The organism is Nitrospinota bacterium, assembly GCA_016235255.1.
GTDB lineage: Bacteria > Nitrospinota_A > UBA7883 > UBA7883 > JACRLM01 > JACRLM01.
Genome location: JACRLM010000024.1, coordinates 1 through 57,671, shown reverse-complemented (window position 1 = coordinate 57,671; position 57,671 = coordinate 1). Strand labels below are relative to the sequence as shown.

At 58.8% G+C, this 57,671-nt stretch carries 51 protein-coding genes and 2 CRISPR repeat arrays (1 of these 53 running past the window's edge); of the genes, 38 read left to right on the top strand and 13 right to left on the bottom strand.

What is annotated here, in order from left to right; genetic code table 11:
• The 4 genes from HZB29_02745 to HZB29_02730 all read right to left on the bottom strand — a co-directional run.
• On the bottom strand, positions 1-621 hold the 5' portion of the coding sequence (locus HZB29_02745) for an ABC transporter permease (GenBank protein ID MBI5814511.1). 594 nt of this gene lie to the left of the window's left edge; 621 of the gene's 1,215 nt are visible here — the first part of the coding sequence; its start codon is at positions 619-621; its stop codon lies beyond the left edge, outside the window.
• Positions 618-1,289, bottom strand: a complete 672-nt coding sequence (locus tag HZB29_02740) for an ABC transporter ATP-binding protein (protein MBI5814510.1) — start codon at positions 1,287-1,289, stop codon at positions 618-620. Before HZB29_02740 ends, HZB29_02745 begins: the two co-directional genes overlap by 4 nt.
• On the bottom strand, positions 1,289-1,834 hold the full coding sequence (locus tag HZB29_02735; protein ID MBI5814509.1) for a hypothetical protein: 546 nt from the start codon (positions 1,832-1,834) through the stop codon (positions 1,289-1,291). Before HZB29_02735 ends, HZB29_02740 begins: the two co-directional genes overlap by 1 nt.
• 142 nt (positions 1,835-1,976) lie before the next feature.
• On the bottom strand, positions 1,977-2,612 hold the full coding sequence (locus tag HZB29_02730) for a DUF4124 domain-containing protein (protein MBI5814508.1): 636 nt from the start codon (positions 2,610-2,612) through the stop codon (positions 1,977-1,979).
• A gap of 391 nt (positions 2,613-3,003) precedes the next feature.
• Here HZB29_02730 and HZB29_02725 point away from each other — a divergent pair, with 391 nt between their 5' ends.
• The 7 genes from HZB29_02725 (at position 3,004) to HZB29_02695 (ending at position 13,206) form a co-directional block, all read left to right on the top strand.
• Entirely contained in the window at positions 3,004-3,432 is a 429-nt protein-coding gene (locus HZB29_02725; protein ID MBI5814507.1) for a prepilin-type N-terminal cleavage/methylation domain-containing protein, read from the top strand.
• Positions 3,432-4,070 (top strand): hypothetical protein, encoded by a 639-nt coding sequence (locus tag HZB29_02720; protein ID MBI5814506.1) that lies wholly within the window; start codon positions 3,432-3,434, stop codon positions 4,068-4,070. The genes HZB29_02725 and HZB29_02720 overlap by 1 nt, the downstream gene beginning before the upstream one ends.
• Positions 4,071-4,080: 10 nt before the next feature.
• On the top strand, positions 4,081-4,704 hold the full coding sequence (locus HZB29_02715; GenBank protein MBI5814505.1) for a hypothetical protein: 624 nt from the start codon (positions 4,081-4,083) through the stop codon (positions 4,702-4,704).
• Entirely contained in the window at positions 4,701-8,180 is a 3,480-nt protein-coding gene (locus HZB29_02710) for a PQQ-binding-like beta-propeller repeat protein (GenBank protein MBI5814504.1), read from the top strand. The genes HZB29_02715 and HZB29_02710 overlap by 4 nt, the downstream gene beginning before the upstream one ends.
• Before the next feature lie 268 nt (positions 8,181-8,448).
• Positions 8,449-10,293 (top strand): CHASE domain-containing protein, encoded by a 1,845-nt coding sequence (locus HZB29_02705; protein ID MBI5814503.1) that lies wholly within the window; start codon positions 8,449-8,451, stop codon positions 10,291-10,293.
• Complete coding sequence (locus HZB29_02700) at positions 10,280-11,659, top strand: sigma-54-dependent Fis family transcriptional regulator (protein ID MBI5814502.1); 1,380 nt, start codon at positions 10,280-10,282, stop codon at positions 11,657-11,659. The genes HZB29_02705 and HZB29_02700 overlap by 14 nt, the downstream gene beginning before the upstream one ends.
• A 131-nt stretch (positions 11,660-11,790) precedes the next feature.
• Positions 11,791-13,206 carry a sigma-54-dependent Fis family transcriptional regulator gene (locus HZB29_02695; protein MBI5814501.1) on the top strand — a complete coding sequence of 472 codons (1,416 nt, stop codon included), beginning with the start codon at positions 11,791-11,793 and terminating at the stop codon, positions 13,204-13,206.
• A 14-nt stretch (positions 13,207-13,220) separates the two neighbouring features.
• Here the strand turns inward: HZB29_02695 and HZB29_02690 are convergent, their stop codons facing one another.
• Entirely contained in the window at positions 13,221-15,164 is a 1,944-nt protein-coding gene (locus HZB29_02690; GenBank protein ID MBI5814500.1) for a polysaccharide biosynthesis protein, read from the bottom strand.
• A 12-nt stretch (positions 15,165-15,176) separates the two neighbouring features.
• Positions 15,177-16,190 carry an NAD-dependent epimerase gene (locus HZB29_02685; GenBank protein MBI5814499.1) on the bottom strand — a complete coding sequence of 338 codons (1,014 nt, stop codon included), beginning with the start codon at positions 16,188-16,190 and terminating at the stop codon, positions 15,177-15,179.
• A 194-nt stretch (positions 16,191-16,384) separates the two neighbouring features.
• Between HZB29_02685 and HZB29_02680 the strand changes: the two genes are divergently transcribed.
• The 6 genes from HZB29_02680 to HZB29_02655 all read left to right on the top strand — a co-directional run bounded on the left by HZB29_02680 (position 16,385) and on the right by HZB29_02655 (position 22,209).
• Positions 16,385-16,528, top strand: coding sequence for a hypothetical protein (locus HZB29_02680; protein ID MBI5814498.1), 144 nt, complete (start codon positions 16,385-16,387; stop codon positions 16,526-16,528).
• 22 nt (positions 16,529-16,550) lie between these two features.
• Positions 16,551-18,371, top strand: coding sequence for a carbamoyltransferase (locus tag HZB29_02675; GenBank protein ID MBI5814497.1), 1,821 nt, complete (start codon positions 16,551-16,553; stop codon positions 18,369-18,371).
• A gap of 4 nt (positions 18,372-18,375) precedes the next feature.
• The gene (locus tag HZB29_02670) at positions 18,376-18,771 is read left to right on the top strand and encodes a hypothetical protein (protein ID MBI5814496.1); all 396 of its coding nucleotides are present in this window, start codon (positions 18,376-18,378) and stop codon (positions 18,769-18,771) included.
• 342 nt (positions 18,772-19,113) lie between these two features.
• The gene (locus HZB29_02665) at positions 19,114-20,511 is read left to right on the top strand and encodes a sigma-54-dependent Fis family transcriptional regulator (protein ID MBI5814495.1); all 1,398 of its coding nucleotides are present in this window, start codon (positions 19,114-19,116) and stop codon (positions 20,509-20,511) included.
• Positions 20,512-20,575: 64 nt separating this feature from the next.
• Positions 20,576-21,055 carry a metal-dependent hydrolase gene (locus tag HZB29_02660; GenBank protein ID MBI5814494.1) on the top strand — a complete coding sequence of 160 codons (480 nt, stop codon included), beginning with the start codon at positions 20,576-20,578 and terminating at the stop codon, positions 21,053-21,055.
• Positions 21,052-22,209, top strand: coding sequence for a glycosyltransferase family 4 protein (locus HZB29_02655; GenBank protein MBI5814493.1), 1,158 nt, complete (start codon positions 21,052-21,054; stop codon positions 22,207-22,209). The genes HZB29_02660 and HZB29_02655 overlap by 4 nt, the downstream gene beginning before the upstream one ends.
• Positions 22,210-22,419: 210 nt before the next feature.
• Here the strand turns inward: HZB29_02655 and HZB29_02650 are convergent, their stop codons facing one another.
• Both HZB29_02650 and HZB29_02645 read right to left on the bottom strand, forming a co-directional pair.
• Positions 22,420-22,815, bottom strand: a complete 396-nt coding sequence (locus tag HZB29_02650; GenBank protein MBI5814492.1) for a hypothetical protein — start codon at positions 22,813-22,815, stop codon at positions 22,420-22,422.
• A complete protein-coding gene (locus HZB29_02645) occupies positions 22,812-23,786 on the bottom strand; it encodes a tyrosine-type recombinase/integrase (GenBank protein ID MBI5814491.1) in 975 nt (324 codons plus the stop codon). The genes HZB29_02650 and HZB29_02645 overlap by 4 nt, the downstream gene beginning before the upstream one ends.
• 595 nt (positions 23,787-24,381) lie before the next feature.
• On the opposite strand from HZB29_02645, the gene HZB29_02640 reads away from it, so the two are divergent.
• The 22 genes from HZB29_02640 (at position 24,382) to HZB29_02535 (ending at position 49,254) form a co-directional block, all read left to right on the top strand.
• Positions 24,382-24,810, top strand: a complete 429-nt coding sequence (locus tag HZB29_02640) for a division/cell wall cluster transcriptional repressor MraZ (GenBank protein MBI5814490.1) — start codon at positions 24,382-24,384, stop codon at positions 24,808-24,810.
• A gap of 48 nt (positions 24,811-24,858) precedes the next feature.
• A complete protein-coding gene (rsmH, locus tag HZB29_02635) occupies positions 24,859-25,809 on the top strand; it encodes a 16S rRNA (cytosine(1402)-N(4))-methyltransferase RsmH (GenBank protein MBI5814489.1) in 951 nt (316 codons plus the stop codon).
• Positions 25,810-25,818: 9 nt separating this feature from the next.
• On the top strand, positions 25,819-26,151 hold the full coding sequence (locus tag HZB29_02630; protein ID MBI5814488.1) for a hypothetical protein: 333 nt from the start codon (positions 25,819-25,821) through the stop codon (positions 26,149-26,151).
• Entirely contained in the window at positions 26,138-27,997 is a 1,860-nt protein-coding gene (locus HZB29_02625) for a penicillin-binding protein 2 (protein ID MBI5814487.1), read from the top strand. Before HZB29_02630 ends, HZB29_02625 begins: the two co-directional genes overlap by 14 nt.
• The gene (locus HZB29_02620) at positions 27,994-29,499 is read left to right on the top strand and encodes a UDP-N-acetylmuramoyl-L-alanyl-D-glutamate--2,6-diaminopimelate ligase (GenBank protein ID MBI5814486.1); all 1,506 of its coding nucleotides are present in this window, start codon (positions 27,994-27,996) and stop codon (positions 29,497-29,499) included. The genes HZB29_02625 and HZB29_02620 overlap by 4 nt, the downstream gene beginning before the upstream one ends.
• Complete coding sequence (locus HZB29_02615) at positions 29,480-30,862, top strand: UDP-N-acetylmuramoyl-tripeptide--D-alanyl-D-alanine ligase (GenBank protein ID MBI5814485.1); 1,383 nt, start codon at positions 29,480-29,482, stop codon at positions 30,860-30,862. Before HZB29_02620 ends, HZB29_02615 begins: the two co-directional genes overlap by 20 nt.
• A gap of 4 nt (positions 30,863-30,866) precedes the next feature.
• Positions 30,867-31,952 carry a phospho-N-acetylmuramoyl-pentapeptide-transferase gene (locus HZB29_02610; protein MBI5814484.1) on the top strand — a complete coding sequence of 362 codons (1,086 nt, stop codon included), beginning with the start codon at positions 30,867-30,869 and terminating at the stop codon, positions 31,950-31,952.
• A gap of 5 nt (positions 31,953-31,957) precedes the next feature.
• Complete coding sequence (murD, locus tag HZB29_02605; protein ID MBI5814483.1) at positions 31,958-33,322, top strand: UDP-N-acetylmuramoyl-L-alanine--D-glutamate ligase; 1,365 nt, start codon at positions 31,958-31,960, stop codon at positions 33,320-33,322.
• Positions 33,313-34,434, top strand: coding sequence for a putative lipid II flippase FtsW (ftsW, locus tag HZB29_02600; protein ID MBI5814482.1), 1,122 nt, complete (start codon positions 33,313-33,315; stop codon positions 34,432-34,434). The genes murD and ftsW overlap by 10 nt, the downstream gene beginning before the upstream one ends.
• Complete coding sequence (gene murG / locus HZB29_02595; protein MBI5814481.1) at positions 34,431-35,507, top strand: undecaprenyldiphospho-muramoylpentapeptide beta-N-acetylglucosaminyltransferase; 1,077 nt, start codon at positions 34,431-34,433, stop codon at positions 35,505-35,507. Before ftsW ends, murG begins: the two co-directional genes overlap by 4 nt.
• Before the next feature lie 19 nt (positions 35,508-35,526).
• Complete coding sequence (locus HZB29_02590; protein MBI5814480.1) at positions 35,527-36,927, top strand: UDP-N-acetylmuramate--L-alanine ligase; 1,401 nt, start codon at positions 35,527-35,529, stop codon at positions 36,925-36,927.
• A gap of 9 nt (positions 36,928-36,936) precedes the next feature.
• Positions 36,937-37,812: a UDP-N-acetylmuramate dehydrogenase gene (gene murB / locus HZB29_02585; GenBank protein MBI5814479.1), complete on the top strand. Its 876-nt coding sequence runs from the start codon at positions 36,937-36,939 to the stop codon at positions 37,810-37,812.
• A 5-nt stretch (positions 37,813-37,817) separates the two neighbouring features.
• On the top strand, positions 37,818-38,759 hold the full coding sequence (locus HZB29_02580) for a D-alanine--D-alanine ligase (GenBank protein ID MBI5814478.1): 942 nt from the start codon (positions 37,818-37,820) through the stop codon (positions 38,757-38,759).
• The gene (locus tag HZB29_02575; GenBank protein MBI5814477.1) at positions 38,749-39,606 is read left to right on the top strand and encodes an FtsQ-type POTRA domain-containing protein; all 858 of its coding nucleotides are present in this window, start codon (positions 38,749-38,751) and stop codon (positions 39,604-39,606) included. Before HZB29_02580 ends, HZB29_02575 begins: the two co-directional genes overlap by 11 nt.
• The gene (ftsA, locus tag HZB29_02570) at positions 39,599-40,828 is read left to right on the top strand and encodes a cell division protein FtsA (GenBank protein ID MBI5814476.1); all 1,230 of its coding nucleotides are present in this window, start codon (positions 39,599-39,601) and stop codon (positions 40,826-40,828) included. The genes HZB29_02575 and ftsA overlap by 8 nt, the downstream gene beginning before the upstream one ends.
• Before the next feature lie 69 nt (positions 40,829-40,897).
• Complete coding sequence (gene ftsZ / locus HZB29_02565; GenBank protein ID MBI5814475.1) at positions 40,898-42,193, top strand: cell division protein FtsZ; 1,296 nt, start codon at positions 40,898-40,900, stop codon at positions 42,191-42,193.
• 18 nt (positions 42,194-42,211) lie between these two features.
• Positions 42,212-42,868: a DUF484 family protein gene (locus HZB29_02560; GenBank protein ID MBI5814474.1), complete on the top strand. Its 657-nt coding sequence runs from the start codon at positions 42,212-42,214 to the stop codon at positions 42,866-42,868.
• A gap of 78 nt (positions 42,869-42,946) precedes the next feature.
• Positions 42,947-44,230 carry a diaminopimelate decarboxylase gene (gene lysA, locus HZB29_02555; GenBank protein MBI5814473.1) on the top strand — a complete coding sequence of 428 codons (1,284 nt, stop codon included), beginning with the start codon at positions 42,947-42,949 and terminating at the stop codon, positions 44,228-44,230.
• 115 nt (positions 44,231-44,345) lie between these two features.
• The gene (locus HZB29_02550; GenBank protein MBI5814472.1) at positions 44,346-46,259 is read left to right on the top strand and encodes a response regulator; all 1,914 of its coding nucleotides are present in this window, start codon (positions 44,346-44,348) and stop codon (positions 46,257-46,259) included.
• A gap of 95 nt (positions 46,260-46,354) precedes the next feature.
• A complete protein-coding gene (locus HZB29_02545; protein MBI5814471.1) occupies positions 46,355-47,524 on the top strand; it encodes a hypothetical protein in 1,170 nt (389 codons plus the stop codon).
• Between the two features lie 205 nt (positions 47,525-47,729).
• On the top strand, positions 47,730-48,590 hold the full coding sequence (locus HZB29_02540; protein MBI5814470.1) for a ParA family protein: 861 nt from the start codon (positions 47,730-47,732) through the stop codon (positions 48,588-48,590).
• The gene (locus HZB29_02535) at positions 48,577-49,254 is read left to right on the top strand and encodes a DUF697 domain-containing protein (protein MBI5814469.1); all 678 of its coding nucleotides are present in this window, start codon (positions 48,577-48,579) and stop codon (positions 49,252-49,254) included. The genes HZB29_02540 and HZB29_02535 overlap by 14 nt, the downstream gene beginning before the upstream one ends.
• Before the next feature lie 104 nt (positions 49,255-49,358).
• Here HZB29_02535 and HZB29_02530 read toward each other — a convergent pair whose 3' ends face one another.
• From HZB29_02530 to HZB29_02520, 3 genes are read right to left on the bottom strand one after another with little or no spacing between them, the layout of a single operon-like run.
• Positions 49,359-49,877 (bottom strand): tyrosine-type recombinase/integrase, encoded by a 519-nt coding sequence (locus HZB29_02530; GenBank protein MBI5814468.1) that lies wholly within the window; start codon positions 49,875-49,877, stop codon positions 49,359-49,361.
• Positions 49,878-49,920: 43 nt separating this feature from the next.
• Positions 49,921-50,409 carry a type II toxin-antitoxin system MqsA family antitoxin gene (locus tag HZB29_02525; protein MBI5814467.1) on the bottom strand — a complete coding sequence of 163 codons (489 nt, stop codon included), beginning with the start codon at positions 50,407-50,409 and terminating at the stop codon, positions 49,921-49,923.
• Between the two features lie 5 nt (positions 50,410-50,414).
• Positions 50,415-50,573: a type II toxin-antitoxin system MqsR family toxin gene (locus HZB29_02520; GenBank protein MBI5814466.1), complete on the bottom strand. Its 159-nt coding sequence runs from the start codon at positions 50,571-50,573 to the stop codon at positions 50,415-50,417.
• Positions 50,574-50,699: 126 nt separating this feature from the next.
• On the opposite strand from HZB29_02520, the gene HZB29_02515 reads away from it, so the two are divergent.
• From HZB29_02515 to HZB29_02505, 3 genes are all read left to right on the top strand, one after another.
• Positions 50,700-51,347 carry a curli assembly protein CsgG gene (locus HZB29_02515; protein ID MBI5814465.1) on the top strand — a complete coding sequence of 216 codons (648 nt, stop codon included), beginning with the start codon at positions 50,700-50,702 and terminating at the stop codon, positions 51,345-51,347.
• 200 nt (positions 51,348-51,547) lie between these two features.
• On the top strand, positions 51,548-51,940 hold the full coding sequence (locus tag HZB29_02510) for a hypothetical protein (GenBank protein MBI5814464.1): 393 nt from the start codon (positions 51,548-51,550) through the stop codon (positions 51,938-51,940).
• A 115-nt stretch (positions 51,941-52,055) separates the two neighbouring features.
• A complete protein-coding gene (locus HZB29_02505) occupies positions 52,056-52,382 on the top strand; it encodes a hypothetical protein (protein ID MBI5814463.1) in 327 nt (108 codons plus the stop codon).
• Positions 52,383-52,860: 478 nt separating this feature from the next.
• Positions 52,861-55,633: direct repeats of the CRISPR family, unit length 29 nt; unit sequence CGGTTCATCCCCACGTGTGTGGGGAATAC.
• A gap of 11 nt (positions 55,634-55,644) precedes the next feature.
• A CRISPR array of direct repeats spans positions 55,645-56,221; the repeat unit is 29 nt; unit sequence CGGTTCATCCCCACGTGTGTGGGGAATAC.
• Between the two features lie 117 nt (positions 56,222-56,338).
• On the opposite strand, the gene cas2 is transcribed toward HZB29_02505, so the two are convergent.
• Both cas2 and cas1e read right to left on the bottom strand, forming a co-directional pair.
• On the bottom strand, positions 56,339-56,656 hold the full coding sequence (gene cas2 / locus HZB29_02500; protein ID MBI5814462.1) for a type I-E CRISPR-associated endoribonuclease Cas2: 318 nt from the start codon (positions 56,654-56,656) through the stop codon (positions 56,339-56,341).
• Entirely contained in the window at positions 56,637-57,548 is a 912-nt protein-coding gene (cas1e, locus tag HZB29_02495) for a type I-E CRISPR-associated endonuclease Cas1 (GenBank protein ID MBI5814461.1), read from the bottom strand. The genes cas2 and cas1e overlap by 20 nt, the downstream gene beginning before the upstream one ends.
• Positions 57,549-57,671 lie beyond the last annotated feature (123 nt).

Here is a 57,671-nt window from a genome sequence, read left to right as displayed (position 1 = left end):
CAGGTCCACCATCAGCGACCGCTTGTCCAGCTCCGGCGTCCCGGTGGAGTATGTCCCGGCCACCTGGAAGTCCATGCCGTTGAGCGCCCCGGCGGAAGTTGTGGAAAGGATGGTCAGGACGTTTCCAACCCTGGCGTTAAGGTCGCGGGCCATGTCCGCGCCGAGCATCACCTTGGGCATGCCGTCGGCGGAGCGCGTCAGTTCACCCCCTTCTTTTATGTCCAGGAACGGGCCGTGCACGATAAACTCCCGTTCCGCGTCCACCCCGCTTCCCATGTAGATCACCGATTTTTCCCCGTTGGACACAAGCCCGGTGAAGTTTATCCGGGGAAGGGCGTATTTGACCCTGTCATCGCCTAAAAGGCCGGCCCGCATCTTCTCCCAGGAGCCAAGCCCGAACGCCATGGGGGCAGGCTCGTCTTTCGCGAAGTACTCCGGGTGGGATATGACCAGGTGCCCGCTGCTCCGGGAGGCCATCTCCGCCAGCGAATCGAAGGTGAACAGCATGAACCCGCCGAAGACGAGCAGCCCCGCCGCGCACACCGAAGTTATTCCGATGGTGATACCCGCCCGGCGCCTGTTGCGCCAGAGGTTCTTCCATGCGAACTTGACCCATTTCATATCAGCCTCCCGTCGGCCATGGTGATGGCCCTTCCGCAGTGACGGCTCATCCGCTCGTCGTGGGTGGCGATAAGGAACGTGACGGCGTGGGATCCAGCCATGGACTTCATAAGGTCAACCACCATGGCGGCGGTGTCCGAGTCCAGGCTTGCGGTGGGCTCGTCGGCGATCACAAGTTTTGGTTTTTTCACAAGCGCGCGGGCGATGGCCACCCTCTGGCGCTGGCCCCCGGAAAGCTTGTCTGGCGGATGGTGTTTGAACGCGGCCACGCCGGTCTCCTCCAATATCCGCTCCACCGCCTCCTTGCGCTCCTTTGCGGGAGTTCCCGCCAGCAGGAGGGGATATTCCACGTTCTCATACGCTGTCATCACCGGGATGAGGTTGAAGCTCTGGAAAATAAATCCGATACTTTTGCGGCGCAGGGTTGTCAAATGTTTCTCGCCGCCGCCGTTGCCTCCATTGAAAAGGTATTCGCCGGAATCGGGAGTGTCCAGCAGGCCGCAGATGTTCAGCAGCGTGCTTTTCCCGCTGCCGGAAGGGCCAAGCAGGGCGGTGAATTCACCGGCCTGAAGCGAAATGGACACACCTTTCAACGCTTCCACCTTCGTTTCCCCCATCATGTAGGTCTTCCTGATATCGCGCAGTTCTATAACCGGTCCGGCTGGCATCATCCGTTCTCCTTTACATGGGAGTTCAGGCTTTCCACCCGCGCCCGGAACACCGGGTTGGTGGACGCGTATTGCGCCGCGCCCCGTATCTCGCTCAACAACCGTTTCCCCATCGCGGCCCGGTGGAATATGCTGTCCGGCGTCTGGATGAACGTTTGCGCCGCCACAAGCTTGGTCTCAAGCAGGTCATGGAAATCCATTGGACGGCCCGGCTCCGGATTATTTAGCATGGCGAGGGCCTTATCGAGCATTTCCAGTCCCTGCTCAGTGAACTGCATTTTCTTCCACGGCATCCACGCCGCGTCCCCGCGCAGCGCCATGCACGCCCCAAGGTAGCTTAAGTAAAGCGGATTGGCCGGCTCCCTTCCGGCGAGCGCTTCAAAACTACGTTGCGCTTCGTCCAGCGATCCACCCTTGTGGTCCACGACGTTAAGGAATATATTTCTGGCCGTGGTCAGCCCGGCGGATGATTCAAAGGCCCAGGCCGGATAGGCGCATGCGGCGGCAAGCAGCGCCAATGCCAGCGTCCTGACGGCAAATCTCATTTTTCTTCCCTCCAAAACAGGTTTGATACCGCCATCGTACGGCGTGTATGGCGGAGGGCAACTTTAATGGGACGGATGGACGGATAGAGCGACGAATGGCCTTATGCAGGGATGAAATAAAGGGGGGGATGAGCGGCAGGAGTTATTGGGGTGCGGCGGCCTCTCCGGTGGCCCCTTCCGGGGCGGTGTCACTTTGAGGCTGGCCTTCCTGTCCAGGGCCCTTGTAAAAATTCCAGACCACCTGGTATTGGTAACCCCGGATACCGTCGGAAGTGTAGGAGGTCTCCTGGTCTATCACTCCTATCTCCCCGGACGCAAGCTTGCCCCCCGGTTTTGCGCCAGAATATGGAAATACAACCGGCTCGGTCTTTTTTGAATTGCGGAGTATGAATATCACCTCCAGCCGGACCCCTTCCACAGGATAGCTGAAATTGTTCTTAAGCGACGCCTTCACCCGCGCAAGGCCCGTGGGGGAATCGAGTATCTCAATGTTGTCGCCGACCACTTCCACCCCCATGGACTTGCCAGCGCCGGTTTTGGGCGCTTCGGTCTGTGCGGGGGCCGGAGGCTCCTCGACTTTGTATGATTCATCGGCCATCCCCTTGCTTGACACTTTTTCCCGTTTGGAGCCTTGGGGTGTCTTGGTGGGATCGTTGCCGTAATGGGTATGGCCATTTTCGTCCACCCATTTATATACCTGCGCCGGGCAATCTGTCCCGGAAAGGAGAATAAAAGCTGAAAGGGCGATGGCGGTTGTCCGCGCAGTCTTCATAATCATGCGGTGGATTGTACCATAAGCGAAGGATGTTTCAATGACGTGGTGGAGGGACGGAAAGGACCGGACAAATGTCCGTAAAACCGGTATAAAAATCACTTCCTGTCATTTGTTGGAAACGAAAGAAAAAACCGATCGGCGGAAATTCGCCGATTTGGGGGAATACTTCCGGAAAATAACAAGCTGCTCAAATTCAAAGTATTGCAATTTAGTCTGGAAACCTGATCGGCGGAAATCCGCCAATTTAATTATTAAAATATATTGCCTCTGAATATTATGCGCGCCGTATATTTAAATAAATCAGGATGTTGTGAATAATCCGCAAGAGTCGAACGCTTGGCGCGGTTCTTGTTTATCCAAAATGGCGAACAAGCGCCTTGCGGAGGTTATGAAAATGCGGCTTTCAATGACTGGCGGAAGAAGTTGTCCCGGATGGAGTGGCGGCAATGGTGGTTTTTCCATCATTGAAGTGCTTGTGGCATCCACAATCCTCACAGTCGCCTTGATGGGATTTCTTTCGGTGGCCGTTTCCGCCACCAACTTGGACGGCAGGAACAAGGACCAGGCCAAGGCCATCGCCCTTGTGAACGACAAGTATGAAGAGTTGAAAGCAGCCGATTTCAGCACTATCGCAGCAAGCTCCGAAGCGAACATTGACATAGACCATACAAGCGGCGCGATCGTGGCCGGCAAATTCACCCGGGCCGTGACTGTGGCCCAGGTGGACCCCGCGATCCCCGCCACGGTGGCGCAGAGCGTCACGGTGGCCATAACCTGGACAGGGCACACCGTTTCCCAAACCTCCATTTTCATGAAACCGTAATGAGAAACAAGGCAGCCGTCTTAAAGATCGTTTCCGGCCGCGGTGGCGTGTCGCTCATCGAAATGCTGGTGGGCATGATGGCCTCCATCGCCATGATAATGGCGCTTGTGGTGGTCATCTCCACGCAAAGCAGAAGCTACGCCACGGAGATGAACCGGATAGAGATGATAACCAATATGGAGCTTGCGTCCGAGAGGGTGAACAAGGCGGTGCGGATGATAGGTTACCGGAGCGGGGCCTTGAGCGGCATGAACGCCAGCGCGATCACAGCCGCCGCGGCGGACTCAATCACCTACTCCACCGACAAGGACAGCGACGGGACCCGGGAGCCTTACACCATCCGGCTGGACAACGCCGCGGACCCAAACTACGACGCGGCGCATCCGAGGCTTGTGCTGGCGGACAACACCGCCGCGACCATTCAGCCCATTGGGGCGGACATCACCTCCATCGCATTCCAATATTATGATTCCGCGGGGACCCTGATCGCCGACACTTCCACCCAGGCGAACAGGGACACCATCAGAAAAATAAAAGTGACCATCACCGGCAGGACGCCGAAGACGGAGCGGACCGGGGCCTATATGACCACCGCCACCACCTTCCAGGTCAAGCCGAGAAACTTCCTGGTGGATTGAGGACAACGCCATGAGAACATTGAATTCAAGAAAAGGCTCGGCGCTTCTTATAGCGCTGCTGGCCATCGTGATCCTTTCCGGGCTTGCCATAGTGCTGGTCAAAAGGGTGAACATGGCGATGAGCAACACCGTCCGTTACAAGTCCGCGCAGAGCGCCTTCACCGCCACGGAGGCGGGGCTGGAGCATGGGCGGATAACGCTCAACGACAACGCCAACAACGCCGACGGGACCAATCCGGACGGCAACTGGGACGCGATGCTGGCGGCCCATCCCGTTTCCGGGCTGGCGGTTGGCGCCCAGTGCAACCCGTGGGCGGTCACCTGCGATTCGGCCGCCACCAGCAACATCAAGAGTGTGACCGTCAACGGACGCCAGTTGTACAACGTGTGCGTTTGCGATAACAGCGACACCGATCCCAACCTTTCCGTGGACGCGGACAACCGCATATGGCTTGTCGGAAACGGCGAGTCCGGATCGGGTACGAAGATGGTGACAAGAAAAATCGTGGCCCTTATAGAGAACGACGCGCAGGACCAGCATATAGCCCAGGAGCATTACGGCGAAGCCAACCTGGGCTGGGCCAAGGCGGAAGCTAAGGACGTCGCCGGTTCACAAAGAGGTTCATTCCAATGAAAAAGCTTACAGTTTTATTTGCGTTGATTGCGTTCACCGCTTCGGCGCTGTGGCCTTCCACGGCCGGCGCAAACAGCAGGACGTTCCCCTCGGGAAGCTACATCATCCCGATGAACTCCACCTATCAGCCTTCCGCGGACAAGGGTATATTCATGGCCTATGGCCTCGTGTTCCAGATTCTAAAGGCCGGCGGCACGGTGTACTGGATTATAGACGAGTCGAAAACCACGATAAGCGCGCCGGACATCACGATAAGCTCCACCACTGTGTCGCCCGTGGTTTCATTGTACAACCATGCCGGAGGAACGTCGGCTGTGTCCGGGGTGGGTTCCACCGTGTCATACTCGGGCGCTCCGTTTGTCATCACCACGCAGGACGGGCTCACCCAGTCCCAGATAGAGACGATCATAAACGACGCGGGGTGGACGCCTGTGGACGTCCACAAGGCCAACATAGCGTTCACCGCCAACGTGTCGCGGGAGCTTAAAGGCACTCCGCCGAAACTGGCCCTTCTCAACAGCGTGGAGGACCTGACCACCGGCAACGCTCAGATACTGGAGTCGTACCTGCGGCTGGCGGGCATCTGCACGGACGTTTACACCATCGTCTCGCCCAACAATGTGCGCGACGGGGCGTTGGCGTCCGGAGGCTACACGATTCTGTGGGCGCCTCACTGGACCGGTTATTCGTCATATAGCACCGACGGCAACGGTAACGGTATCACGGACGTTGAAGACATAGTAACGAACGTGGCCTCGTTCCTGGACGCGGGCAACTCCCTTTTCGCCGAATGCGCCAGCATCGAGGTGTTCGAGCACAGCCAAAACGGCCATTTCCTCACAAATTACGGCATAGACCATGACGGCGGCACGAATGACTCCGCGAAGATCATTTATCACGACACGACGGCGCCCTTCTCGCAGGTGGGTGACTACACATACGCTCCCGAGGGCGGCCACCTCCACAATTGGCGCCCCTTCACCCAGAACGCTCCGCCATCACCAGCGGAGACATACGACAGCAACTTCACTCCTGTGCCAAGCCAGCCGGCGCAGTATAACTCCACCGTCTCCAGGTTCACCTATGACGACGCCGACGGAAACCTTACCACCACCACCGACCAGTGGGATTATTACACAGGCGGCAGGAAGAATGGCGACGATACCAAGGGCTACGTCGTATACCTTGGCGGGCACAAATACGCCACGTGCAGTTCCGGCGGGAGCACCGCCCTTACAACCGGTGTTCACAACTGGGATTTTGAACAGAAGTCCAACATTGGAAGCGAAGTGTACACATTCGTGGTGACTTACACCGGAGGGAGCGCAAGTTGCACCGCTGGCTCCCCATGCACAGTCACCGCCAGCAACGTAAGCAAGGCAGCCCACGACGTCACGGTGGGAACCATCCTTCAGCTCAACTTCGCCTCCGCCACGATATCCGGAGACAAGAAGATAAGCGGCGTCGTGGTGACCAACCTGGGCACATCGGCGATAAGCATATCCTCCATCAGGGCGTCCTGGACCGGCGGAAGCTCCAGCCAGAAAACCAAAAAACTTTCCGACACGACGGATGGCAGCACGCTTTACAGTTCCGAGGAGAGCTCCGGGCACACGTACTCCATATCGAGCAGCTACAGTATAGAAAGCCCCAGCACGGGAAGCGGCGTCAGCTGCGTGAACAACTCCGATTGTTCCTTCACCAACGTGGCCGGCGTGCGCTACGTGCTCAATACGCTATTTAACCTTCAATACACCGTGGTGGACGTGGACTATATGCGTTCTTCGCCGGTGGTGATGGACAATACTCTTTACCAGGGGTCTTTCGCGTATCCCTCCTATAGGGGGCATATGAAAGCGTATGACGCCACCTCGGCAAGCAGCACGCCATTGGCGGACCTGGCGGACAGTGTGCCGGCTTCCTCAAGCAGGACGTTATATACGTCCGTTGACGGGGCGAACATGATACCTTTCACCACGGCCCAGCTTGGGACGAACACAAGCTTCCAGACCGCGCTGAGCATGTCTGTCCCCTATGCGGGCAACACAGCCGCATATGACAAGGTGGTAAACCGGATCCGGGGCAAGACCTCCACCGGAGCGGACATGGCCAACAGGCTTGGCGCCGTGGAACATTCGGCGGCGGCGATAGTCAAACCGTACAACAGGTCCAACGCCACGCGCCCGGTGACGGCGTATTTCGGCACGCTGGACGGAGTTCTGGAGGCGTTCAACGTCAATTCCCTTCACGGCGGGGCGGGGGCGGTCACGGAACTTTGGGGCTACGTTCCAAAGAGCCAGCTTGGCGCCTTGAAGGACGATCGCACAATTACTAACCCAGTCCAGCCGTTCCCCGGCGCGGACGCGTCGCCGACCGTGTCGGAGGCGTATTACGACCACGACAACAACCCGGGCACCGACAAGCAGTGGCGCACCATTCTGACGACCCTGCACGGCAAGTACGGCGCGTCCCGAAGCATCATCGCCATGGACATCACGGATCCGACCAGCCCGTCGCTCAAGTGGGAGACCGTGGGAACCAATCCCTCCACCGGCCTGGAGGTGATGGGCAACGGCTACAAGACGGCGATAGGACCCGTGCTTGACGCGGGCGGCTCCGTGCAGGCGATGGTTTTCGCCGCGACCACCAAGGTGGTCAACACCAGCGCCATTCCCGCGGAGATGGGGGGGGTGCAGGTGTTTGCCTTTGATCTTAAGACGGGGGCCACGCTGTGGAGGTTCTCCGTGGACTACAGCGGCACGCAGAACGAGCTTCCGGGCGCCATAGTGTTGCTTGACAAGACCCGTGACGGATATATAGACGAAGTGATTGTGGGCGACATGGACGGCCGGCTATGGGAGCTTGACGCCCTGACCGGCTCGAACGTGAACGGGGCCGGCATACCGTTGTTCAACGGCGGCTCGGGCGCCACAGTCAGCAACGCGGGCGTCAACTATCCGATCTCGGCGCCCCCCACGATCGCCGTTGACGAGAACTTCCACTTCATCGTGATCTTCGGGACCGGCGGCGCGGATTTCGCCCCGGCGGACGCAAGCTACATCCATTCCATCATCGCCATAGACATCACGGACAAGTTGGCCACGCCATCCACCTTGAACGGCGCGGGCACGTTCCTCTGGCAACAGAACCTCGCGGTGGGCGAAAAGGTGTGGGGATCGCCCACTGTGGCCAACGGCATAGTGTACGTGAACACCATGTTCGGCACCGGCGAGAGCGCCAACCCGAGGGACGACATCAACTCCACCACCAGCGTCGGCAAGCTTCACGCCATAGACATGAAGACCGGGGCCGCCACGTTCACGCTGGACACTGCCAACTCACGCGGGTCGGTCTATATCAAGAAGGGGCACGCGTATGTCTCATCGAGGGACGGGCAGGTGATCCAGGTGGGCAACGAGGACTTCTCGTCGGGCACGCCGGTGAACGTCCATGTCCTTTCGTGGGAGGAGAAATGAGCGCCCGGCCTAAAAACCCGCGCCCAAGGCAAGGATATGAGCAGAGGCCCTTTTGTCCAGTTGATGAGCCACTTCATCTTCATGGGGATGGGGCTTCTGCCCGGCGGCGGCATGGCGCTTATGTGTTTTTGTTTCGGCTGAGCCTCCCCACATCGGCTTAGCCGGTTTCCCCAGGCCGGGGAGGTTTTACCCCCCCCGGCCCCCCTTTTCCCGCGATATGTCTTTAAACCGCGCCGCGCCGGTATTAAAATAATCATCCATGGAAAAAATGACGAACGGCAAAAAGCCGTGGTGGAGCCCATTTCTGAGCAAACCGTATGCCGCCGCGGTGTTGATTGTGGGCATAAGCCTTTCAGGCGCCATATACGGCGAGTTGCGCGCGCTGGAGGAAGACCGGTTTGAAAGCGGGTTCCGCTCCAAAACGGGCAACCTGACCGCATCCATCCAAAACGGCGTAAATGAAAGGCTTGCCGCCCTTGAATCGGTGTGGATATGGATAAACGCCGAAATGCGCGGCGGTTTATACAACAAAATGGCTTCCTTCCGCGCCGAGTTTGACGTTATCAGCGGCCACATGGTTTCAAGATATGGAAGCGTGCGCATGATCGGCTTCCTTCCGTTGATCAAAGGCGTGAGCGTCCATGCTTTCGAAAAAGCGGCGCGAAAAAACGGAGGGGCGGGTTTTACAATCAGGCAAAAGGAAAAGGACGGCTCCGTCAAGCCGGCTAACGGGGCGAACGATTATTATCCGCTTTATCTTGTCACCCCCGCCGGGCCGGATAAAAATCTTGAAGGGCTGGATTTTTCATCCGATCCCGTTTTCAAGGGCGCAATGGACATGTGCCGGGCCAGGCGGGGGCCGTATTCCACGGGGCCCGTGAAACTGCCGGGCGGCGGTGATAACGCAAAATACATTTTCGTGTTCTGGCCGCTTGATAAAAATTGGGCGTCCGGCGCGGCCGTGGGGAAAGAAGACCCGCCGTTTGGATTTGCCATGGCGGTCTTTGACGCCGGCAAACTTGTCACCTCCTCGCTTTCGAGCATTGATATGGAAGGGATACATGTCCACCTTTACGACATGCACGACACAACCATTCCCATTGCGGATCGCTTCATAATGGACGCCGGCAAACCTGACAATTACCTGGAGGAGCATCCGGCGGACATTCATGGCGACGTGTTCGGAAAGTACAACATTGCGAGGGGCATGAACGTGGCCGGAAGGCCGTGGTCGGCGGTGTTCATGCCGGCCGCCGAATACCTCCAGCTTGAAAAAAGCTCCCACGCCGCGATGGCGTTCTGGAGCGGGGTTGCGGTCACTTTGGCGCTCACATGGCAGTTGGCCGGCCTTGTCAGGAGAAACGAAATGGTGGAGCGGCTGGTGGCCCAGCGCACGGCGGAGATTGTCCACTTAAACCGGCTTTCGTCGCTGGGCGAAATGTCCGCCGGGGTGGCCCACGAGATGAACCAGCCGTTCACCGGGATAATGAATTACGCGGAGATAGCCAGGGAATACCTGGACATGGATCCGCCGCAAATGGACAAGGTCCGCGAAAGCCTGGCCAAAATCGCCGGGCAGGTGCGCCGGGGAAAGGAGTTCATCAAGGACCTGAAGACGTTCGCGGGCTCCGGCGATTCATCAGTGACCAAAGTGGACGTAAACCACCTGATCGAAAGGACGCTGGACATGCTTTCGCCGACAATGAAAAAAAACGGGGTGACGGTGACCACGGAGCTTTCCAGCGGGCTTGCCTGCGTGCCTGGCAGCCAGCTTCGGCTCGAGCAGTCGCTTGTCAACGTCATAAACAACGCGATGGAAGCCTCGGAGGGAAAGGATGAAAGACGCATCCGCGTGACAACCCACAGGCTGGGCGACGGGCATATCCTTGTGTCGGTGGAAGACAACGGCGCAGGGTTCGCCCCGGAAGTGGCGGAGAAGATATTCGACCCGTTTTTCACCACCAAGAGCAAAAAGGAGGGATGCGGGCTGGGGCTTGCGATATCCCGCCGGATAATACACGATCACGGGGGGGAGATCACCGCCCGCTCCATTCCGGGAGGGGGCGCGGTTTTTTCGATAATGTTGAAGAGCGATGAACATGGACATGCCTGAAAAGGCCGCCACGGTGGCAATAGTGGACGACGCGGCGGCGGTGCGCGAATCCCTCGCCGAAATGCTCGAACTCAAGAAATACGCCGCAGTCACGTTTGTTTCCGGAGAAGACCTCCTTTCGTGGCAGGGGATAGGCGCGGCCCGCTGTTTCATTGTTGATATCAGGCTCGGGGGCATGGCCGGAACGAAACTGCTGGAAAAACTTGTGAAAATGGGGGTCATGGGCCCGGTGATAATAATGACAGGCCACGGGGACGTCTCCACCGCAGTGGACGCGATGAAAAAAGGCGCCTACGATTTCGTGGAAAAGCCTTTCGAGGCGGACGTGATGCTCGCTTCCGTGGCGCGGGCCGTGGAAAAGGCCAACCTCCTTTACCAGGCAAGGCAGCTAAAGGACGAGCTGGCCGCGGCGCTGGGGGACCGGGAAGGATATTGCGGGATTCTGGGAAAATCACCGGAGGTGGCAAAGCTCAAAGATGAGATCAACGTTTATGCCGGGGTCATGCTAACGGCCCTTGTGACGGGGGAGACAGGATCCGGAAAGGAGCTTGTGGCCAGGGCGCTTCATGCAAGGTCGGCCAGGGCGGCTGGCCCCTTTGTCGCGCTGAACATGGCGTCCATCCCTGAATCGCTTGCGTTCGTGGAGCTTTTCGGATGCGAGAAGGGGGCCTTCACCGGGGCGGACTCTCGCAAGACGGGAAAGTTTGAATTCGCCTCCGGGGGCACATTGTTGCTCGACGAGATAAACAGCGCCCCCATGGCCGTGCAGGCGGGGATATTGCGCGCGATAGAGGAGAAGCGCATCACCCGGATCGGATCAAACGAGTCCGTACCCGTTGACGTGCGCATAGTGGCCGCCAGCAACCAGGACATTCCGGCGCTGGCCGAAAAGGGGCTGTTCCGGGCGGACCTTTACCACAGGCTCGGCGCGGCGGTCATCCGTGTGCCGGCGTTGCGGGAAAGGAGGGAGGACATACCGGTCCTTGCGCATGCTTTCCTGTGGGAAAGTCTCAAATTCTACGAGAAGGGGGAGATGGGGATATCGCCAGTTGTCATGGACAAGCTTGTGTCCTATTCGTGGCCGGGCAACGTGCGGGAGCTTAAGAACACCATCGCCGCGCTGGCGCTAAAATGCCCGGGAGACCAGATAACGGACTGGGAAGTCCCGGGCGGCCAAACGCCAAGAGCCGCGGCTTCCGGATCGCTCCGGGAGAGCGTGAACGCCTTCGAAAAGGAGTTCATCAGCGAAGCGTTGAAACGGACGGGGGGCAACCTCAAAGAGGCGGCGGCGATCATGGAGATACCCCCCCGCTCCCTTTTCGACAAAATGCGCAAATACGGGCTCGACAGGGACGATTTTAAGTGACCTGGCTCCAGCCGGACGCTATATGAGCTTTACGGCGTTCACAATCCCCGCCCGTTGTGATAAATTGCTTTAGCCCGGGGTTTGTCAGGGGAATACAAACGCCTCCATTGAGGCCGGACATCTGGTGGAACATGGCTGAAGAAACAAAACATCTTATCCTTGCGGTGGACGACGAGGAGGACAACCTCGCCCTGCTCAAAGGCAGGCTCACCCGGCGGGGCTACGATGTGGTGTGCGTTCCGTCAGGGATTGTTGCGCTTGGCGAACTGGAGAAAATATCCCCAGACCTGGTGCTGCTGGACGTGATGATGCCCGGCATGGACGGGTATGAGACGTGCCGCAAGATAAAAGAACAGGCGGTCAACGAGTTCCTCCCCATAATCCTCCTCACCGCAAAGGACGACAAGGAGTCCAAACTCAAGGGATTTGAGATCGGCGCGGACGATTATGTTACCAAGCCTTTCGACATGGACGAGCTTATCGCCCGCATCCGGGCCATGCTTCGCATCCGCTCGCTCAAGCTAGACCTTGCGGAAGCGCGCAACGAGGTCAACCGGCTCAACCACGAGCTTAAGGGCAACTACGGGTTTGACAACATCATCGGCGGATCGGAGGCGATGCGGGAGGTGTTCGAGAAGATGCAGGGGGCGGCCCGGGTGACAAGCCCTGTGATCATCACCGGCGAATCGGGCACCGGCAAGGAGCTTGTGGCGCGGGGGATACATTTTGCCAGCCAGGTGGCCGGAAAACCGTTCGTGCCGGTGAATTGCGCCTCGCTTCCCAGCGACCTTATAGAGTCGGAGCTTTTCGGCCACAAAAAAGGGGCGTTCACCGGGGCGGTCTCCTCGTCGCAGGGGCTTTTCAAGGCGGCGGACGGGGGTACCATATTCCTGGACGAAATAGGGGAGCTTCCAAAGGAGGCGCAGGCCAAGCTTTTGCGCGTGTTGCAGGACGGAAAGCTCCGCCCGGTGGGGGGGACGGAGGAGATAAGCATTAACGTCCGGGTAATAGCCGCAACAAACGTGGACCTGGACGAGGCGGTGGAAGAGGGGCGGTTCCGCGAGGACCTGTATTACAGGATAACCGTGCTCCCCATCGAAATGCCCCCGTTGCGCAACAGGAGGCCGGACATACCGCTTCTGGCGAAATTCTTCATCAACCAGTTCAACTCCAAGTTCAACCGCTCCGTAAAAGGGGTGGACGACACGGCCATGGAAGCTCTGATGAACTACGACTGGCCCGGCAACGTGCGGGAATTCCAGAACGTGATAGAGCGCTGCTACGCCTACGCCGATATGGACTGGATATCAAGCGGCCACTTAAGCCTGCACAAGGCCATACGCCGCAGGGACGCGGAGGAAGAGCCGGCCGCCGGCAAGGGAGCCCAAGGAGACGGGAATGTCCCCACGCTCGAAGAGGCCGAGAAAGCCCTCATAGAGCGCGCCATGCTGCTGGCCGACAACAACAAGGCCAAGGCGGCAAAGATACTGGGCATCCACCGTTCCCGCCTGTATAAAAAACTGGAGCATTACGGCATCGGCCTTTAGGCAGGCCGTGTTATTCACCCCGTCTGGCTTCCCTTGACAAGGATCAGCTTGGATGGATTCGCGGCGCCGTCCTCTTCTGGCGCCTTCCCGGACGATAGCCAGATCATCATCATTTTATAAGCCCCGTCCGGATCAGAGGCCGATTTTAAGAGCAGGCGGTTTATGGCCGTCTCCACGGCGTCCGCTTCGACAAGGCCGGCCGCCACGCGGTTAATCTTCGGATGGGCCGTCGGCTCCATCACTTCACCGACGCCGGAAAGCTCCTCTTTGAGCTTTTCGCCGGGGCGCAGGCCGGTGTACGCTATTTCTATGTCCTTGCCCGGCACGAATCCGGCCAACTGGATCATTTTGCGCGCCAGGTCGGCTATTTTCACCGGGCTTCCCATGTCCAGGATGAAAAGCTCCCCCTGGCTTCCCATGAAGGCCGCCTGCAATATCAGCAGCACCGCCTCCGGGATGGTCATAAAATACCGTTCCACCTCCTCGTCGGTGACGGTGACAGGCCCGCGCTCCTCGATCTGCTTTAAGAATATGGGGACAACGCTCCCGTTGCTCCCCAGCACGTTGCCGAACCGCACCGTCAGGAACGCCGTCTTGCTTTTTTGCGCCTTGATTTGGGCGTAAAGCTCGCACACCCGCTTGGTGGCGCCCATCACGTTGGAAGGGTTCACCGCCTTGTCCGTGGAGATGAGGATGAACCGCTCCGCCCCGAAACGCTCCGAAAGGTCAGCCACCACCTTTATGCCGCCGATATTGTTACGGATGGCCTCGTCCCTGTTCATCTCCATCATGGGCACATGCTTGTGGGCGGCGGCGTGAAAGACGAACTGGGGCCTGAACTTCTCGAAAAGCCGTTCCATCTTGGCGGAGTTTGTTATGTCCGCGCAGTGGTAGGTGGCGTTCACCCCGTCAAACCGCTCCAGGGAGCGGCCAAGCTCGAAAAGGTAGTTCTCCCCTATGTCCACAAGGATCATGGCGGCAGGCGAGAACTCCGCCAGCTTGCGCGCAAGCTCGCTGCCTATAGACCCCCCGGCGCCTGTGATCATCACCCTTTTGCCGTTGAGGGCGTCTGCCACCATTGTGTAATCGATGGTGACCGGCGTGCGGCTCAAAAGGTCCTCTATCTGGATGCCTCGCAGGCGGGTGGCGTCTATCTTTTCATGGAACCCGTCCAGGTGCGCCGGCACTATCCGGCACAATATCCCCGCCGCCTTGCACCGGGCGTTTATCCGCTCCACCATTTCCGGGTCCATCTGGGATGCGATCAACAGTTCCCTTACGTTGAGCCGGGATACGGTGTCCTCCAGCTTGTCCAGCCCGCCGAGGATCGGGTAGCCGTGGATATTCACCCCGTCGTAAACGCTCGAGTCGTCCACGAACCCGGCTATTTCGTAATGGGAGGGGTTCAGCGGGCTCATAAGGGAGCGCAGCAATATCTCGCCGCGCTCGTTGGCTCCGTAGATGAGCGCCGGTATGCCGCCGTGCGTCTTCTCGCCGGAAAGCCTGGAAGGTTTTATAAGTTCCCATACGCCGCCGATCTTGATGTTCCTGGTGAAGTAGAACCTGATGAGCAGCCGGAACGAACCTATCAGGCACACCGTGATGAACGTGTCTATCACGAACACGGTCCTGGAAATGCCCCCGGTGAACGTGGAGTAATAAACGAAGCTCACGCCGATGACGATCACCGCGAAACTGATGACGGATGCCTTTATCAGGTTGATAAGGTCGATCACCCCCGTGAAGCGCCACATGCCCGACTGCATGCCGTAGTAGATGAAGGCGGTGTGCTTGACCACCAGCACCGGGGCCAGAAGGTTGATGAAAATGGTGTACTGGTCCGGCGTTATCGTTTCAAACCGCAGCCAGAATGAAAGCCAGAAGGAGAGGATGATAAGGGCGGTGTCCACCCCCATCACGATCCATGTGTGGGGGTTCTTTAAGGCGATCCTCATCATTTCAGGCGGCGGTCACACGCCGTAATATTTCCTGTACCATTCCACGAACCGGGGAATCCCCTCCCGGATGGAAGTGGCCGGCGAAAAGCCGAAATCCCGGCTGATGGCCGAAATGTCCGCGGCGGTCGCCTTTATGTCGCCAGGCTGCATCGGCAAAAAGTTCTTTTCCGCTTTCTTGCCCAGCAGGTCCTCAAGCAGTCCGATCATCAGCATAAGGTCTTCCGGCTTGTTATTCCCGATATTATACACCCGATAAGGCGCGTAGCTTACGTTTGGCTCCGGCTTTTCGCCGTTCCACGCAGGATCGCCGGCCGGTATCTTGCTCATCACCTTCACCACGCCGTCCACTATGTCGTCTATATACGTGAAGTCCCGGCTCATATCGCCGTGGTTGTACACGTCTATCGGCTTGTTCTCCAATATCCCCTTGGTGAACTTGAAAAGCGCCATGTCCGGCCTTCCCCAGGGGCCGTAAACGGTGAAAAACCGCAGGCCGGTGGTTGGCAGGCCGAAAATGCTGCTGTAGCTGTGGGCCAGAAGCTCGTTGGACTTCTTCGTGGCCGCGTACAGCGACATGGGATGGTCCACATTGTGCTTTTCGGAGAATGGGAACGTCTTGTTGGCGCCGTACACCGAGCTTGAAGAGGCGTAAACAAGATGCTCCACCCCGTGCAGCCGGCACCCTTCGAGTATGTTGCCAAAGCCCACCAGGTTTGCGCTGACGTACGCGAGCGGATTTTCCAGCGAATACCTCACGCCTGCCTGCGCCGCCAGGTTCACCACTGTCCTGAATTTGCGGGTGGAGAACATTTTCTCCATGCCGTCCGTCTCCTCCAGCTTCAAATGCATGAACTCAAAGGAGGGATTTTCCTTCAGAATGGCCAGCCGCGCCTTTTTGAGGTTTACGTCGTAGTAGTCGTTCAGGCTGTCCAGGCCGGTGACGGACGCCCCTTCTTTCAACAGCCTGGAGCACAGGTGAAAACCGATAAAACCGGCGGCGCCGGTGACAAGTATCCTCTCGCCCATTCTATTAACACACCACAGCAAAAAGGGTTGTAAGGGCCGCGCCTGGCCGGTATTGGCGGATGGCGCAACTAAAATCACTAAAACCAATAGCTTACATTTTTCTTGAATTTTCCACAACTAAATGTTAAACAATGCGGATATCGTTTACTCAAACATTAATAAAACTAGATCAAAACGCGATGGCTGGAAACTCGATGCTTTCCGAATTCTGGGATTTTCTCAAGGTCAGGAAGAAATTCTGGCTGGCGCCGATAATACTGCTCCTGCTGGCGCTCGGCGCGCTTATTGTGTTCACCGAGAGCTCGGCCCTGGCGCCGTTCATCTACGCGCTGTTCTAGAGTTTAGGCGGCGCACAGGTCCATGTATATACTCGGCGTCTCCGCCTTTTACCACGATTCCGCCGCCGCGCTTTTAAAGGACGGCGAGATCGTGGCCGCGGCCCAGGAGGAGCGGTTCACCCGCAAAAAGCACGACGCCTCATATCCGGCCAACGCGGTGGACTTTTGCCTGAAGTCCGCGGGGATAGCGGCGAAAGATATCGGGATACTCGCCTTTTATGACAAGCCGTGGATCAAATTTGAGCGGATACTGGAAACATACCTGGCGTACGCCCCCGCGGGGATAGGCTCTTTTTTCACGGCGATCCCCATGTGGCTGAAGGAAAAGCTGTGGATGCGCGACACGTTGCGCGAGAAGCTTGGCTACGAGGGGAGGGTGGTGTTCCCGGAGCATCACGAGTCCCACGCGGCGTCCGCTTTTTTCCCTTCCCCCTTTCACGAAGCGGCCATCCTCACCACCGACGGGGTGGGGGAATGGACCACCACCTCTTTCGGCCAGGGGAAGGGGAGCGAGATGGAGATATTGCAGGAGATCCGTTTCCCCCATTCGCTGGGATTGCTGTATTCAGCGTTCACCTATTACACCGGCTTTAAGGTCAATTCCGGGGAGTACAAGGTGATGGGGCTGGCCCCGTACGGCGAGCCGAAATATGTGAAGACCATCCTGGACAACATCATAGACCTTAAGGAAGACGGCTCTTACAAGCTGGACATGAGCTATTTCAACTATTGCGCCGGGCTGACGATGACCGGCGGCAAATTCCACGATCTTTTCGGCGGCCCGCCGCGCAAGCCGGAGGCCAACCTCACGCAAAAAGAGATGGACCTGGCGCGTTCCGTTCAGGACGTGACGGAAGAGGCTGTGTTGCGCATGGGCAGGCATGTGCGCCGGGTGACTGGGAAAAAGAACCTTTGCATGGCCGGGGGCGTGGCGCTCAACTGCGTTGCCAACGGCAAGCTATTGCGCGAAAAAGTGTACGAAAACATATGGATACAGCCGGCCGCAGGTGACGCCGGGGGGGCGCTGGGCGCGGCGCTTTTCGCGTGGCACTCGGTGGAGAAGAAGCCCCGCTCCGCCGGGGGCAAGATGGACAGGCAGAAAGGTTCGCTCCTCGGCACGGAATACGGGGACGATCATATCGCCGCCTACCTTGCCAGGAACAACATCCCATCCACAAGGTTTTCCAATGTGGACGAACTTACCGATGCGGTGGCGAAAGTCCTGGCGGAGGAAAAAGTGGTGGGGTGGTTCCACGGCAGGATGGAGTTCGGCCCGCGCGCCCTTGGGGCAAGAAGCATTATCGGGGATTCCCGTTCGCCGAAAATGCAGTCCATCATGAACCTGAAGATAAAATTCCGCGAATCGTTCCGCCCCTTCGCCCCGTCGGTGTTGCGGGAGAAGGTGAATGATTATTTCGACATGGACAGCGACAGCCCATACATGTTGCTCGTGGCCCCGGTCCAGGAGCGCCGCCGCATACCGATGACCGCCGAGCAGGAAAAACTTTTCGGGATAGAAAAGCTCAACGTGCCAAGGTCGGACATACCGGCGGTGACCCATGTGGACTATTCGGCCCGGGTGCAGACGGTGGACGCGGAGCGCAACCCGGCTTACTACCAGCTTATCGGCAAGTTCGAAAAGCTCACCGGTTGCGGGGTGATAATAAACACATCGTTCAACGTGCGCGGCGAGCCTATCGTGCAAAAGCCGGAGGACGCGTACAAGTGTTTCATGCGCACCAACATGGACTATCTTGTGTTGGACAACCATCTATTGGCGAAGGAAGCGCAGCCGGAGTTGAAGGAAGACACCGACTGGCGCTCCGAATTCGAGCTGGATTGACGGTATGGCTATAGGCGAAGGGAAAAGGGAGGTCCGGATCACCTGGATCGGGTTTACGGCGATATTCGCGGTGATCGGCTCCGCGCTATGGTGGAAAGGGCGCGCAAGCTATCCATACTGGTACGGCGCGTCGGCGTTGTTCGCCTTTTTCGCGGCAGTTGCCCCCATGTCCCTGCTTCCGCTGTACCGGCTATGGGCGAAATTCGCCGCCGGGCTCGCGTGGTTCAACACTCGGCTGCTTTTGGCGGCGGTGTTCTATCTTGTGATAACGCCCATCGGTTTGATCATGCGGCTTATGGGCAAGGACATCCTCGACGAGAAGATAGACCGCGCCGCCTCGTCGTACTGGAAGATGAAAGAACAGCATAACGACCCCACCCGTTACGAAAAACAGTATTGATTCCATTGTTCCCTTGTAGCTCCGCGTTCCGCCGGCAATTGCCTCCAGAATGGCGGCGATACGTCGGGACAGTCCGGGGTGACGCGCTAACGAGCTTAAACACCCGGACAGCAACCAAGAACACCGCTTCCCCGGGGGTGCCTGACCCCGGTTTCTCGCTTTATCCTTTAAGAATCCGTGGTCAGCGGCCATGGAGAAGCGTTAGTAGAGGCGACAAGGGGGAAGCATTATGCAGCCTTCGATGCTCCATCACCTTTTTGCGGGCAAGATGCCCGCGCTCCCAATGACACCCACCTCTAAAAATCTTTGCCTTAAGCCGCCTTTGGCCTCAAAATACCCGGTATGAGCGAACGCCGAATCCTTATCGTGGACGACAATCCGGACAACCTGGAGCTGCTCTCCGTCCTCATGGAGCGCAACAACTGGGAGAGCGACACCGCCGAGTCCGGCGTGGCCGCCCTGGCCATGATGGAAAAGAACGTTTACGACGTGGTAATCACAGACCTTATGATGCCGGCCATGAACGGGCTTGAGCTTCTGGTGAAGACCAAGGAGCGGTTCCCGGGGGTGGAGGTGATAATCGTCACGGCATATGGGTCCATCCCCACCGCCATCGAGGCGATCAAAAAGGGGGCGTACAGCTATCTTCTGCGCCCATTCGAGCCGGACGACGTGGCCCTGGCAATCCGCAAGATATATGAGCTTCTGGAAATCCGCTCCCAGAACATGATGCTTCGCGAGGAGCTGACAAAGGCGCTAAAGTACGACAAGATCGTGGGCGCCTCGCAGATCATGCGGCGAGTTTACGAACTGGTGGACAACGTGGCCAACACCAATTCCACGGTGCTCATACAGGGTGAAAGCGGCGTGGGCAAGGAGCTTATCGCCCGCGCCCTGCACAACAAAAGCCCCCGCGCCGCCGGGCCGTTCATCAAGGTCTCCTGCGCCGCTTTGCCGGAACCGTTGCTGGAGAGCGAACTTTTCGGGCACGAGAAAGGCGCGTTCACCGGGGCCGTGGCCGCGCGCAAGGGGCGGTTTGAGCTGGCGGACAAGGGGACGCTTTTCCTCGACGAGATCGGCGAGATCACCCAGGCCACCCAGGTGAAGCTTCTGCGGGTGATACAGGAAAGGGAGTTCGAACGTATCGGCGGGAACAAGACCATCAGCACCGACGTGCGCATAATCACCGCCACCAACAAGAACCTGCCCGACGAAGTGGCCAAAGGCAATTTCCGGGAGGACCTTTTCTACCGGCTCAACGTCATAGCCATAGATGTGCCGCCGCTGCGCGAACGGCGCCAGGACATACCCACGCTGGCATACCACTTCCTTGAAAGGTACGCCACGGAGACCGGCCGGAGCATCCGCGCCTTCACCGACGAGGCGCTGGCGATGATGAGCAATTACCCGTGGCCCGGCAACGTTCGCGAACTGCAGAACGTTGTGGAGCGCGCCGTGGCGTTGACAAGGGACGAAGTGATAGACGAAGAGGACCTGCCCGAGAACGTCCGTGGCCCCGCCGCTTTTTCGGACCTGCCGGATCCGGAGCCGGGTGACACAGGGGTGATCCCCCTGCGCATGGCCAAAGGGGCGTGGGAGAAAAGCTATATAGAGCGCACACTCCGTAAATTCGGCGGCAACATAACCCACGCCGCCGACGCGCTGGAACTTGCCCGCAAGAACCTTCAGGAGAAGATCAAGGCGTACGACATAGACGTTTCCCGGTTTGTCAAACAGTGAGAGGCTGCGGCATGATTGTTGTCATGGTTGGACAGGCTCGCCATGACATCCATTATGTGATTCCATGATCTTCGGCCATTTCACCACGACATTCATGCTCCACTCCCTTGGGGAGCGTGTGCGCAAAATGCCGCCGTTCACACTTGTGCTGGCCGGCGCGCTGGCCCCGGACGTGATGGACAAGGGGATAGCCCTTTCCGGCTTGATAGAATCGTATCCGGGCCGGGCGGCTTTCCATTCGATTGTGGTGGAAGCGGCGCTCTTCGCGGCGGCCTGGCTTCTTTGGCCAGAACGGCGCGCGGCTATCTGGGCGCTCTTCGCCGGGGTGATATTGCATCTGGTCCAGGACATGCCTGAATTGGAAGTTATTTTATGGCCATTTATGGGACCATGGGAATTTGTGCCGCATAAATCGCTCTGGGAAAAAATTGTGACCCTGTATATCGGCAAAAATCCATTCCATGCATGGATTGGGGAGATGGCGGGAGCGGCTTATTGCGCCGGATATTTTGCCGTGGCCATGTTCAGGAGAGCAAGGGCGTGAGCGGGCGGAGGCTTTTATATTTCGTCACGGAGGACTGGTATTTCTGGTCGCACAGGCTGGCGATCGCAAGGGCCGCCAGGGATTCGGGATATGAAGTGACCGTGGCGACGGCCGTCAACGAACATGGGGGAAGAATCGCGGCGGAAGGTTTTGAACTTGCGCCGCTGTCCCTTTCCAGGCGGTCCGTCAATCCAATCAAAGAGACTGCTGGTGTGGGGGAGATCGTATCGGTCTATCGCCGTGTGAGACCACACATCGTCCATCACGTGGCGCTAAAACCTGTGATATACGGCTCCATCGCCGCCGCCGTGGCTGATGTGCCGGTGACGGTGAACGCATTGGCGGGGCTTGGCCATGTGTTCGTCGCGAAGGGGCTTAAGGCTGCTCTGACGAGGGGCGCGATAAAGACGGCGCTTGGCATGGCGATGAGGCGCGGCAAGTCGTGCTCCATATTCCAGAACCCGGACGACATGCGCGCGTTCGTGGAGGCGGGGATAGTGGAACAATCGCACGCGGAGCTTATCATGGGCTCCGGGGTGGACACCGGCATTTTTGAGCCGCCGCAAGCTGAGCCTGCCGGGACGCCGGTGATCCTGCTTTCATCCCGGATGCTTTCGACGAAAGGCGTTTTCGATTTTGTGGAAGCGGCGCGGATTTTAAAATCACGAGGTGTTTCCGTCCGCATGGCGCTGGCCGGATCGCCCGATCCGCATAATCCTTCTTCCATTCCGCTTGCCCAGCTTGCCGCATGGAACGATGAAGGAGTGGTGGAATACTGGGGGATGCGGGAGAACATGCCGGAGACATTGCGGGAAACTGCCATTGTGGCGCTGCCATCTTTTTACGGCGAAGGGGTGCCAAAATCGTTGATCGAAGCCGCCTCCTCCGCCCGCCCGGTGATTGCGTATGACATACCCGGATGCCGGGAGATAGTGCGGGACGGCGTGAACGGATATCTTGCGCCGTTGCGTGATGTGGCGGCGCTGGCGGGCAGGATGGAGACGTTGCTGGCCGATTCCGGGCTTCGCGGGAAGATGGGCGCCGCTGGCCGTGAAATGGTGATAAACGGATTTTCGGAAAAGACCGTAATAGAGAAGACCCTTGCGCTGTATTCGAGAAGATTGAAGGAAGCGGGGTTGCAGGGGCGGGTTTGAAACCCGCCCTTTATGGCTCTCCATCACATGGATTTATCACCCCGAGCCTGCCGAGGGGCGGTGCTTGCAAATGGGGAGGAAAAGAATTGCCGGCAAGATGACGGCGCTACGAAAACAACGAAAAAAACAGCGCCGCGGTCTAACGGGTTAGGGAGTGGAGCAAAGACCGCGGCGCGAGGGGTTTTAAAAAAATAAAATCTATCTCATAGGCTATGCGCGGGCGTGGTTATGAAAAAATCCGGCCACGCCGGCCCGTTTTAAAATCTCCGCCGGGGAGAGCCGGGCGATCTTTTTCAGCCAGCCGGTGTTGTCCAGTTCCTTGCGGGTCTGGCTTCCCATGCGCCACACGCCGCCGTTGTCCATCTGCTCCGGGCTGACTTCCCGGATGTCCCGCATTTCCGCGGCAGTGGCCAGCGACTCGTCCTTGGCCGAATGTTCCTTCAGGTTTGATATGGCCACCATTTTCTGATATGGGGCGATCCGGGCCACAGGCCCGCTCTGGTCGTACACCACCACTTCCACCCCCTTTTTGTTCACAAAGCCGATCACATGGCTGGGATATTCCATGTAGCGTTCAAGGCTGATTTTCCTTTTCTGAGGCGTCATCGTTTCGCTCCTTCATTTGCGTTTTCCGCCGCGAACGCCCGTGGATGGGCGCCGTCATATACTTTCATCAACTGGGCAAGGCCCACGTGGGTGTATTTCTGTGTGGTCGAAAGGCTGGAATGGCCGAGCATTTCCTGTATCACGCGCAGGTCCGCCCCGCCGTCGAGCAGATGGGTGGCGAAGGTATGGCGCAGCTTGTGGGGAGCCACCGGCCTGTCCATCCCGCACAGTTTCGCCCGGCGCTTCACTATCGAATGGATCGAGCGCACCGAAAGCCTTTTGCCGCGCGGATTGGTGAACATCGGCAGGCCCATCGCGTCCTCTTGCGCCAGGGGAGTGGCGAAGATCAGCTCGTTGATGGCCTTTTCCGCCTTCAATCCAAAGGGGACCAGCCTTTCCTTTTTTCCCTTGCCGCGCACGGTGATGAACTTGCGGTGGAAATCAACGTTCTCCACGGAAAGGGAGGCAAGTTCGGAGGCGCGCATGCCGGTGGCGTAAAGGATTTCCAGGATGGCCCTGTCGCGTATGGAGGCTTTGCCGTCGTCTTCAAAGGGTGCGTCGATAAGCCCGTTGACTTCATCGGGGGTAAGGAAGCCGGGGTTTGTCTTGGGTTTGGCTGGGAGCGGGACGTCCCGGGCGGGGTTTAGCGCCAAATCACCGGTCTGGATGTAATAAAGGAAAAAAGAGCGCAACGTGCAAAGCTTGCGTTCCACGCTCACCGCGGAAACCTGGCGGCGGCGCAGTGTTCCAACGTAAGCCCGGATGACATTGGCGTCCAGGGAGGCAAGGCTTGCGGTGGAGGCGTCGGAGGTCCATTTGCCGGACTGCCGCATGTAATGGAAGAACTGACCGAGATCGGAGGAGTACGCGCGGATGGTGTGGGAGGATGCGTTCTTCTCGGCCATCAACCTTACAAGGAAGTTTTGGACCAGACCCTTTTCAGGGGACTTTAACAGTTCGTTTGCGCTCATGCCGCCATAGGGAAGCAAGATGGATACCAAAACCGCCAGTTTTAGCGCTAGGACAAACAGATATAAAACAAAGAGTTATGAACCAGAGGTTAACTGCGGACTTTCATAAATTATGGCTTCGGACACCTTTTGGCTACAAATTTTGTAGTCTTATTCGAAGTGCGATGCCGTTGGGAGAAGCTACGGATAGAGGGGCGCCTGGTAATAAGAATATTATTAAGCTCGCCTGTTTGCCGGCAGGGCCGGGTGGGCAAGGGGGTGGAAAAATCCATTTTCGAGGGGGGGAAGGGTAATGGATTTTAAAGCATGCCTTCTTTTTCGGAGCCGATGGTTATCCCCCATTGAGAGAGCGCCGGGATTTTGACGTTGTTATTGACATTTTAATATAATTAACATATTATTTGCGTAAATTTAATGTTATTAACTATGATTTTTAATAATTCATATGTTCAGTTTTATTAAGGCATCTTTTAAATGGCGCTAAAGGACATAAAAACAAATGGATAGCAATATAGAATAATTGTTGACGCTGGGCATCTCAATCCTATATTATGGCGGCGTGTCATAAAGTGTCATAAAGTGTCGAGGATGCCTAGTGTTTATCGGCGAATATGAAGTCAGCCTGGATCCCAAGGGAAGATTGAATCTACCCGCCAAAGTCCGGGATACTTTGCTCAACGTATTTGCCCCGCCGTTGATTGTCACCGTGTCGGACCGGTGTCTTGCCGGTTATCCGGCAAGGCAATGGCTGGAAAAATACGAAAAGCTGGAAGCGGAGCCGTACACGCCGGAGCGGGGCGATCTTTTGCGGGCCATATCGGCCAACGCGGAAGAGTGCCCGATAAAGAACGGGCGCATCCTGATTCCCGGCAGGCTCCGGGAATACGCGGGGCTTGGCAAGTCTGCCGTGGTTGTTGGGAGGATCAAGAAGATCGAGATATGGTCCACCGGAAACTATGGCGAGTTGAAGACGGCCAATCCAGCGTTGGGACTTTCGGAGAGGATAAGGGGGCTAGGCTTTTAGCCGGCCTTTTGCGTTTCTGATAATTAGGGTTTTACCGCCCGGGGAGGGGTGGCAAGGAGTCGCGGACCATTGAAACACGTCCCGGTCCTGCTGGAGGAGACAATTTCCCTGCTTGACCAGCCGGGGATTAAAACGGTCGTGGACGCCACCGTGGGAGGGGGCGGCCATGCCGAGGCGCTTCTTTCGCGGTTCGGGAGGATAGATCGTCTTCTGGGCATTGACCGTGATGCGCAGGCCGTGCAAAGGGCGGGGGACAGGCTGGCCCGCTTTGGAAGCCGCGTAACGATGGTCAAGGCCAGCTTCGCCGAAATAGGGGAGGTTTTGGACCGGATGGGTATTGGCATGGTCGACGCCGTGTTGATGGACCTTGGGGTCTCCTCGTTCCAGTTAGAGGACGCGGCCCGTGGCTTCTCCTTCATGAAAGACGGCCCCCTGGACATGCGGATGGACAAGGACCAGAAAACAACTGCGGCCCACATGGTGAACGGCTTGAGCGAACAGGAATTGGCCTCCATATTCTTCGAGTACGGCGAGGAGCGCCACTCCAGGAGAATCGCCAGGGCGATCCTCCGGCAAAGAGAGCAGGCGCCTATCCAGACCACATTGGAACTGGCGAAGACTGTGGCCGCCGTATCCCCGCGCGGGGGCTCGAAAATCCATCCCGCCACAAGGGTGTTCCAGGCGTTGAGGATAGCCGTCAACGGTGAGATCGAAAAGCTTCGCCCTTCCATCGAAGGGGCGGTGGCAAGGCTCAATCCCGGCGGCAGGATAGCGGTGATCACATTCCACAGCCTGGAGGACAGGATCGTGAAGAACACGTTTGCCGATCTTGCCGGCCGGTGCGTCTGCCCGAGGAGCGCCCCTGTTTGCGTGTGCGGGGCGAAGGGGGTGGTGTCCATACTCACAAAAAAACCGTTGGCGCCTTCCGATGAAGAGGTCGGCGCAAATCCCCGGGCGCGTTCGGCAAAGCTGCGCGCCGCGGAAAAGCTGGCGGCGTAGGGCGGAACCATGAAATTCACATTCGGCGAAAGACTGCGTGGCAAAAGCAAAGGAGAGGGGCGGGGGATTGTCTTTGCGGACATGGCTCCTTATGTGGCGCCTGCCATGCTGTGCCTTGCCGCCACGCTCATTTACGTCTATCCGTCCATCCGCGCCACGTCCCTTATGTACGAATATTCGGCGCGGCTGCGGACATTCGGCGAACTTCGCGAGATGAACAAGAAGCTGAAGCTGGAGCTGTCCTCGGTGCGGTCATACGATTTTGTGGAAAGCAGGGCCATAAGCGATCTGGGATTTGTGTTCCCGGGGCCGGGCCAGGTGGTGATCGTTGCGAAAAAATAACCTGGAAAGCTCCGAAAAGAAAAAAGCCGGCGGCTACCGGCTTCGGACCGCGATGGTGGCGGGATTCCTGTCGCTATGGGCGGTGGCGGCCATGGGCAAGATGTTCCAGCTTGTGATCCTTGGCGATTCGCGGTTGGAGGAGTACTCGGAGAAGCTGCATTTCGGCAATCTGAACATACATCTTCCCAGGGGATTCATATACGACAGGAACCTCAACGAACTGGCGGTGTCCATAGACATGAATTCGGCCTACCTGAATCCCCGCCTGCTGGACAACCCGGCCAGGACCGTGCGCAGGCTTTCCGAACTGCTCGAGCCGGAGGACGGGCAGGCCCAGAAGGCGCTGTCCCGCAAGCTGATGGGTGTGATCAGCAAGCGCAAGGACAAGAATTTCGTGTGGGTGAGGCGCAAGATGGAGCCGGACATGTATGAAAAGGTGAAAAAAGAGGACATCCAGGGTGTGGGGTTCATAAAGGAGTCCAAGCGCTTTTATCCCAAGCGCGACATGGCCGCCAAGATCATCGGCTTTTGCGGCGTGGACAACCAGGGGCTTTACGGCGTGGAATACGGGTATGACCAGGTGATCCGCCCCACAAATTCCCGCTTCCTTGTTTTGAAAGACGCCCTCGGAAGGCCGATTTCCATGCCCGACGCGATAGCCATAACCGAAAAAAGCGCCCCCGCCGACCTTGTGCTCACCATAGACGAGCGGATCCAATACATCACCGAGAAAGCGCTGGAGCGGCAGGTGCTAAAGTCCCAGGCCAAAAGCGGGGTGGCGATAGTGATGGACCCGTTCACGGGAGAGATACTAGCCTCGGCCGAGCAGCCCAGGTTCAACCCGAACATGTACAACCGGTACGCCGCGGACCTTATGAAACCCCAGGCTGTGGCCCACGCGGTGGAGCCGGGTTCCACCTTCAAGCTTTTCGTGGCGGCGGCGGCCATCGAGGAAAAGCTCCTGACCCCCGACGAGGTGATCGACTGCGAGAACGGGCATTACACGGTGGGGGGGCATGAATTCAAGGAAGCGCACAAGAACAGGTACGGCGCCATGACGGTGTCGGAGATAATCGCAAAGTCGAGCAACATCGGCGCGATGAAGATCGGCGAGCGGCTGGGGCCCAGGACGCTGAACAAATACATCAGGAGTTTCGGGTTCGGCGGGAAGACGGAAGTGGACCTTCCCGGCGAGATACCAGGGCTTCTGCGGCCTGTGAGCGATTGGTCGGCCACGTCGCTGCCTTCCATATCGTTCGGGCAGGAGATATCGGTGACGCCGGTGCAGCTGGCCGCGGGGATCGCCGCGTTCGCCAACGGAGGCTACCTTGTGCGCCCCCATTTCGTGCGGGCGTGGCTTCGCAACGGCGAGGTGATCAAGGTGGCCGGAAGGGAAGTGGTGGGCAAGCCGATTTCCGCGGCCACGGCCCGCCTTATGACGGAGATGATGACCGGCGTTGTGGAGCACGGCACGGGCGAGAAGGCGGCCATCCCGGGATACACCGTCGCCGGGAAGACAGGCACCGCGCAGAAGATAGACCCGGTGACAAGGTCATACTCCGCCGACAGGCACCTGGCCTCTTTCGCCGGATTTTTCCCGGCGGACGCGCCAAGGCTTGTGATTCTCGTGATGATTGACGAGCCAAAGGGGGTGGAGTGGGGCGGAGCCGTGGCGGGGCCGGTGTTTTCGGAGATCGGGGCGCGGGCGGCGCGGGCGCTGCGCATACCGGCGGCCGGGTCGGACCTGTACGAAATAGATTGGGAAAAGATGAAACGCAGGAATTGGGACGGCCAGGAAGGCGAAATGAACGCCGGGGCAACGGCTTCCGCCGGAGAGAAATCATGACGGCGGAAAAGACAATCGGCGCCTTGGCGGAACTTTTGGGATCGCCCCGTGACAGACTTGGCGGCATTGACCCGTCCGCTCCGGTGAAAGGGGTGTGCTACAACTCGAAGAGCACAGTCCCCGGCGGGCTTTTTGTGGCGGTGAAAGGGGCCGCCGCGGACGGGCATGACTATATTATGGACGCGATAAGCAAGGGGGCTTTGGCCGTTGTCGCCCAGAAGACGCCGTCAGTTCCCCTTCCCGGCGGGGCCGCGTTATTGATTGTGGAGGATTCACGCGGAGCGCTGGCCGCCATAGCGGACTGGTATTACGGCTCCCCCACCTCGGAAATGAGCGTCACGGGGGTCACCGGCACCAACGGGAAGACCACCACCACATACATAATAAGCGCCGTGATGAACGCGGCGGGCCGGGCATGCGGCAAGATCGGCACGATAGGCTACGATTCCGGCGGAAAGACCATCCCGCTGGACAACACCACGCCGGAGTGCCTCGACGTCCAGCGGATACTCCGCCAGATGAAAGACGGCGGAGCGGTATGCTGCGCCATGGAGGTGTCGTCGCACGCCCTTGAGCAGGGGCGGGTCAACGGTGTGAGGTTCTCCACGGCGGTGTTCACCAACCTTACGCAGGACCACCTGGACTATCACGGCTCCATGGAAAAATATTTTGAGGCCAAGGCCAGGCTGTTCGCGGAGCTTTCGCCGCGCACGGCGGTGATCAACATGGACGATCCATACGGCCGGCGGCTTGTGAAAATGACAAGCGCGCCGGTGATCACTTATGGGCTTTCGCCGGAGGCCGATGTGCGGGCGGAGGATGTGACAGTGTCGGTGGACGGTGTGGCGATGACACTGAAAACACCGTCGGAGAGCATTGCCGTGCGCTCAAACCTCACGGGGAGGCATAACGTATATAACCTTCTGGCGGCGGCGGCGGCGGCCTGCGCGGAGAAAGTTTCCCTTTCCAGTTTTGCCCAAGGGGCCGCGGCGCTTGCTTGCGTTCCCGGCAGGTTCGAGCGGGTGGACGCCGGGCAGCCCTTCGCCGTGATAGTGGACTATGCCCACACCCCCGACGCGCTGGAGAAGACATTGACCACGGCGCGCAGCCTTGCGGAGGGGAAAATCATAACCGTGTTCGGCTGCGGCGGCGACAGGGACAGGAAGAAAAGGCCGTTGATGGGCCGCGCGGCCTGGACTCTGTCCGATCATGTGGTGGTGACTTCGGACAATCCCCGCACCGAAGACCCGGAGAAGATAATAGAAGAGATATTGGGCGGCATAAACAGGGAAGAAAACCGGGCCGGAGCGCTTGAGGTGATCCCGGACAGGCGCGAGGCCATCCGGGCGGCGGCGCGGGCGGCCAGGGAAGGGGACCTTCTGCTAATAGCAGGCAAGGGGCATGAGGACTACCAGATCGTTGGGCGCGTGAAGAGCCATTTTGACGACAGGGAAGAGGCGCGCAAGGCGGTGATGGAGGCATATGGCAAAGTTCGACGTTGAGCGGATAGCCGAGGCCGTCAACGGCCGGCTGATCTGCGGAGATGTGAAAAAGGTGGCGGGAGTCGCCACCAATTCGCGCGAGGTGACGCGCGGATGCCTGTTCGTGGCCATCATAGGCGAGAGGCTGGACGGGCACGACTTCGTGCGCGAGGCGTTCAACGCGGGGGCGGCGGCGGCCATCGTGTCCAACCCGTTCCTTCTTTTGTCCGAGGCGGGCAAGACGCTGATCCTGGTGGAGAACACCGTGCGGGCGCTCCAGGACCTGGCGGCGTACCACAGGAGAAGGTTCAAAAAACTCCTCGTGGTGGGGGTCACGGGCTCCAACGGCAAGACGACGGTGAAGAACATGGCGGCCAAGGCGCTGTCAGCCAAATTCAAGACTTTGAAGACCGAGGGGAATCTGAACAACCATATCGGCGTGCCGCTGACGCTTTTGAACCTGGACAGGACGCACAAGGCGGCCGTGATCGAGATGGGGATGAATTCGCCGGGGGAGATTGCAAGGCTCACGCAGATCGCCGCCCCCTCCATCGGTGTGATAACCAACATAGGAGCCGCGCACATAGGAAGGCTTGGCTCGCTTTCGGCGGTGCGGCGCGCCAAGGAGGAGATCGTCGTTGGCATGGGGCAAAAAGGGACCGCCGTGCTCAACGCCTCCGATCCGAACAGCGCGCCCATTATAAAGAAGAAAACGCGCAAGACTATCACCTTCGGCGCGCGGGACGTGGCGGACGTGGAACTTGTGGACGCATGGACGGAAAAAAACGGCCGGATGATCGTGGTCAGCCACAAGGGGAAAGAGACCGCGATCAGGCTGGGGCTTTTGGGATTAAAGGACGTGGAGAACGCCCTGGCGGCGTTCGCCGTGGGGCTGGCCGCCAAGGTGAAACCGGAGAAGATAGCGGCGGCCCTCGGGAAAGTGAAGGCGGAAAAGATGAGGATGGAGCCTTTGAAGCTTCCCAACGGCGTGCTTGTCATCAACGACGCATACAACGCCAATCCCCAGTCCTCCGAGGCGGCGCTGCAAAGCGTGGCGGCGATGAAAAAACCGGGCAAGTTCTATTTCGTGTTCGGCGACATGCTCGAGCTTGGCGCCGAAAGCGAGAATGCCCACAGGCGCATCGGGAAGCTGGCGGCCAAATCAGGCGTGGACGCGGTGTTCGCCCTCGGAAAGATGGCGGCGCTGGCCGCCGCCGAGGCGGGCAAGTCGGGAGTGCGCGGCGTGGTAAGGAAAACGCACTGGGAACTGGCCGGGGCCATTTCCGGGTGCGTCCATGCAGGCGACACTGTGCTGGTGAAAGGATCGCGCGGGATGGCCATGGAAAGGGCCGTCACGCATCTTGTGGAAATACTGGGAGGTTAGGCAGGTGCTGTACAATCTTTTATATCCGCTGCACGACGCGTACACGGTCTTCAACGTGTTCCGTTATATAACCTTCCGTTCCATCTACGCGGTGGTGACGGGGCTTGCGGTGGCGCTTGTCATCGGGCCGGTGTTCATCGAATACCTGAAGAGCCGCCAGATCGGCGAAAAGATAAGAAGCGACGGACCGAAGAGCCACCTGTCCAAGGCCGGCACTCCCACCATGGGGGGGATACTGATCCTGATATCGATGCTGTTGCCGACGCTTCTGTGGGCGGACCTGCTCAACGGATACGTGTGGGTGGCGGTGGAGACCGCCCTGATGTTCGGCGCCATCGGCCTTTACGACGACTACGTGAAACTCAAAGGCATCCGCAAGGGGGGCATATCGGGGCGTCAGAAACTTGCGTTGCAGTTCGCGGCGGCGCTGGTGATAGTGATGTGCGTTTATATCGCCCACGGCGGCTCGGAGGGGCTCACCAAGGTTCACGTGCCGTTCCTCAAGAACGTCCAGCCGGACCTTGGGATACTGTATGTCCCATTCGCCATGCTGGTGATTGTGGGGGCCGCAAACGCGGTCAACCTCACTGACGGGCTGGACGGGCTGGCCATCGGCCCGGTCATAATGTCGTTCATCACCTATGCGATCCTCTGTTACATCGCCGGCAACGCGAAGATGGCGGCGTACTTGAACATTCCTTACATGCCCCAGGTGGGAGAGGCCACGGTGTTCTGCGCGGCGGTGATAGGCGCTTCGCTGGGATTCCTCTGGTACAACTGCTATCCGGCGATGGTGTTCATGGGCAACGTGGGCTCCACGGCGCTTGGCGGGGCCCTCGGGGCGGTGGCTGTGGTGAGCAAGCAGGAGATCATCCTCGTTGTGGTTGGGGGGGTGTTCGTGGTGGAGGCGGTGTCGGTGATAATCCAGGTGGCGTGGTTTAAGTCCACCGGGAAAAGGTTTTTCCGGATGGCGCCGCTGCACCACCATTTCGAGCATCTCGGATGGCCGGAGCCGCAGGTGATCGTTCGGTTCTGGATCGTGGCGGTTATCCTGGCGCTGCTGTCGCTTAGCACGCTCAAACTGCGGTGATGACGATGGACGATTACAAGGGAAAAAAGGCGTTGGTGATCGGGCTTGCCCGGAGCGGAGTGGCCGCCGCGTCGCTGCTGGCCTCACGCGGGGCGGCCGTCACCGTGACCGATATGAAGAAGGCGGAGGATCTCGGCGAATTTTCGATGGCGCTTCCATCCTCCGTGGCGCAAAAGCTCGGCGGCCACGAAGGGATCGGCCCGGAAGGGTTTGATCTGGCGGTGATAAGCCCCGGTGTCCCGTGGGACGCGCCGTTCCCCGCTGCGGTGCGGCGGGCGGGAGTGGAGATGATCTCGGAGATGGAGCTTGGTTCCCGGCATATCGGCGCCCCAATGATCGCCATCACCGGCGCCAACGGCAAGACCACCACCACCACGCTTGCCGGAAGGATGATGGAGGCGGCCGGCAAAAGGACGTTCGTGGGAGGCAACATCGGCGCTCCGCTGTGCGGCGCGGCGGGGAAGGACTACGACTGGATAGTGGCGGAGGTGTCAAGCTTCCAGATGGAGGGGGTGAAGACCTTCCGGCCAAAGGTGAGCGCTGTGCTAAACGTCACGCCGGACCATATGGACAGGCACAAGACCATGCAGGCGTATGCGGCCCTCAAGGCGGCCATTTTCAAGAACCAGGGAGAAGGGGACACGGTGATCCTCAACGCCGAAGACGGCGTTACCCTGTCGTTCAATCCTCCCGCCGGAGCGCAGACTCTGTGGTTCGGCCATGCCTGCCACGGCTGGCAGGGGGCATGGATAGAGAACGGGGCCGCCGTTGCGGACATGGGCGCGGGAAAAATAAAGCTGTTCGACCTTGCGGACCTGAAAGTCCCCGGCTCCCATAACGTGGAGAACGCCTTGGCGGCGTCTTTGGCCGCGCTGGCGGCCGGGGCTTCGCCACATGCGGTGGCCGAAGTGATAAAAGGATTCACCGGATTGCCCCACAGGATGGAGATTGTGGACGTGGTAAACGGGGTGACATTCATCAACGACTCGAAGGGGACGAACACCGACGCTTCGATTAAGAGCCTTTCCGGCTATTTCAAGAACGTGGTGATAATCGCCGGGGGATCGAGCAAGGGGGCCGACTTCGGCGCATTCGCCGACACCATCCGGCGCCACGCCAAAGGGGCGGTGCTCATCGGCAAGACCGCCCCGCAGATTCAAAGCGCGCTGGGCGGTTTCTCCCCGGCGCAGAGGGCTTCGGACATGCGGGAGGCCGTCCGCGCGGCAGCGGCGATGTGCGCCGAAGGGGACACTGTGCTTCTTTCACCCGCCTGCGCCAGTTTTGACATGTTCAATAACTACGAGCACCGCGGCGACGTTTTCCGCGCGGCGGTGGCGGAGCTTTCCACGGAGGCGGCCCAATGCCGGTGAAACAGAGGCCAGATTACCTGGTGATAGCCTGCGCTATGGTCCTTCTGGGATTTGGCGTGGTGATGATCTTCTCAAGCTCCGCCATCATCGCCGTGGAGAAGTACAACGACGCCTATTATTTCCTCAAGCGGCAGATGATGTGGGCGTCGTTGGGGGTGATCGCCATGCTTCTTATGATGCGCCTGGACTACAGGATGCTGCGCAAATACTACTACGTGATCTATATAGGCGTCGTATTGTTCCTGCTGCTTGTTTTCATTCCCGGCGTGGGGGTGAACGTCAACGGGGCGCACAGGTGGATAAACCTGGGATTGGCCACGGTGCAGCCGTCCGAGTTCGCCAAACTGGGATTGATCATCTTCTTCGCGGCGTTCCTGGCCCGCAAGGAGGCGGAAGGGAAACTGGGCGACTTCATATTCGGCTTCGCTCCGTCCGTGGCGGCGTTGCTGCTTGTGTTCGTGCTCATCCAGCTCCAGCCCGACCTGGGGACGGCGGTGATAGTGGGGCTGGTGGCCTTCTCGCTTTTCGCGGTGGCGGGAGTGAGGCTTGCGTACCTGGGCGGGGCGATCCTGTTCGCCATGCCGTTCCTGTGGGCGGCGGTGTATAACGTGGGCTACCGGCGGCGCAGGCTTTTGTCGTTCCTCAATCCCTGGGACGACCTCAACGACAGCGGCTACCAGATCATCCAGTCGTTCGTGGCGCTGGCCAGGGGGGGCGTGTGGGGCTCCGGGCTGGGCAACGGAAGGCAGAAACTTTTTTATCTGCCCGAACCGCACACCGATTTCATCTTTTCCATCATCGGCGAGGAGATGGGGCTCATCGGGGGCCTGGCGGTGATGGCGGTGTTCGCGGTGCTCGCCTGGCGCGGCATCCGCATAGGGCTTAGGACGCAGGACAAATTCGGAAGCCTGCTTGCCCTTGGCATAACTTTCGCCATCACAATGCAGGCGCTTTTCAACGTGTCGGTGACCATCGGGCTATTGCCCACCAAGGGACTCCCGCTGCCGTTCATAAGCCTTGGCGGATCGGCGCTGGTGATGTGGATGATGTCGGTGGGGCTTCTGGCCAACATTTCGGAGAACGGGCCAGGCGCGGCAGCCGGCGAAACATGAGGCTGATAATCACGGGCGGCGGCACCGGGGGGCATGTATTCCCCGGCGTGGCCGTGGCCAGGGAGTTTATGAAAAGGAACGCGGGGAACGAAATCCTCTTCGCCGGGGCGGCCAGGGGAGTGGAGACAAGGATATTGCCCGCGGAAGGATTTGCGATAAGGACGCTTGACGTGACGGGACTTAAGGGAAAAGGTCTGATGGACAAGGCGCTTTCAGTTGCCAGGCTTGCGCGCTCGGTGCGGGACGGGATGAAGTTCATCTCAGACTTTGCGCCCGGGGCGGTGCTGGGCGTTGGCGGATACGCCTCCGGCCCGGTGGGGCTGGCCGCGGCGATCAGGGGGATCCCGCTGTTCATCGCCGAACAGAACGCCGCGCCGGGGCTCACAAACCGCTGGCTTGCCAGGTTTGCAAGAAAGGTTTTCGTCACATGGCCCGGATCGGAGCGAAGGTTCCCGGCGGGAAAGGGGATGGTGACGGGCAATCCGGTCAGGCCCGAGTTTTTCACCACCGGGCGCAAAAGGAGCGACGGCAGGTTTTTGATCCTGGCCATAGGGGGGAGCCAGGGAGCCAGGTCCATAAACAGGGCAATGATGGAGGCTGTCCCGGCGCTAAATGAAATGAAAGACCAGGTGGCGGTTGTCCACCAGACGGGGCAGACAGGGCTGGACGATGCGCGCAAAGGATATGAGAAGGCGCAATTTCCATGGACCGTGGAAGCGTTCTTCAACGACATGCCGCAAAGGCTGGCCGACGCGGACCTTGTGATATCACGCTCCGGCGCCGGGGCCGTGGCGGAGATATGCGCAGCGGGCCGGGGGGCGGTGTATGTCCCGTTCCCGTTCGCCGCGGACGACCATCAGACGAAGAACGCGGAGGCCATGGCGGCTGGCGGCGCGGCGATGATCGCGCGGGACAGCGAGATAAACGGTGAATTCATCCGGCGTGCGGCCGGTGATTTTATAAAGGACGGAAAGCGGCTCGCCGGAATGGGGGCCATGGCCAAGGCCATGGCAAAGCCAAACGCGGCGGCGGCGATTGTGGACGAAATTATCAAGCTGGCCGAGGCGGCCTGAAGCTATTTAAAGGAAGTAAATGAACGACATAAAGAGGTTTGGAAGGACCAAGACGCTCCACTTCGTGGGGATTGGCGGGTCGGGCATGAGCGGTGTGGCGGAGATACTGCTGAACATGGGATACGCCGTGACGGGCTCCGACCTGTCGGACTCGGAGGCGGTGCGCCATTTAAGGAACGCAGGCGCGAAGATAGAGATCGGCCACGCCGCGGCCAACGTGGGGGACGCGGATGTCGTTGTGGTCTCCTCGGCGGTGCGGGCGGACAATCCGGAGGTGGTGGAGGCCAAGGGAAGGCTTATCCCGGTGATCCCCCGGGCGGAGATGCTCGCCGAGCTTATGCGGATGAAACACTCCGTGGCGGTGGCGGGCGCCCACGGCAAGACCACCACCACATCCATGACGGCGGTGACCCTTGCGCGCGGAGGTTTTGACCCGACGATAATAATAGGCGGCAGGGTGGACAGGTTCGGCTCCGGAGCCAAGCTTGGCCAGGGGGATTTCCTTGTGGCCGAGGCGGACGAGTCCGACGGATCTTTCCTGAAGCTTTATCCCACCATAGCCATCGTCACGAACATAGACGCCGAGCACCTGGACCATTACGGGTCGTTTGAAAAAATAAAGGACGCGTTCGTGGAGTTCATAAACAAGACTCCGTTCTACGGCGTCACCGCGCTGTGCCTGGACGATGCGGCGGTGCAGGAGATCATCCCCCGGATAACAAAGCGGTTCCGCACGTTTGGCATCAACTCCACGGCGGACCTTACGGCGCGCGACATTAAATTCAGCAAGTTCAACTCGTCGTTCACCGTGGCGCTGAACGGCAAGGAGATCGGCAGGGTGAACATCGCCATGCCGGGGGTGCACAATGTGTACAACGCGCTGGCGGCCATGTCCGTCGGCCTGGAGCTTTCCATGGAGCCCGCCGACATAGTGGCCGCGCTGGACGGATTCCGCGGAGTGCAACGCCGCTGCCAGGTGAAAGGGGAGGTGAACGGCGTGATGGTGATAGACGATTACGGCCATCACCCAAACGAGATCCGCGCCACGCTTCGGGCCATTAAGGAAGGTTTCGCCGACAGGCGGCTCATCGTGGTGTTCCAGCCACACAGGTACACAAGGACGCGCGACCAGATGGACGAGTTCCATAAGTCTTTCTACGACGCGGACGAGCTTCTGATAACGGAAATATACGCCGCCAGCGAGCAGCCCATCGAGGGGGTAAGCGGCGAATTGATCGCCCGGGGCGCTGCGGCCCACGGCAAAAAAAGGGTGAAATTCACCCCCGACCTGGACAGTGCGCTCAACACGCTTCTGCGCACCGCCGCGCCGGGGGACATCGTGCTCACGCTTGGCGCCGGGAGCGTGACAACTCTTGGCGACAGGTTCCTTATGGCATATCCGGAATCCGGGGGAAAGTGACGGTAATGTATGGACACGGCAATTGTGGAACACAACGCGCCGCTGGCAGCGTTGACGTCGTTTCACATCGGCGGCCCGGCGGAAACTCTGGCGTGGCCGGCCGCGCAGGAGCAACTGGCCGGGTATCTGCGCTCCGGCGAAGTGTCGCTGATCCTCGGCGGGGGATCGAATTTGCTTGTGTCCGACAGGGGAGTGCGTGGAGTGACCCTTGGGCTTGCGAAAGGTTTTTCGGAGATACGGTTCACACCGGCGCCGGCAGGGATTGTGACGGCGCATGTCCAGGGGGGCGCTCAATTGGGAAGGCTGGTGGCCGAAGCGTACAAGCGGTCGCTTTCGGGGCTGGAGTTCGCCATGGGCATTCCCGGAACGGTGGGCGGGGCGCTGATAATGAACGCGGGCGCAAGGGACAACGAGATGAAGGACATCGCCGATTCGGTGACAGTCATGACGCCGGACGGAAAAATGGTTGAGATGAAAAAGGCCGAGTGCGGATTTGGATACCGGTCATCTTCGTTCCCCAAAGGGAGCGTGATAGTGGACTGCGCCCTGAAGCTGAAGGAAGGTGTGAAGGAGGAGATACATATAAAGATGCGGAAAAACCAGCTTGCGCGGAAGGCAAGCCAGCCGCTGGACCTGCCTAGCGCCGGTTCGGTGTACAAAAATCCTCCGGGCGAATACGCCGGGCATCTGCTGGAGACGGCGGGGATGAAGGGATACACCGTTGGCGGAGCGCGGGTCGCTGAAAAGCACGCAAACTTCATCGTCAACTTAGGCTGGGCGAGGGCCGCCGACGTGGTGGCGGTGATGGAGGAAGCGGAGAGAAGGGTCTATTCGGCGTTCGGGGTGAAGCTTGAGCGGGAGATCCGGCTGGCCGGAGAGTTTTAGGAATAATGAACACGGAAAAAGCTGTGAACAGACTTAAAGGAAAACGCATCGGCGTTCTTATGGGCGGAATGTCCAGCGAGCGCGAAGTGAGCCTTAAGACCGGCGCCGCCGTCCTGGCGTCGCTGCAAAGGCTCGGCCTTGCCGCGGTGGGGATAGACGCCGACAGAGGCCTGTGCGAAAAGCTCAAGCAGGAAAAAGTGGACATCGCCTTCATCGCCCTGCATGGCAAATACGGCGAGGATGGCTGCGTGCAGGGCGCCCTCGAGCTTATGGGCATACCCTACACAGGCTCGGCCGTGGCCGCCAGCGCCATCGCCATGAGCAAGACGCTGACAAAGATAATATGCCGGAGCGTGGGCGTTCCCACCCCCGGCTGGCGGACGCTTATGAAAAAGGACTTCACGCCCCAATCGTTGTCCGGCGTAACGGCCCCGGTGGTGGTAAAGCCGGCCAACGCCGGGTCGTCCATCGCCGTCACCATCTGCATGTCGGACGATCAGATCGCCCCGGCGGTGGACCTGGCTTTCGGCGAGGACGAAGAGGTGTTGATCGAAGATTTCATATCGGGAACCTTGATCACGATAGGAGTGCTGGGGGACATGACCCTTCCGGCGGTGGAGATAGAGCCGGAGGGCGGCTTTTACGATTATGCGCGCAAGTACACCCCGGGCCTGACGAAATACCACGTTCCGGCAAGGCTCCCTCAAAATATCCTCGACGAGGCGGCGGCGCATGTGCTCGCCGCGCACCGGGCGCTGGGATGCAAAGGAGTTTCGCGCTCCGAGGTGATAGTGGACGCGCAGGGGCGAACGTGGTTCATCGAGCTTAACACCCTGCCCGGAATGACGGAGACGAGCCTTTTGCCAAAAGAGGCCGCGCAGATGGGAATCTCCTTTGACGACCTGACGCTGACAATACTCATGGAGGCGGTGGCCGATGCCGGTTGAGGCGAACAAGACGATCATTACGCAAATCCCGGAAAGGGAGAAGGAAGGGGCGGGGAGCGCCTTTGCCACGGCGTTCAAGGCGGCGTGCGCCACGGCGGCGGTGATCCTCTCGCTTCTGGCGGTGTACGCGGGATATGAGGTGGTGGCCCGCAACCAGATTTTCACCGTAAGCGAGGTGAGGATCACCGGGGCGGCGGTATTGAAGGAAAATGACATTTTAAAGATCATCGGCCCGGTGGATGGGAAAGGCCTCCTGGGGCTGGACATAAAGGAAATCGGCGCCAGGCTCGCCTCCGAACCGTGGGTGGAGAGCGTGGAGATAAGGCGCGAGTTGCCTGGTTCGCTGGCCGTCAGCATCAAGGAAAGGACGCCGCTGTTCAGGGCTTCAATCAGCGGGGCGGCGTGGCTGGTGGACGGCGCGGGAGTCCTTGTGGCCAAAATGACCGGAGTGGACGACACGCCCCTTCCTGCGTTGCGGGGCGCTGCCCTGGTGGGAGGCGAGGCCAGGCCGGGCGGCTCGCTGGACGAGCGGTCGGTCAAGGACGCCCATGCGGCCCTGACGGGGCTGGCCGGCTACAGGCTTCTGGGCAAGTGGCCGGTGGCCGGGCTGGACGTTTCCCAGCCGGGAATAGTGAAAGTGATGTTCAAGAACTCGGACACTTCGCTGACAGTCCCCAGGGGCAAATGGAGCGACGTGGCGGAAAGGCTTTTCACAGTGGATCACATACTCAGGACCAAAGGTGGCGCGGAGCCGGTTTCTATAAACGTGGCTTTTCCCGGAAGGGTGGTAGTCGCCTATCCGGGCAAGGGAACTCCCCAGGAAGGAAGGAAGGCTGGCAATGGCTAAAAACAGGGATTTGGTTGTTGGGTTGGACATCGGCACCACGAAGATCTGCTGTGTCATCGCCGATGTGGGGGGCGACGGGATAGACATCATCGGCTTAGGCTCCCATCCGTCGCAGGGACTGCGCAAAGGGGTGGTGGTGAACATCGAGGCCACGGTGGAATCCATCAAGGCGGCGGTGGAAGAGGCGGAGACCATGGCCGGGCAGGAGATAGAGTCCGTATATGTCGGCGTGGCGGGGGGGCATATAAAGGGGCTCAACAGCCACGGGGTTATCGCCGTAAAAGGGAGCGAGGTCACCCAGCATGACGTGGAGCGGGTGATAGACGCGGCCAAGGCTGTGAACATCCCCATGGACCGGGAGGTGATCCACGTGCTCCCGCAGGAATTCATCGTGGACGGCCAGGACGGGATATTAAAGCCCATCGGCATGCGCGGGGTTCGGCTGGAGGCCAAGGTGCACATCGTCACAGCCGCGGTCACCAGCGCCCAGAACATTGTGCGCTCGGTGAACCGGGCGGGGTTGGAGGTGGACGACATCGTCGTCGAGCAGCTCGCCTCCGCGGAAGCTTCGCTGGACGACGATGAAAAGGAAATAGGCGTGGGGCTTGTGGACATGGGTGGCGGCACCTGCGACATCGCCCTGTACATCAAGGGGGCGATAAAGGCCATATCGGTGGTGGCCCTAGGGGGTGAGAACATCACAAACGACATCGCCATCGGGCTTCGCACCCCCAACCATGAGGCGGAGAAGATCAAGCGGCAGTTCGGCTGCGCGCTTTCCACCATGGTTTCCGACGACGAAATCATCGATGTGCCCGGCGTGGGGGGGCGCGAGCCGCGGCAGGTGTACCGCCGGGTGCTCGCGGAAATAATCGAGCCGAGGGTGGAGGAGATATTCATGCTCGTAAAGCGGGAGATCGAGCTTTCCGGAAACCTGGGGCATATGGCCTCCGGCCTGGTGCTCACCGGAGGGACCTCCATATTGCAGGGGATCCCGGAGATCGCCGAGGAGATATTCAACATGCCGGCCCGGCGCGGATTCCCCCGGAAAATCAGCGGGCTTATGGACCTTGTGAACAGTCCGCAGTACGCCACGGCGGTGGGGCTGATCCTGCACGGGGCGAAGGACCACAAGGCCGGCGGGCGGCGCCAGATAAAGGGGCGCAACATGTTCGACAAGGTGCTCGGGAGGATGAAGGAATGGGTGAAGGACTTTTTCTGATCCGCCCGCAGGGAGCGGCGGCTGTGAGAACAAATATGAAACGAAAACGGGTAAAGGGAGGATTTTGAGATGGCGGATTTTGCCGAGACGGACGACGGACAGGTGTTTTTCGATTATGCGGACGAGGCCGCGGAAAACCTGCATTCGGCCAAGATCAAGGTGATCGGGGCCGGAGGCGGCGGGGGCAACGCGGTGCGCACGATGATCCAGCAAGGGATCAACGGCGTGGAGTTCATCGTGGCCAACACGGACGCGCAGGCGCTCAAAGCGTCGCCTGTGCCGCTGAAGATCCAGATCGGCAAACAGCGCACAAGGGGCCTTGGCGCGGGCGGCCGGCCGGAGGTGGGGAAGGCCGCGGCCATTGAGGACGAAGAGGCGATAAAGGACTTTGTCAAGGGGGCGGACATGGTGTTCGTCACCGCCGGGATGGGGGGCGGCACCGGAACCGGGGCAGCGCCTGTGATAGCGCAGATCGCCAAGGAGATGGGGGTGCTTACCGTGGGGGTGGTGACCAAGCCGTTCTCCTTCGAGGGGAAGCGCAGGGCTGAAAACGCCGAGCAGGGGCTCGTGGAGCTTCGCAAGAGCGTGGACACCCTCATAGTCATCCCCAACCAGCAACTGCTCGGGTATGTTGGCAAGAACATGCCGGCCAACAAGGCGTTTGAGACAGCCGATGGCGTGCTGTGCAGGGCCGTGAAGGGGATTTCGGACATCATCACCGGCGTGGGGCTCATTAACCTGGACTTTGCCGACGTGCAGACCATCATGAGCCAGAAAGGTATGGCTCTCATGGGCGCGGGGCTTGCCACGGGGGACAACAGGGCGGTGGAAGCGGCGCAGAACGCCATTCACAGCCCGCTTCTGGAGGACTCCACCATCGAGGGCGCCAAGGGTGTGCTCATCAACGTCACCGGCGGGCCGGACCTTTCGCTTCACGAGATTCACGAAGCCGCCACGTACATCACCGACGCGGCCGACCACGAGGCGGAAGTCATCTTCGGCGCCGTGATAGACGAGAGCATGGGCGACAGCGTCTCGGTGACGGTGATCGCCACCGGATTCAAGAGCGCGCAGGAGATAAAGCGGGCCGACGAGTACCGCGCCGCGGAAATGCGGATCGAGCCTGCCCGCAGGAGCGAGATACGCACAGGGGTGAGCGCTGCCCTGAAGATCACGCCGGCGCAGGACAGGCTCCCGGCTCCGCAGTCCATCGTCCAGCCGTTCACGGAGGCGCAGAAGGTGGCCCTGCCGTCGCTGCCCCCCCCTCCGCCGCGCAGACAGGGCCTTCGGGTGGTCAATGGCGACGTGAACATCCTCGACGAGGACCTGGACATACCGACCTTCATCAGGAAACACGCCGACTAACAGGGAGGCTGACGGGAAATGAAGAATGAAATGGTGGCCCAGGCGGTGAAGATGACGAACACCCAGCTTCGCCAGTACAACTCCGCCCTGAGGAAAAACCTGCGGTTTTTGATCTCGTGCTCCACGGAGAACGAGAAGACCCAGCAGAAGATGGACGAGATGGAGGAGGTCATTTTCACGGCGGGGGACCTAAAGTCCCTGGCCGACTCGCTGATAACCGGCGGCAAGAAGGTCTTCGGCATGGACGCCATAACCGTGACTCTGGAAAACTCGCTGATCTCCCACTTCCCGGCGGGGTACAAGGAACCGGGAGGGGGCGTGTTCATCAACTCCTCCAACGTGTCGTTCCGGGACTCGCAATGGCTTTCGGCCCGTTTGGGCGAATCGGACGAGCCATCCCTGCGTGGGGACTTGCGGAGCGGGTCTTCCGACTTTTTCAACGGATCGGCGGCAAAACTGCGCTCCGAGGCGATACTGCCGGTGTACTTTGAAGGCAGGCCGGTGGCTGCGGTGGCGTTTGGAAGCAAGAATCCCTCGCGGTTCATGGAAGGGTTCGGCGGCCGTTATTTAAAGCGCATGGCCAGGACCCTGGCGCTGAAGATAGGATATTTCACGGCGGCGGGGCCGGAAACGCTGGTGACAAATCAGGTGACTTCAGGAGGCGCGGCGGGATAAAGTTTATAAAAATAAAATAAGCGCCCCTGTGGGACATGGCTGAACAAGCATGCCGCGGGGGGAATGGAGTGACAAGAAATGAATGCCGTAAAACTTTTCCCGTTCACCGGCGGGGAGCTTAGGATCGGCGGCAAGTCCATCCGCCAGATAGCGTTGCGCGCCGGTACCCCTTTCTATATATACGACGCCGCAATCCTGCGCCGGCAATATCAAAGGCTGGCGGCGGCCCTTCCGGAAAACACCTTCGTCCATTATTCGGTGAAGGCAAATCCGAACATAAACGTGGCGCGTGTGTTCGGCAAGCTTGGCGCCGGGGCGGAAGTGGCCTCGGAAGGCGAGCTTGCCATGGCGCTAAAGGCCGGGTTTGCCCCTGAGAAAATAATATTCGCCGGGCCGGGAAAGAGCGAGGCGGACATCCGGATGGCGGTGGCCAAAAAGATCGGCTGTATCAACGTGGAGTCGGCGGCGGAGCTTGGCAGGATCATAACGGCCGCCTCCGAGACGAAAAGCGCACGGCCCGTCAAGATAGCGTTCCGGGTGAACCTGACGTTCACCGGGGGGGCCGGCGAGGTGATGACCGGCGGGCCGCGCAAGTTCGGCACAGACGACACCGAGCTTCCGCGCCTGATAAAAAAAGCCCTGGCCGAAAAGCGGGTGGAGGTGATGGGATTCCACTGTTTTGCCGGGACACAGATAACCGATACGGACACTCTCGGCGCCATGTACCGAGGCTTTGCCCAGTGGGCCGCCACGACGGCGGCAAAGCTTGGGATGACGGTAAAAACATTGAATTTCGGCGGCGGGCTGGGGATTCCATTTGGCGAAAAAGACCGGGAGCTGGACGTGAAAAAGCTTGGCGCGGTCATACGGGACGTGCGGCGGGAGATTCTGTCCACCCCCAATTTCGCCCAGACCAGATTGCTTCTCGAACCGGGCAGGTATCTTGCCGGGCCGGCGGGGATTTACGTTTCACGCGTGACGGACGTGAAAACATCGCGCGGGCGGCTTTACGCCATCACCGACGGGGGGATACATCACGCCATCGTCCCGATAGCGCTCAACAAAAATTATCCGGCGGCCATCCTGACAAAAACAAAGGGGCGCAAGGTTGTTGAATGCACCGTGGCGGGCCCCCTGTGCGCCTCGGCGGACCAGTTTTCGCGCATCATAAAGCTCTCTTCGCCGCGAATCGGCGACCTTCTGGGAATATTCAATTCCGGCGCGTATGGCTATACGGCCGGAATGCTGTATTTCCTCTCCCACCCATTGCCCGCCGAAGTGATGGCGGACGGCGCAAGGTTGTTCCTGATACGAAAGACCGCCCGGCCGGACCATGGCGCAGCTTCCCCGGAGAGGATATAAACTTTCCCCCGCCGGCATTTGCCTGTTTTATTGACGGGAAATTTCATTATAATAATCAGGCAAAGAGATGACTGAGGGGTAGTTTCTCCTTTCGCCTTCAAAACAGGCCGTATCTATGAACAATGAGGGATCCGAGTTCAAGGTTCCAGTAGAGGTAAAAGGTTCGTCCATACTTCTGGCTGATGACGACGAGATAAGCCTCTTTGTCCTTTCCAGCTATTTCGAGGCCCACGGCTTCACCTGTTTCAAGGCCGAGAACGGCGCCGCGGCGCTGGACATCCTGATGTCAAACCACGTGGACGTGGTGCTTTCCGACCTTCGCATGCCGGAGATCAGCGGGCTTGAGTTCCTGGCCCGGGCCAAACAAAAATACCCCTCCCTGGTCTTCATAATCCTCAGCGGCTTTAGGAACATAGAAGCGGCCGTGGACAGCATCAAGGGGGGGGCGGAGGACTATATCGTAAAACCGTGCGAGCCCCAACGGGCCATGACCACCGTGGTGCGGGCGCTCCAGCGCAAGAAATTGCAGGACGAGAACAAGCGGTTGGAAGCCGAGCGCCAGAAGGCCGAGGCGGCCCTGCGCGAGACGGAAAAGAAATACAGGCAACTGGTGGAGAACGCAAACGACCTGATTTACACCCATGACCTGCAAGGAGTCATGACCTCGGTCAACCACGTGGCAACCTCGCTGACCGGATATTCCATCGAGGAGATCATCGGGACCGATTACAAGAAGTTCCTGGCCCTGGAGTTTCAGGCGCTTGCCGAAGAAAACATGGGCGCCAAGCTTGCCGGAAAGACGGAGACCACCCGTTACGAGGTGGAGATAGTGGCAAAGGACGGCCGGCGCGTTCCGCTGGAGCTTAGCACCCGGTTGATATACAAGGACGGCGCGCCGGTGGGTGTGCAGGCCATTTGCAGGGACATGACAGAGCGCAACAAGGCGGAGGCGGCGCTGCGGACGGCCAAGGAGCAGGCGGACGAGGCGACGAAACTGAAGGACAAATTCGTTTCGCTCGTCTCCCATGACCTGCGCTCCCCGATCGCCACCGTCTCCGGCTGCCTGAACATCATTAAGAGCCGCTCCGGGGAGAGCATGGAGGACGGCTCGCGGCAGATACTCGACAGGGCGCTTGGCACCTGCGACGGGATGGTGAAGATGATAGACCAGCTGCTCAATATCTCGCGGCTCAAGACCGGGAAGATAAAGCTGGTCCGAAGGTTCATAGACGCCCATCCGATGGTGGCGGGGGCGCTGGACGGGCTCTCCCTGATCGCGGGAAACAAGGGGGTGACGCTTGTGAACCATGTTCCGCCCAGGACGCGGCTATTCGTGGACTACAACCTTTTTTACCAGGTGGCCCAGAACCTGGTTTCCAACGCGGTCAAATTCTGCCCCGCCGGCGGGTCCGTCACGGCCTTCGTCCCGGAAAAAAGCAAAGGTGTTTTGGCGGTGAAGGACACCGGCGTAGGGATAGACCAGAAAATAATCCCGGACCTTTTCCGGCACGAGGTGAAGACCACCACCATCGGCACCGCCGGTGAAAAAGGGACCGGGCTGGGGCTTCCTCTATGCAAGGACATTATGGAGGCGCACAGTGGGAACATTGTGGTGGAGTCGGAGCCCGGGAAAGGCTCCGTGTTCTATCTTTCTCTGCCGGAAGTGAAACCGGTGGTGCTTGTTGCCAGCGGGGACGACGGGATAAGGGGCGAGATCGCCTCGCGCCTTTCCGGGCTGGAGACAGAGCTTGTGGAGGTGGACAGCGGACTGTCCGTCCTGCAAACGGCGTCGGCCCGCCAGCCTCATCTTGTGATACTCGACTCCCAGATGCGCGGTGACGGCGGGCGGGAAGTGATATCGCTTCTCAGAGCGTCTCCGGAATGGGGGGACACTCCCATAATGATGATCCTGGGGGATCATAACGGCGATGAGAGGGAGAAGATGATAAAGCTTGGCGCCCACGATTGCATCCCCCGTCCCATAAACGGGGAGGAGCTTGTTCCCCGGGTACGGCGTTTCATTTTCTAGGCCGCGCTTCTTGCCATTCCCCCCCGCCCCGGCTGGTGGTAAACTGCATTTAAAACCACGGTCATAAGTCCGTCCAATCATAGATGATGATGAACATGAAAAAAATATGGACGCTGGCGGCGGCTTTCCTTGCCGCCACGCTATCCTCCTGCGCCACGGATGAGGCTGTCGTCCGGGGAGGGGGAGGCTCCACCATCGCACAGGCCCAGGCGGAAAAGTACAATGGGCCCAAGGCCCGCGTGGCGGTGGTAAAGTTCATCGACAAGACCGGCAAGGCCAAAGGCGAAATAGGCGAGGGGATGGCCGACATGCTCACCACCGCCCTTTTCAACACCAACCGCTACATCCTGCTGGACCGGCGGGATCTGGACGCGGTGATAAACGAGCAGGACTTCGCCGTGAAAGGCCAGGTGTCGGCCGCCACCGCCGCAAAGACCGGCCAGCTTGAAGGGGCCGATCTTCTGGTGTTCGGCGCGGTCACCGCCTTTGAGGAGGACGAACTGGGGGCAGGCGGCATAATCGTCGGCGCCATTACCCTGGGGGCGTCCATTGCCGTCGGCGCGGCCAACCAGAAGGACAATCTTCCCATCGGCGCCGTCACCTACACTGAATCGTACATCGCCATGGACATGAAGATAGTGGACGCGCGCACCGGGCGGGTGGTGGCGGCGAACACTGTGGAAGGCAGGTCACAGAACTGGGGAGGCGGCGTGATCGGCGGGGTGGGGGGCGGCTGGTCCCGCGCCCCCATCGGGCTTGGCGGATGGAGCGGGACGAGTGTGGAGGCGGCGGCGCGGGTGTGCGTGGAGGCGGCCGTTCGCGACATGGCTCGCAACACCCCCTGGGAATATTACAGGTACGCCGAGACCATGGACATGACCCCGATCGGAAAGATCGCCCAGCTTGACCCGCTGGTCTTGCCCAACGCCAGCGCCGCCGGGGTGGCCGGGCCACAGGCTATGCTGATCGACAACCAGGAGAGTTACCAAAAACTGCTGGTGGACTTAAAAGTGGCCGAAGCGTATGCGCCGGCGTTCGACTGGAGATACACCCGGCTCATAGCTGTGTTCGCCGGTGAAAAGCAGGTGAAGGGGCACAGGATCGGAGTGGAGAAAGCCGTGGACCGGGGCAAAGAGATGGAAGTGACCGTCCGCCAGACCGTGCCATTGGACATGAAAAACGCCCCCCACGGGCCCGAATGGCCATATGAAATAGTCAGCCTGCCCAATCCGGGCAAGCCGGTGCGGTTCATCTGGCCGAAGTGATGGCGCCACGCCCCGAATTTGGTGTATAAAAGAGGGGAAGCATTGGCCCCTCACGGAACATTATTGCGAATGACCAAATCCAACGGCAGCACGGCGAAATACATGGCGACGCTGGCGGACATCGCCAGGCTCACCCATGACGATCCGGATTCGCTCCGCCGCCAGTTCGATCCACACAGCCTGGTATACCTGGGCAGGAACTCTTATGGCATCGCCCCGGGCCGCGTCCGAAGCTATCTTGAGCAACGGGGGGGTGGACTATTCATTCCGGACCATCGCCAATTTGAACCTGCGCGGCGGCATCGGCAAGACCACAGTGTCCATAAACACCGCCACCCGCGCGGCGCAATACGGCTTTAAGACATGCCTTCTGGACATGGACTCGCAAGGCTCGGCCTCGCTGGCGTTTGACGCCATCCCGGAGCCGGGGGACCCGATCTTTTACGATGTGTGGCAGAAGCCGGACGAAACGGTCATGAACTCGCTGTGCGAACTGGACGAAAACCTATACCTGCTCCCGTCGTCGCTGGAGAACGGCCTTTTGGACTCGGCGCTGACAAATCCCGCCTCGCAGAAAAACGCCGTGCGCGGCGTGTGCGAAGTGTTGCGCGCCAATGGATTCGACCTGATCGTTATGGACTGCCCCCCCTCTTTGGGCGCGGCGGTGATATCGTCCATATGCGCGGCGGACACCGTGGTGATCCCCGTTGCGCCGGACCCTTTTTCCATACGCGGGCTGGAGCTTACGTTGGGCGAAATCATGTCCATAACCGAAACGTTCGGACTTGCCCCCCCATCGATTACCGCCCTGTTCAACAGGTTCGACAAGAGGGAGAAGATGTCCTTTGACGCGCTTGAGACGTTGCGCAGGGTGTTTGGAGACCACCTCTCCCCCGTGGTCATCAGGACGAGCACCGATTACGCGAAGGCATTGGCCCGCAGGGAGACGATATTCGCCGGATTTTCTAAAAGCCAGGCGAAAGAAGATTATGATATGTTTATAAAAAGCCTTTTAAGGCTGGACGGGTTCGCCACCAGAGGAGACGCAGGATATGGCCAGGGATGAGATGATGGACAAAGGCAAAGGTCCGGACGAAAAGATGAAGATAGCGCGACCGAGGCGGAGGATATACGAAGCGCCCGCGGAAGAGGCCGCCCCGGCGCCCGGCGCGAAGGAGGAGAAAAAACCAGAGCCTGTGGCCGCACGAGTGGCTGAGCCTGCCGTGGTGGCCGTGGCCCCGGCGGCCAGTGAAAGAGACGCCCCGGCGCAGGACACTGTCCGGCCCGAAGCTTTGGACATAATCAAAAGCCAGGTCATCTATTCTATGGGGGTGGCCGCCGCGCCGGTGCCGCTGCTGGACATAGCGGGAGTGTTCGCCGTTGTCCTGAAGATGCTAAAAAAACTGGCCGGACTTTACGGGGTGGACTATTCCAAAAGGACGGCGATGCGGATGACGACTTGCGCCGTTGGGAGCGCGGGGCCGCTTTTGGCATCCGGCCTTGGGACGTCGCTATTGATGGGCGCGGCTCCCATGCTCGGCGCGGTGGCGGGGCTCACGTCGCGGCCCATCCTTTCCGGAGCCACTGTTTACGGCATCGGCATGATGTTCGCCAGGCATTTTGAAAAAGGGGGAACGCTAGAGGACATGACCTTTGGCCCCACGCGGGACTATTTCAAAGAAAAATACGGCGAGGGGAAGGCATACGTGTCCAGCCTGCACAGCGTCTGACCGCATGCCCGATATCCGGGGCGGCGAAGGAATGGTAGGCGGAGAGGGGATCAAACCCACGGCATCCAGCTTGTAAGAATGGATGCCGATTTGTAACACATTGATTAATCATTGCTTAAAATCTCCTTTTTCTCTTGGGAAACAACGGGAAACAAATTTGCCTTGTCCCGGAACTCCAACACCTTGCCGACGGTCTGTGGAAAAACGTGCTTATAATGCTTGCGTACCACCTGGCTTGAGTTGTCCAGCCCCATGGCGATTTGATCATCGGAAGCGCCAGCTTGCGCCAGTTGAGACGCCATTGAATTACGCGAGAAAGCGTAAGGAGTCGCTTCTTTTGACAGGCCAGCTTTGTCCCTCGCTTTGTCGTAAATTTTGTAAAGGTAATCTTTTGTGTAGTGATGCCATCTTTTGGTCCTTGGAACCTGATACGCGAAGACGAAACTTTCAGGCCCGGTGATACGGCCTTTCAACGCGCACTTGATTATGTGCGCGACACGATCAAGAGGATATGATCGCTCGGCTTCGCCTTTTGGTTTTAGGCCATCGCGAAGCTTGTTGTTATCCCATCTTCTCCGCGTCCAATAAACACCAGTGTCGAAATCAAGGTCCCGGAACTGCAAGGCGCGCTTTGATCAACTTCGCCTTCCTTGTTTCTTCTCCCTTTCAGGTCTCGGACATATCAGAAACCCTTTTCATTTGGTGGCGCGCCATCGCCTTGGATGGTTTGCGCCGGACGCTGGCTTTAACGCTCTTCTCGTCCCTTACTTCGTCAAGTAATCCCGGATGGCGATCCAGCACCATCAGCAGTTTGACCAGCGACAACGGTGGTTTGGCCTTCCCCGTTTCATAGCGGGAGAATGCATTCACGCCACCACCGAATATCTCGGCGGCCTCGCGCTGATCAAGCCGAAGTTTCTTGCGGACACCAGCGATATACCCCGGATCCACCATCGAGGCGTTCACGGACTTATTGAACTCCAACATCAATCCGCTCACCCGATCCGATTCTTCAGGCGCGAGAACACCCTCTCCGCAGGCTGGACAAAAATCACCGGTCACCCCGGATATGACTGTTGATTCACCCTTGTAGGAGTAAGGAATATCTCTGGTGCCGTGGGTTGGTTTACCCTTGCCGCAGAACGGACATCTCATTTTCCTCACAGCTCCTTGAAAGATACGATGAGCAAATCATCCAAGACCATAAGTTTGATATAGACCTTTCCAGCAGGCGTGGCAAGCCGGTAAACATCCTGCCATACCTTATGACTTGAGTAAGTTGTCATGCTTTTATAAAAGTCCTTAATCTCCAGCGACATCACAACGTCAACGATATCTTGAAAATCGCATCGTCACAATCGTCCTCGACGGGAGAGGCGAAAGAGACAAAGGTCACCACTATTTCCATCCCCGTCCCAAAGTGCGGGGGGACCGTGGGGAACATCATGATCGGCGATTTCGATTGCAAGGCCGCCTCCTGCTCCAATCCGGCGGCGAACGATCCACGCACGATGTTTCTGGCGCAGGCGCTGGGGCAAGGGGGGATACAAGGGGTCGGGCACGGGCTTCGTAACATGCTAATGACCGCTGTTAAAGAAAGCGGATGCTTCAAAGTGATAGACCTCGACCAGTTCAAGCAGGTGTCCGAGAAACTGGCGGCCACGGGTCAGAAAGTCAAACCTCCGAAGATAGATTACATTTTGTCCGGGACGATCACGTCGCTGGAATTGTCCAAGGAAGGGGGCGCGCTGGGCGGCGGATTCATCCCCGTGCTTGGGATGGTCAGCAAGAACGAGCAGAAGGCCAGGATGGGGGTTGATATCAGCCTCATGGACCCGGTTTCGCTTGAAGTGACCAACTCGCGGGCTTTCGAGGCAAATTCGGAGAAAAGCTCGTGGGGATTCCTTGCGGGAGGAATTTATGGGCCGGGGGGCGCGGCCGGCGGATGGAGCGTGAGCAAGAATCTGGCGCTGGACAATGTTGCGCGCGAAGTGATCGTGGAAAGCGCGAACTATGTCTGTGAAACGCTGGCCTCCGGCAAGATCACCGAACGGCCCGTCAAACCGGTGGCTGACAGCAAGACCAACAAATAATCTACAGGAGGGGAGTTATGAAAAAGAGGGTTTTAAAGGTGGTGTCTCTTATAGCCGCACTTTTCGCAATAACCTCGTGCGGAGGGGGAGGTGGGGGAAGTTCAACGGAAAGCTCAACTTCGTCCAGTTCAAGCGGCCTCACCGCCGGGGGAGCTGTCACTGCAGGCACATCAGCCAACTCATCCAGCTGTGTCACCGGCTTGGACGGACGTGTTACGGGACAGCACTCAGGGTATGTGGAAAATCCCGGCGGCGGGAGCAACTCTACCCTTGTGGCATGTCTTGCCGAGTCCAACGGAACCATCACCGGAACGGCCACTTTGACCGGCTCCACGTGCGTGACCAGCACCGAGGGCGCTGTCACCGGGTCTATAGGAGGCTGGACCACATCTTCGAGCGGGTCTCAAAAAGCTGACGCATCTCTCACCTTTACTTTCGGTGATGTCACCATAACCGCTTCAAGCTACACATACTACAGCATTGACTACCTCTGGGGGATGCTCTACTGGCAAGGCTTTTACACAAGCAGATATACCTTCTCCGGAGGGGCCTGTGACGGGAGCCATAATTCCGGCGGCAATCTTTCAAAGTAGTATCCGCCATAATGCAAGGAAAGAAAGGTCTATGCTTGCCACTTGAGTTTTGGATAAGAAGCATATGACCCTGCCATAATTCGGCAACTAAAGAGACAAAGCGGAGAGCTAAGAAATGAACCTGGAAAACTGCGATATTCAAGTTCGGCGCGAGCGGCTCGGGCAGACGGGCAAGCTGATCCACGACGCCGTCCTCATTTTGCAGGACGGCCTGCGCGACGACACGGATCCATATAGCGAGGAATATCTTTTTGCCGTCGGAGGGGCAAGGCACGCGCTCTTTAACGCACTTGGGCATGTGAATGAAATTGGGGATTATGTGCCGGGCCGGAACAAGTTCGAGGAGCTTATCCGGCCATTGTTAGTCGAAGAAACGCCGCCAATCTGGATAATGAATGAAATGCTTGAAGCGTTGGAAAAAGTCCGCGTGGTGTTGCCGTGAGCAATGCAGACGCATGCAACGCGCAGCTATTTCATTTAAGATAATAACGAGGCGCGCGGTGGGGACTCCCATTTCCCCCACAATGCGCGCCGGAGTCGCCTCCGTGCTACGGCGGGGAGATTCACCGTGTCACACACGCCTCGTTAAGTGCCTTAGTTTACGACCCGCCCGCCACCATAGCGCAATCAGGCGACTTTTTCCGTCCTTTCAGTTTCATTATTAACGCCTACGCAAGGATGTCTGGCGGTCAACTTGCCTTCCTGGACATCGCGCGAAAGCCGTTCCGGGAGATAATCCTCGACACTGCCATATAAAGTTTCCCAATGATTACCGTGCCCTGGCTTATGTGCTTCCATCAATCCTCACATTTATTATTACAGAGCACAAGCTCACCAGATGAGCCTGTGAAAAATAAAGTGACCTTCCCCCGATGATTGGAGCGTGGGCGGGGGATTACAAATGGCGCCGTTCCCCGCCGCGGTTCATCCCCACGTGCGCGGGGAATACCAATGAAAAGTTTGCCAGAGCTCGAAGATGAGCGGTTCATCCCCACGTGCGTGGGGAATACGGCGCGCAGAGCGTCCATGGCGCCCACCTGCACGGTTCATTCCCACGTGCGTGGGGAATACGTGGCGAATTCCATGCGCATAGCTTCGATCTCGGTTCATCCCCACGTGCGTGGGGAATACAAGCTTCGCCTGTCGCCTTTCTTGAATCCCGCCGGTTCATCCCCACGTGCGTGGGGAATACTCTCGTGCACCTGGGCCATCGCAAGCGAGGAGCGGTTCATCCCCACGTGTGTGGGGAATACACGCCAATTCAGGGGCATATAGCGCATATGTCCGGTTCATCCCCACGTGTGTGGGGAATACTTCCAGATTGCAGCTGGCGCCGCCTCGCTCACCGGTTCATCCCCACGTGTGTGGGGAATACCCGAAGAGATCATGGTGCGCCGTGCGCGGGAGCGGTTCATCCCCACGTGTGTGGGGAATACCAACGCATTTGCTCCGGCATCTCCACAGCGAGCGGTTCATCCCCACGTGTGTGGGGAATACTGAATCCGGCAAATGGATAATGGTTGCCAAATCGGTTCATCCCCACGTGTGTGGGGAATACAATAGAGGGTGTGGTTGCCCGATGCGTTCCCGCGGTTCATCCCCACGTGTGTGGGGAATACATGACGAATTCACCCACTTCCATCCCGATGTACGGTTCATCCCCACGTGTGTGGGGAATACAAGGGCATCCGCAAGCGCCGCTTCGCGTTCGGCGGTTCATCCCCACGTGTGTGGGGAATACACGATGTGTATCTGATAAAAGACCCGGTAAAACGGTTCATCCCCACGTGTGTGGGGAATACTTTGCTTCGGTGGCTGTTTGCAGGGCCACGGCCGGTTCATCCCCACGTGTGTGGGGAATACGTAATAACGGTCATGATCGCTGTGTTCCCTGTCGGTTCATCCCCACGTGTGTGGGGAATACGGGCGCCCCATCGGGAGAGCTACCTCGTGGCACGGTTCATCCCCACGTGTGTGGGGAATACGTATATGATTCATCCCCCACGTTTCCCATTGCCGGTTCATCCCCACGTGTGTGGGGAATACTTGCCCGATGCGTTCCCGCTTTTGTAATAATGCGGTTCATCCCCACGTGTGTGGGGAATACGCGTGCGCCATCCGGACGGACTGGATGGCCGCCGGTTCATCCCCACGTGTGTGGGGAATACACCCGTTGGAGACGGCTCCCTCGGCTGTGTACCGGTTCATCCCCACGTGTGTGGGGAATACGCGGCTATATCTCCCCAATCATCATCAGCGTCCGGTTCATCCCCACGTGTGTGGGGAATACATGACGAATTCACCCACTTCCATCCCGATGTACGGTTCATCCCCACGTGTGTGGGGAATACACCAGCCCGATGGAATCACCCGCCGTGTCCAGCGGTTCATCCCCACGTGTGTGGGGAATACGATAGTCTTTTCCTCCGGCAATTCGTCAATGGCGGTTCATCCCCACGTGTGTGGGGAATACGTTCTATCTCCGTTCGCAAAGCTGATTTAGGCCGGTTCATCCCCACGTGTGTGGGGAATACGCGTTTGAACGCCGCCTGCGCTGTTTCCGACCCGGTTCATCCCCACGTGTGTGGGGAATACGCAAGCCCCACGTTGCGGAATTCGGAGATGTCCGGTTCATCCCCACGTGTGTGGGGAATACTCCCTCGAAGCGCTTGATGAGGTTGAAACCTGCGGTTCATCCCCACGTGTGTGGGGAATACTCATCGCTGGAATGAGTGACGCGAAGATGCGCCGGTTCATCCCCACGTGTGTGGGGAATACTCGGCGTTTCCCTGCTGCCAGTAGCCGAGGAACGGTTCATCCCCACGTGTGTGGGGAATACACGGACACCACGGAATCACCGGCTACGCCGGCCGGTTCATCCCCACGTGTGTGGGGAATACGATAAACCGATCCGCCGTTATAGCCCCAGCGCCGGTTCATCCCCACGTGTGTGGGGAATACATGACTGCTGGATCGTGATGTAATGCCGGAGCCGGTTCATCCCCACGTGTGTGGGGAATACCACTGAATGAACCAGGGGGGCTTCCCATATGCCGGTTCATCCCCACGTGTGTGGGGAATACTGAATCCGGCAAATGGATAATGGTTGCCAAATCGGTTCATCCCCACGTGTGTGGGGAATACTTCCCTGGATAACGTTCGACGGCGTGATCTGCCGGTTCATCCCCACGTGTGTGGGGAATACGCCGGTGTCGGAATCCGCCGTGTTCTGTTCCACGGTTCATCCCCACGTGTGTGGGGAATACAAAAGGGAAAGGTGTTCGAGCCAATCCAACGCTGGTTCATCCCCACGTGTGTGGGGAATACGTATATCCCGGCGTGGCGGCCCAAAGCGCGGCCGGTTCATCCCCACGTGTGTGGGGAATACGCGGTAATTCGCCCCGCCGATCATCGTCAAAACGGTTCATCCCCACGTGTGTGGGGAATACATCTGTCCACAATTTCGTTATTGCCGACTGCGCGGTTCATCCCCACGTGTGTGGGGAATACTTACCGCCGCGATAGCTACCGGATTTGGCAGCCGGTTCATCCCCACGTGTGTGGGGAATACTTTAGGACACTTTCGAATAATTGAAACATTGCCGGTTCATCCCCACGTGTGTGGGGAATACTCTCTCTCCTCGTTTAGTGTTAAGTAATTTATCGGTTCATCCCTGTCCACAATTTCGTTATTGCCGACTGCGCGGTTCATCCCCACGTGTGTGGGGAATACTTACCGCCGCGATAGCTACCGGATTTGGCAGCCGGTTCATCCCCACGTGTGTGGGGAATACGCGTGCGCCATCCGGACGGACTGGATGGCAACCGGTTCACCCCCACGTGTGTGGGGAATACCCTGGGGATATTGACGAGCGTGGACACGACAGCGGTTCATCCCCACGTGTGTGGGGAATACGCGGCGGGTAACACCACCGCCTCCGTCACAGTAGGTTCATCCCCACGTGTGTGGGGAATACATAAACCAAAACACGCTACCAATTCTCGCCTCCGGTTCATCCCCACGTGTGTGGGGAATACTGAGCCACAGGCTCCCCAAATTTTTCGATGAGCGGTTCATCCCCACGTGTGTGGGGAATACGTCAGAACCACGCCACGGGAGGCGGCATTGCCCGGTTCATCCCCACGTGTGTGGGGAATACGCCGCTCCGTGGTCGGCCCGTCCGTATCAGCCGGTTCATCCCCACGTGTGTGGGGAATACACGGACACCACGGAATCACCGGCTACGCCGGCCGGTTCATCCCCACGTGTGTGGGGAATACTCTTAGCTCAACCGCCTGTTTCCAAATCTTATACCTTGCCAGGAATTTATACCAGACTAAGACGGCTTTTCCCGTTCGTAAAGATTTGTGACAGGCGGGCGCTCACTTCCCGCGATGTCAAAGAGCGCTCTTTTCCCCTTGATCAGGCTTTGGCGCTTCTGTTGGAAGGAAAGAAACCAGTTTGATCCCATCCTTTTCCAAAGGTATTCGCCGGTTACTTCCAAGGGTTACGAAGTCAAATCCTGATTCCGTATTTGTATTCCAGGCCATTACGGCGTTGCCGTCTTCTATCCCGGCCTCCACTTGGCTCCAAAGCATCTCCCGGACGCGCCGGGAATATTCACCTACATACACTCCCGCCCGAACCTCCAAAAGCCACACCGCCATCCGTCCGCGCAGGCGGGGCGGGGCGTTTTCAAGCACGATGACCAGCATCGCCCAATTTCTCCTCTTCTGGTATGGCTATCGGCACAGATTCCTTTGGGGCTTCGGGCGGCTCCATCCCGCCGGCTGACAGCACTTCCTCGATTAAGGGGATGATAGTGGCCAGTACATTTTTCTCGCGGAAAGTATCGCGGCAAGCCAGGCGTACTTCCCGTTCCACATCATGTGGCTTTTTAGCGGCGATCCTGAATGCCGCCGGGATCACTGTATCGAACTTGTATATATCAGCTATGTCATAAACAAAGGATTGGGGTTTGCCGGTGTGGATGAATCCAACTGCGGGCGCATACCCGGCGGCCAAAATTGCGGCTTCGGTTATCCCATAGATGCAGGCAGTTGCCGCGCTTACTGCTCGATTCGCAATATCGCCACTTCCCCATTCATTTGGATTGTATCTTCGCCCTTTCCAAGGAACGTTATAGCGTTTTGCAATGAGTTCATATGTTCTTTTCACGCGAATGCCCTCTATGCCTCTCAATTGTTCGACACTACGGCGATTTGGCGGTTCCTCGCCAAATCGCATGGTGTACATTTTTCGCACGACTTTTAAACGTGTATCGTCATCCAAAGCCAGCTTAGCTTGATACAACAATCTGTCGGAGCGTGCTCCGCCGGGCTGGCCGGCGGCATAGAGACGCACACCGGCTTCACCCGTCCAAATAAGCAGGCACCCCACGCGGGCGGCTAATGTGACGGCCGCGTGGGAGACTCTGGCGCCCGGTTCCAGCATCAGACAGGCGACACCTCCCACCGGGATATGTGTTCGTATGCCGGTCTTGTCCACCACCACAAAAGCCCCATCAAGCACATCCAACTCGCCTTTCTCAATAAAGAGCAATGAGATGCGTTCTTTCATGGCGATGGGTCTTATTAACCGTCTCATAATAATATAGACATTATTATATATGTATCAAGCCGCGTATTTCGTCGTTTCGCCGTTGAAGTACGATATCACCAGGTCCGGTGATTTCTGGACACGCCGCATATGACTTATCACCGCGCCCTT

Excerpts from the sequence above, each read along its gene's own strand:
- HZB29_02645 (MBI5814491.1), bottom strand. The coding sequence starts at position 23,786 with ATGAGCGCAAACGAACTGTTAAAGTCCCCTGAAAAGGGTCTGGTCCAA.
- murB (MBI5814479.1), top strand. The coding sequence starts at position 36,937 with ATGGACACGGCAATTGTGGAACACAACGCGCCGCTGGCAGCGTTGACG.
- HZB29_02705 (MBI5814503.1), top strand. The coding sequence starts at position 8,449 with ATGACGAACGGCAAAAAGCCGTGGTGGAGCCCATTTCTGAGCAAACCG.
- HZB29_02680 (MBI5814498.1), top strand. The coding sequence starts at position 16,385 with ATGCTTTCCGAATTCTGGGATTTTCTCAAGGTCAGGAAGAAATTCTGG.
- HZB29_02575 (MBI5814477.1), top strand. The coding sequence starts at position 38,749 with ATGCCGGTTGAGGCGAACAAGACGATCATTACGCAAATCCCGGAAAGG.
- HZB29_02540 (MBI5814470.1), top strand. The coding sequence starts at position 47,730 with ATGGCATCGCCCCGGGCCGCGTCCGAAGCTATCTTGAGCAACGGGGGG.
- cas2 (MBI5814462.1), bottom strand. The coding sequence starts at position 56,656 with ATGCTGGTCATCGTGCTTGAAAACGCCCCGCCCCGCCTGCGCGGACGG.
- HZB29_02725 (MBI5814507.1), top strand. The coding sequence starts at position 3,004 with ATGCGGCTTTCAATGACTGGCGGAAGAAGTTGTCCCGGATGGAGTGGC.
- HZB29_02720 (MBI5814506.1), top strand. The coding sequence starts at position 3,432 with ATGAGAAACAAGGCAGCCGTCTTAAAGATCGTTTCCGGCCGCGGTGGC.
- HZB29_02695 (MBI5814501.1), top strand. The coding sequence starts at position 11,791 with ATGGCTGAAGAAACAAAACATCTTATCCTTGCGGTGGACGACGAGGAG.
- cas1e (MBI5814461.1), bottom strand. The coding sequence starts at position 57,548 with ATGAGACGGTTAATAAGACCCATCGCCATGAAAGAACGCATCTCATTG.
- HZB29_02650 (MBI5814492.1), bottom strand. The coding sequence starts at position 22,815 with ATGACGCCTCAGAAAAGGAAAATCAGCCTTGAACGCTACATGGAATAT.
- HZB29_02675 (MBI5814497.1), top strand. The coding sequence starts at position 16,551 with ATGTATATACTCGGCGTCTCCGCCTTTTACCACGATTCCGCCGCCGCG.
- HZB29_02710 (MBI5814504.1), top strand. The coding sequence starts at position 4,701 with ATGAAAAAGCTTACAGTTTTATTTGCGTTGATTGCGTTCACCGCTTCG.
- ftsZ (MBI5814475.1), top strand. The coding sequence starts at position 40,898 with ATGGCGGATTTTGCCGAGACGGACGACGGACAGGTGTTTTTCGATTAT.
- HZB29_02545 (MBI5814471.1), top strand. The coding sequence starts at position 46,355 with ATGAAAAAAATATGGACGCTGGCGGCGGCTTTCCTTGCCGCCACGCTA.
- HZB29_02670 (MBI5814496.1), top strand. The coding sequence starts at position 18,376 with ATGGCTATAGGCGAAGGGAAAAGGGAGGTCCGGATCACCTGGATCGGG.
- HZB29_02660 (MBI5814494.1), top strand. The coding sequence starts at position 20,576 with ATGATCTTCGGCCATTTCACCACGACATTCATGCTCCACTCCCTTGGG.
- HZB29_02620 (MBI5814486.1), top strand. The coding sequence starts at position 27,994 with ATGACGGCGGAAAAGACAATCGGCGCCTTGGCGGAACTTTTGGGATCG.
- HZB29_02615 (MBI5814485.1), top strand. The coding sequence starts at position 29,480 with ATGGCAAAGTTCGACGTTGAGCGGATAGCCGAGGCCGTCAACGGCCGG.
- HZB29_02550 (MBI5814472.1), top strand. The coding sequence starts at position 44,346 with ATGAACAATGAGGGATCCGAGTTCAAGGTTCCAGTAGAGGTAAAAGGT.
- HZB29_02630 (MBI5814488.1), top strand. The coding sequence starts at position 25,819 with ATGAAATTCACATTCGGCGAAAGACTGCGTGGCAAAAGCAAAGGAGAG.
- HZB29_02580 (MBI5814478.1), top strand. The coding sequence starts at position 37,818 with ATGAACACGGAAAAAGCTGTGAACAGACTTAAAGGAAAACGCATCGGC.
- HZB29_02525 (MBI5814467.1), bottom strand. The coding sequence starts at position 50,409 with ATGAGATGTCCGTTCTGCGGCAAGGGTAAACCAACCCACGGCACCAGA.
- lysA (MBI5814473.1), top strand. The coding sequence starts at position 42,947 with ATGAATGCCGTAAAACTTTTCCCGTTCACCGGCGGGGAGCTTAGGATC.
- HZB29_02520 (MBI5814466.1), bottom strand. The coding sequence starts at position 50,573 with ATGTCGCTGGAGATTAAGGACTTTTATAAAAGCATGACAACTTACTCA.
- murG (MBI5814481.1), top strand. The coding sequence starts at position 34,431 with ATGAGGCTGATAATCACGGGCGGCGGCACCGGGGGGCATGTATTCCCC.
- HZB29_02590 (MBI5814480.1), top strand. The coding sequence starts at position 35,527 with ATGAACGACATAAAGAGGTTTGGAAGGACCAAGACGCTCCACTTCGTG.
- HZB29_02715 (MBI5814505.1), top strand. The coding sequence starts at position 4,081 with ATGAGAACATTGAATTCAAGAAAAGGCTCGGCGCTTCTTATAGCGCTG.
- HZB29_02515 (MBI5814465.1), top strand. The coding sequence starts at position 50,700 with ATGATCGGCGATTTCGATTGCAAGGCCGCCTCCTGCTCCAATCCGGCG.
- HZB29_02730 (MBI5814508.1), bottom strand. The coding sequence starts at position 2,612 with ATGATTATGAAGACTGCGCGGACAACCGCCATCGCCCTTTCAGCTTTT.
- HZB29_02560 (MBI5814474.1), top strand. The coding sequence starts at position 42,212 with ATGAAGAATGAAATGGTGGCCCAGGCGGTGAAGATGACGAACACCCAG.
- HZB29_02700 (MBI5814502.1), top strand. The coding sequence starts at position 10,280 with ATGGACATGCCTGAAAAGGCCGCCACGGTGGCAATAGTGGACGACGCG.
- HZB29_02535 (MBI5814469.1), top strand. The coding sequence starts at position 48,577 with ATGGCCAGGGATGAGATGATGGACAAAGGCAAAGGTCCGGACGAAAAG.
- HZB29_02690 (MBI5814500.1), bottom strand. The coding sequence starts at position 15,164 with ATGATGAGGATCGCCTTAAAGAACCCCCACACATGGATCGTGATGGGG.
- HZB29_02505 (MBI5814463.1), top strand. The coding sequence starts at position 52,056 with ATGAACCTGGAAAACTGCGATATTCAAGTTCGGCGCGAGCGGCTCGGG.
- HZB29_02665 (MBI5814495.1), top strand. The coding sequence starts at position 19,114 with ATGAGCGAACGCCGAATCCTTATCGTGGACGACAATCCGGACAACCTG.
- HZB29_02685 (MBI5814499.1), bottom strand. The coding sequence starts at position 16,190 with ATGGGCGAGAGGATACTTGTCACCGGCGCCGCCGGTTTTATCGGTTTT.
- murD (MBI5814483.1), top strand. The coding sequence starts at position 31,958 with ATGGACGATTACAAGGGAAAAAAGGCGTTGGTGATCGGGCTTGCCCGG.
- HZB29_02740 (MBI5814510.1), bottom strand. The coding sequence starts at position 1,289 with ATGCCAGCCGGACCGGTTATAGAACTGCGCGATATCAGGAAGACCTAC.
- HZB29_02735 (MBI5814509.1), bottom strand. The coding sequence starts at position 1,834 with ATGAGATTTGCCGTCAGGACGCTGGCATTGGCGCTGCTTGCCGCCGCA.
- ftsA (MBI5814476.1), top strand. The coding sequence starts at position 39,599 with ATGGCTAAAAACAGGGATTTGGTTGTTGGGTTGGACATCGGCACCACG.
- ftsW (MBI5814482.1), top strand. The coding sequence starts at position 33,313 with ATGCCGGTGAAACAGAGGCCAGATTACCTGGTGATAGCCTGCGCTATG.